A 56,184-nucleotide genomic window follows, 5' to 3' on the forward strand; every position below is an offset into this window, starting at 1 on the left:
CGGGTGGCCGGTGCATGTCCTGCTGGGTGGCAACATCCGCTCTCGGGTGGAGACTGCTTGGGTCGTCGGGCTGGGCACGCTCGACGAGATGGCGGCGGAGGCTGCGGAGTACGCCGAGCGTGGGTTTCGGCATCTGAAGGTCAAGGGCGGCGAGGACCCTTCGCGGGACCTCGAACTGGTCCGGGCCGTCCTTGCTGCGCTTCCACCGGGCGCAGAGCTGTGCCTGGATGCCAATGAGGGGTACGACGCGGGTACTGCGCTGCCGGTGCTCTCCAAGATGGCTGACGCGGGTCTGGCGCTGGTGGAGCAGCCGCTACCGCGGTGGGATCTGGCCGGGCTGGTGCGGCTCAGGGAGCGGCTTGACCTGCGGCTGATGGTCGACGAGAGCATGCAGTCGCTGCAGGACGCTCTGGAGATCGTGCGGCGGGGCGCTGCGGACGTACTGAACATCAAGATCCTCAAGGTGGGTGGGCTGCATCGTGCGCTGCAGATCGCTCATCTGGCCGAGGCGGCCGGGGTGGCGGTCAAGGTGGGGTCTATGCCGGAGCTAGGAGTGGCGACGCTGGCCGCAGTACACCTGGCGGCGGCGGTGCCGGGTGCTACCGTCCCGGCTGACCTGGTCGGACCGCTGCTGGTCCGTGAGGAGCCATTGGCTCCCAAGACCTTCAGCGACGTCAACGGCTGGGTGGAAGTGCCTACCCGGCCAGGACTGGGGCATGACCTCTGATGCACGCACTGGTTGAGCAACTCCGCGGCACGCTGCTCCCTGCTGTCGTCACACCGATGAGCGCTGATGGTGTGGTCGCTTTTGACGCTCTGGCTGCCTATGCGTCTGCCATCGCGGCAGGGCCGATCGGTGGAGTGGCGGTGTGGGCGCATACCGGGCGGGGGCTCTACCTGAGTGAGGCGGATCGCGGGAAGGTCCTGGCGACCTGGCGGGCAGCTACTACGGCTCCTCTGGTCGCGGGGGTCGGCGTGCCTCGTAGTACCGGGGTTGTGGGGTTGCGGGAGGCGGAGGACGCCACGGTGGCGATGGCTGTAGCGGCCGCGGGCTTCGGGGCCGATGCGGTGATGGTCTATCCGCTTGCTGCGTATGCGGAGTTGGCTGATGGCTCGGCTGCGGCGGTGCGGTTGCATCAGCGGGTTGCTGCCGAGAGTGGGCTGCCACTGGTGGGCTTCTACCTGCATGGGGAGGCTGGTGGGTACCCGTACCCGCCTTCGCTGATCAAGGAGTTGCTGTCGCTGCCGGAGATGCTCGGGGTGAAGACGGCGACGCTCGACCGGGCCGTCGAGTGTCAGGACGCGATCTGGGCGGGGCGTAGTACGGGGAAGTTGCTGATCACCGGCGAGGACCGGATGTACGGGCCGTCGATGATGTGGGGCGCCGATACCGCTCTGGTGGGCATCGCTGCTGCGCAGGTGGAGCTCTCGGCCGCAGTACTGCGTGCGTGGACCACTGGGGACTCGTCAGGCTTCTTGCTTGCGTCGGAGCGGCTTGACCGGTTCGCCGCCGCCACCTTCTACGCTCCGATCGAGGGCTACGTCCAGCGCATGCTGTGGGCCGCGGTCTGGGAAGGGCTCATCCCGGAGGAAGCCGCGCACGACCCCTACGGCCCCGCGCTGCCGGCCGCGGACCGCGACCTCGTCATCCATTGTCTGCAAGGCCTTTGAACAGTCGCAGCGCATTCTCCGACAGCACCTTTCTCAACTCCGGCTCGGTGAAGCCCGCGTCCCGGATCACCCCGAGCGAAATACACGGATCGATCAACGTCGAGTCCGTCCCGAACAGAAACTGCTCCATCGGTACGCCGATGCTGCGGGCGTAGGCAATCCGGCCCGCGTCCGTCACCGTCCGGCAATGCTCGAGATAGATCCGCTCGCACTCGGCCGCGGCCCGCGCCGCCTCTCGCCAAGCATCGCCTCCCGCATGCCCCGCGATCACCTTGAGATTTGGCCTGGTGGCCAGCATCCCCGGCAGCAAGGCGACATCCGCTCCCCAGGTGTGCAGCAACAACGGCACCCCGACCTCATCCAGCATGTCGAACGCATCCGCCATCAACGGCGATCCGATCGCCACTCCTGGATAAGTCGTATGAATCTTCGCCCCCACGAACCGTCCCGTACTCAGGCAGTCCCTGAGATCCTGCGCACTTCGTTCCAGCCGATTCGCGTTCACCACCGCATACCCGTGAAGCCGCGGCTGCTGTTGAAGCACCTCGGCGAGCTTCGCATTCCCCGCCACCGCGTCGAACACGACCGCCTCGGCACCCGACACGATCTGCCGCTCGATCCCATACCGATCCATCAACTCGAGATTGAGCGCAACGTCCCCCACGTCCAGGTGGAACGGCCAGGGTCCCCAATGTCCATGCACATCGATGATCCGCATCAGCCCATCAGCCCCTGGATGTTGCCCCCAGCAATCAATGCCCGGTCCTCAGCACCGATCCGCGCATACCGCAACCGCAACGTCTGCGGCGAGACATCCATGAACGGCGTCCGCGACCCGAACACCAGATGCCGAGCACCCACACTGTCCACCACCCGCTCGATCCCATCCGGACTGGACAGCATCCGCGTGGTCGCCCTGAACCCGGGCTCCTGCTTCGCCATCAGCACGAAGTCGCCGAGCAGATAGACATGCAGATCCAGGAAGACCACATCCGCCCCACGCCCGGCAAGCACCGCCCCGAATTTCCGCGGATCCCCATCCTGCAAAATCACCATCCCCCGCGCGACCGCTTCCCCAACCACATGCCGGTACGCCGGAGTCTCCCCCTGCACCCCCTGCGCCCCGGTGAACAGCCGCAGAAACCGAACCCCGTTCCCCACCAGCCCATCCAGCTGCTCCGCCGCTCCCACCGCGTCCCGAAGGTCAACTGTCCCCACAGGAACCAGCCCCACCTCCGAGCCACCACGACGCCCAGTATCTTCACCCATCCAGCCACCTTGCCCAGCAGCCCCACCCGGCCGCCCTTCACCGGACGGCGAGGTCGCCGAAGGCGACGGGTTGGGGGGTTGGCGGGTGGCGGCCAGCGTCTCCGCGTTGCCTGCGCGGTCGGAGAAGAGGGCGCCTCGGGTGGAGAGGGTCAGGGCGTTTTGGATGTGGTGGTGGGACAGGTGGGCTTTGAGGCCGGCCAGGTCCATGTCCGTGGGGTGGCTGGGCCAGGGGCCGAAGAGGACGTCTACGTCGTACTGGATGTGTTCCTCGGGTGACCGGATGAGCCAGTCAGCCATGGGGGTGCACCTTCCGGATCGCGCGGGCGATGTCGTCCACGTCAGTCTCGGTATACGCCTCGTTCCACGGCAGGACAACCAGCGTCCGGTCGATCAGACGCTCGGCGTTCGGGCACAGCCCGGCTGGGTATTCCCTGCCTTCCAACGGATAGCGGGAGGCTCCGTAGATCGGTCCGGTGAAGACTGGGTTCGCGTAGAGGGTGCGGTCCAGGTAACCGGCTGAGGCAGGTACACCTTCGGCGGTCAGCGCCTCGGCCCACACATGGTTGTCACTGGCAACGACCAGCGGAAACAGCCAGAACGCGTGGCCCGCCAGCGAAGGCAACGCAACCCCAGCCAGCACTCCCTCGGCCGACACACCGGTGGGCCCGTGTCCGCTCAGACCAGCGGTCCCGCCGAGCGCCGCCACCAACTGCTCCGCCGACCGCCGTCGGCGCTTGACCACGTCGGCGACCTTCGCCAGTTGGGCTCGGGCTACGGCGGCGACCAGCTCGGTCATTCGGTAGTTGAGGCCGAGTACCAGGTGCACCCGCCCGCCCGAGCGGTCCCAGCCCTTGTCCATGAAGAGGCGCATCCGGGTCGCCAGGTCGGCGTTGGCGGTGACTGCCAGCCCGCCATCGCCGGCGGTGATGTGCTTGTACTGCTGCAGGCTGAAACAGGCGATGTCCCCGAAGGTCCCGAGCAACTCACCACCGGCGGTCGTCCCAAGCCACGCCTGGGCGCAGTCCTCGATCAGCACCAACCCATGCCGGTCAGCTACCGACCGCAGCCCCACCACGTCAGCAGCCCCACCGAACAGATGCACCACGATGATCGCGCGGGTCCGCGGCGTGATGGCCGCCTCGACTGCCGCCGGGTCCAGGTTCCCCGTCATCGGGTCCACGTCGGCGAACACCGGTACGCCGTTCTGCGCGAGGATCGGCGCGACCGTCCCGAAATCGGAGATCGGCGTCGTGATCACCTCGTCGCCCGGATCGAACCCCACGGCCGCGACGGCGAGGTGCAACGCCGCAGTACCGGAGCTGCAGGCGACCGCATCCCGCCCGTACAGCTCGCCCATCTCCGCTTCGAGGGCCCGCGTCTCGCCGCCGAATGTGCTGCACAACACAGCCGAGTCGAGCACCCTCAGCACCGCCGCGCGCTCCTGCGCGCCGATGGTCCGGCCGGCCGGTTCGAGCACTCCGGGCAGCGGCGTACGGCGTACTGGGTCACCGGTCATGTGCGCCTCTCCCAGTCCGCGATAATTTAGGCCCTGACCGAAAGGTAGGAGACGGCGTCAGATGGCGTCAAGTTTCCTCACATCGCGCAAGCAGTGCGCTATTGTGCCGATTTGAGGGCCGGACCTGAATCGAAATCGGCCTCCGGAGGAGCGCAGCGCAGTGATCAGCGTCGGGATCATCGGCCCGGAGGACCTGGTCCAGCGTGTCCTCGCAGTCGGTACTGCGAACCACCCGGCGACTCTCGTCCCGCTGCCCTACCGGCACGAGACCGAGGCCGTCCAGCTGGTCGAGCAGGTCCACGAGCGGGTCGACGCGATCCTCTTCACCGGCGTCGTGCCGTTCACGATCGCCACCGAGGCCGGTGTGATCGACCGGCCTGCGATGTACGTCTCGTACGACGGCGCCACCCTGCTGCGCGCGCTCGTCGAGCTGCTGCGGCTCGGCCACGACGTCACCCGGCTGTCGATCGACACCCTGCGCCGCAGTGAGGTGTTCGAGACGCTGATCGAGGCGAAGCTGCCGACGGACGACATCCAGGTACTTCCGTACCGGGCCGGCCTCACGTCCGGCGACATCGTGGCCTTCCACCGCAATGCTCGTGAGCAGCACGAGACCAAGATCGCGATCAGCTGCCTCGGCTCGGCCTTCCACCTGCTGGAGAACGAGATGCCGTCGGTGCGGCTCGCGCCGTCGCGGTACTCGATCCAATCGACCCTGCAGGCGCTCGTCCTCACCACTACCGGTCAGCACGTCGGGGACGCCCAGGTCGCCCTCGGCATCATCGAGCTGCCCGAGCCCGACGAGGCGCTCGCCCGTGACCTGATCACCCTGGGCGGCAGTCTCGCCGTACTACCCGACGGCCGGAACCTAGTAGTCACCACCCGCGGTCTCCTGGAGCAGGCAACCGAGCAATTCAGCCGCATGCCGCTACTGGACGCTCTAGCCGCCCGCCACGCCACCGCCCGAGTCGGCTTCGGAGTAGGCCGCACCGCCGCCGAAGCCGAGGCACTAGCCCGCCGAGCCGTCTCCCGCGCAGCCTCCATGGGACCGGTGGCCGGGGTCGTCTCCATGTCCGACGACGTAGAAATAGTCATCGAACCGTCCAGCGACCAGGACCAGCCACTCCCCGACCGCGCCCCCGAGTCCCTCCCCCTGTTAGCCCGCCGAGTCGGCCTGAACACCCAGACCCTCTCCCGCATGCGAGAGCTAGTCGCCACCCTCCCCGACGGCCTAACCACCCAAGACGTAGCCGAACACCTGGCAGTCCAACTCCGCACCGCCCGCCGAGTCCTCAAACGCCTGGAGCGAGCCGGCCTGGCCGACCCCATAGGCAGCCAACAACACGGCCGAACCGGCCGCCCCCCAACCGTCTACCTAATCCGCCTCTAGCCCCACCACCGCCCGCTCTAACCACCATCCGGCGACCTTGAACACCGTATTACTTGTCGACGCCCCCCATTTGGTGTTCAAAGTCGCCACTTGCACTCCAAGCCCACCACTAGTGGGCTTGAACACCAACCGGTGGGGTTGAACACCGTATTACTTGTTCACGCCCACCATTTGGTGTTCAAAGTCGCTGCTTGCTGTTCAAGCCCACCACTAGCGGGCTTGAACACCAACCGGTGGGGTTGAACACCGTATTGCTTGTTCACGCCCGCCGGATGGTGTTCAAGGTCGCCGTTTGGTGTCTTCGGATGCGTGGAGGCGCTTGGCCGGGTGGCGGGTTACCGGGCGGTGTGCCAGGGGGTGGTTGCCAAGGGGGTGGTTGCCGGGGGGTGAGGTCAGGGGGTGATGACTGTTACGCCGGGTGGGGTGCCGTTGGTTAGGGCGGCCAGGGCTGTTGGGGTTTCGTCGAGGGTGATTGTGCGGGTGATCAGCTTGTCGGGGGCGAGGTTGCCGGAGGCGACGAGGGCGAGCATCTCGGGGTAGGCGTGGGCGGGCATCCCGTGGCTGCCCAGCCATTCAAGCTCTTGACCGATGAGCCGACCCACATCCAGCTGTACGCCTCCCGGCAACAACCCGACCTGTATGTGCCGCCCTCGCGGCCGCAAGGCGGTCAGCGCTGATTGGACGATGGCAGCGGAGCCTAGGGCGTCCATCGTCACCTGCGCCCCACCGTCGGTCAGCTCCAGCAACTCGGGCACGACATTGGACGATGACAGCACCACCTCAGCGGCGCCGTACGAGCGGGCCAACTCCAGAGCCGCAGGGTTGGTGTCGACAGCTATGACCCTGGCACCCAAGGCAGAGGCGATCATCACCGCGGACAGGCCGACCCCGCCGCAGCCGAAGATCACCACGTCCTCGCCGGCAGCAACCCGGCCGACCTGCCGCACAGCGCGGAAAGAGGTGGCGAAGCGGCAGCCGAGGCCAGCCGCGGTGCCGAAGTCCAATGCATCCGGGAGCCGCACCAAGTTGACCGCAGCGAACGGCAGGGCGACGTACTCGGCGAAGGAGCCCCAGTAGTGGAAGCCGGGCTGCAGTTGACGAAGGCAGACCTGTTGGTTGCCTGCCAGGCACTGCTCGCACGTACCGCAGGCGCAGATGAACGGTGACGTCACCCGATCCCCTACGGCCCACCCGGAAACACCGGCGCCAACAGCAGCAATCGTCCCCGCCAGTTCGTGACCCGGTACGTGCGGCAGCACGATGTCCGGGTCGTGGCCCTGCCACCCATGCCAGTCACTCCGGCACAGCCCCGTCGCCTCCACCTTCAGCACCACTCCACCCGGCTCAACCTCAGGGGCAGCGACTTCCTCGACCACGGGCAGTACGCCGTACCGGCGGATCACAACAGCGCGCATGCAGCGCATCCTATCCACCCGGTTTGCATGATCATGCAGACCAATGCATACTTATTCTCATGTCCAAGGTCATCACGTCTCTGCCCGTCGGCGAACGGGTCGGCATCGCCTTCTCCGGAGGGCTCGACACCTCGGTCGCGGTCGCGTGGATGCGCGACAAGGGCGCGGTCCCCTGCACGTACACCGCCGACATCGGGCAGTACGACGAGCCCGACATCGACTCCGTCCCCGGCCGCGCCGGCGAGTACGGCGCCGAGATCGCCCGGCTGGTCGACTGCCGCGCGGCGCTCGTCGAGGAGGGGCTGGCCGCGCTGACCTGCGGAGCGTTCCACATCCGCACCGGCGGCCGGGCGTACTTCAACACCACCCCGCTGGGCCGGGCCGTGACCGGCACGCTGCTGGTCCGGGCGATGCTCGAGGACGACGTCCAGATCTGGGGCGACGGCTCGACGTACAAGGGCAACGACATCGAGCGGTTCTACCGGTACGGTCTGCTGACCAACCCGAAGCTGCGGATCTACAAGCCGTGGCTGGACGCCGCCTTCGTCACCGAGCTCGGTGGCCGCAAGGAGATGAGCGAGTGGCTGGTCGCCCACGACCTGCCGTACCGGGACAGTACCGAGAAGGCGTACTCGACCGACGCGAACATCTGGGGCGCGACCCACGAGGCGAAGACGCTCGAGCACCTGGACACCGGGATCGAGACGGTCGAGCCGATCATGGGCGTCAAGTTCTGGGACCCCGAGGTGGAGATCGCCACCGAGGACGTCTCGATCGGCTTCGTCCAGGGCCGGCCGGTGACGATCAACGGCAAGGAGTTCGGCTCGGCCGTCGACCTGGTGCTGGAGGCCAACGCGATCGGCGGCCGGCACGGGCTCGGGATGTCCGACCAGATCGAGAACCGGATCATCGAGGCCAAGAGCCGGGGCATCTACGAGGCGCCGGGCATGGCGCTGCTGCACGCGGCGTACGAGCGGCTGGTGAACGCGATCCACAACGAGGACACCGTCGCGTCGTACCACAACGAGGGCCGCAAGCTCGGCCGGCTGATGTACGAGGGCCGCTGGCTCGACCCGCAGGCGCTGATGATCCGGGAGTCACTGCAGCGCTGGGTCGGCTCGGCGATCACCGGTGAGGTCACGCTGCGGCTGCGGCGGGGCGAGGACTACTCGATCATCGACACCACCGGCCCGGCGTTCAGCTACCACCCGGACAAGCTGTCGATGGAGCGGACCGAGGACTCGGCGTTCGGCCCGGTCGACCGGATCGGCCAGCTGACCATGCGGAACCTGGACATCGCCGACTCCCGCGCCAAGCTCGAGCAGTACGCCGGCCTGGGCCTGATCGGTACCGCCCACGCCCAGCTCCTGGGCGCCGAGACCAACCAGCTCGGCGAGACCACCCTGATCGGCGAGCTGACCGCCGGCGGCGCGGACGCCATCGCCTCCCGCGGCGAGACCAACCCGGCCGACGAACTGCTGGACAGCGCCGCGATGGAGTCCGGCACCGACTGACGAAGTACGAGCAAACCAGGAGCCCCCAGCCCGACTACCGGCTGGGGGCTCTCACATCTGCGGGGTCAACCCCCGAGGTGGTGGGTTGCCTGCGCAGATTCTCGCTAGGCAACCCACCAACTGAGGGGTTAACCCCTCAGATGGTGGGGCGGGGTCAGCCGCCGGCGACGGCGGGGATGATCGAGACCTGGCCGCCGTCCTTGATGGCCGTCTGGAGGCCCTCGGAGAAGCGGACGTCGTCGTTGTCGACGTAGATGTTGACGAACCGGCGCAGCTCACCGGACTCGTCGAGCACCCGGCCCTTGATCCCCGGGTACGACGTGTCGAGCGACTCCAGCACCTCGCTCAGCGTCGCCCCCTCGACGGAGACCTCGGAGGCGCCCTGGGTGTAGGGGCGCAGGATGGTCGGGACTCGGACGCTCACACTCACTGCAGACCAGCCTTCACGAAGGCGTCGTACGACGCGGGGATGGTGACCTTCGGGCCGACCCGGTCGGCCACGGCGTCGAGCGTCTTGAGCCCGTCGCCGGAGTTGATGATGACGGTCTCGGCGTCGGGGTCGAGCTGCCCCGTCTCGATCAGCTTCTTCAGCGTCGCGACGGTCACCCCGCCCGCGGTCTCGGTGAAGATGCCCTCGGTCCGGGCGAGCAGCTGGATGCCTTCGATGACCTCTTCGTCGCTGACGTCCTCGATCACCCCGCCGGTACGCCGGGCCACGTCGAGCACGTACGGTCCGTCGGCCGGGTTGCCGATCGCCAGCGACTTCGCGATCGTGTCCGGCTTGACCGGCTTCACCACGTCATGACCGTCGCGGAACGCCTGCGCGACGGGCGAGCACCCGGTCGCCTGGGCGCCGTAGATCTTGTAGTCGGTCGCGTCGACCAGGCCCAGCTTGCCGAGCTCGGTGAAGCCCTTGTCGATCTTGGTCAGCTGCGAACCGGACGCGACCGGGATCACCACCTGCTGCGGGATCCGCCAGCCGAGCTGCTCGGCGATCTCGAAGGCCAGCGTCTTGGAGCCCTCGGAGTAGTACGGGCGGACGTTGACGTTCACGAACGCCCAGCCCTCTTCCTCACCGGCGATCTCGGAGGCGAGCTTGTTCACGTCGTCGTAGTTGCCCTCGACGGCCACCAGCGTGCCGCCGTACACGGCCGTGGTGATGATCTTGGGGCGCTCGAGGTCCTGCGGGATGAACACGACCGAGCGGATGCCGGCCCGGGCGGCGGCCGCCGCGACGGCGTTGGCCAGGTTGCCGGTGGAGGGGCAGGCGAAGACCTTCATGCCCAGCTCACGCGTGGCGCTCAGGGCGGAGGCCACGACCCGGTCCTTGAACGAGTGCGTCGGGTTGCCCGAGTCGTCCTTCACCCAGAGCTTGCGCAGACCGAGCTCGCGGGCGAGGTTGCCGGCGTCGATCAGCCGGGTGTAGCCGGGCTCGGTGTTCGGGAAGCTGGCCACGTCGACCGGGACGGGCAGCAGCGGCTGGTACCGCCAGATGTTCTTGGGTCCGGCTTCGATCTGCTCACGCGTGATGGTCGGGAACTCGTACCCGACCTCCAGCGGACCGAAGCACTCCATACAGGCGTAGAACGGGCCGAGTTCGGATTTGGCGCCGCACGCGCGACAGCTCAGATGGGTTCCGTTGCCGAAGGCACCTTCACGGATGGTGTGGGTGGTGGCGGCGGTACTCAGGCTCATGACGGAGTTTTCCCTCCTCATCTTCCCTGCGCCGGATCTCGGTACAGGACGGATTTGGCACCGTTCCGCCGCCGGCGCCTCGGATCGAGTGCGCAGAACGGGGAGGGTTGCCGGGACTTCAACGGGCCGTTTCCCTCAGTCCCTCTGGATGAGCACTGCCGAGATTACCCAATCGGGTCCATATTGTGTCTTCCGTTCCCACCATGCGAGACAGCCGATCTCATCCCTATATTTGACCACTTCTTGACCAGTGTGGCATCGTGGCATGCCCGACCACACCCCAGGAGGTGTCATGAGACGAGCCCGCCCCACGGCCGCGTTGATCGCTGCCGTCGTCGCCTCGGCAACACTGACCAGCGCGTCCGCCGCGGCCCAGCAGAAGCCCGAGTACGTCCGTGCGCTGGCGATCAGCTGGCAGGACGAGTTCAACCAAGCAGCCGGTACGAAGCCGAGCGCCGCGCGCTGGAACTTCGAGCTCGGCGGCGAGCCCAACTGGGGCAACGAGGAGTGGCAGTACTACACGAACCGCCGCGAGAACGCGTCCACCGACGGCGCCGGCAACCTCGTCATCAGCGCCCGCCGGGAGCGGCTGGCCGGGATGGAGAACTGCCAGTTCGGGCCGTGTGACATCACCTCCGCGCGGATCACCACCAAGGACAAGTTCGCCCAGGCGTACGGGCGGTTCGAGGCCCGGATCAAGACGCCGGCCGGGCAGGGCCTGTGGCCGGCGTTCTGGATGATGGGCAGCGACATCGACGAGGTCGACTGGCCGGGCAACGGCGAGATCGACATCATGGAGATCATCGGCAAGGAGCCCGGCACGCTCTACGGCACCGTGCACGGACCGGGGTACCACTCGGAGAACGGTCCAGGCGGCCAGACCTCGTTGCCTGCTGGGCAGAAGTGGTCCGACGCGTTCCACGTCTACAGCGTCGACTGGTCACCTGGTGAGGTCATCTGGAAGGTCGACGGACGGCAGTACCTGCGGATCACCCCCGCCAACCTCCCGCCCGGCAAGAAGTGGGTCTTCGACCACGAGTTCTACCTACTGCTCAACCTGGCCGTCGGTGGGGTATGGCCAGGCCCGCCGGACTCCACGACACCGTTCCCGGCCAAGATGCTGGTCGACTACGTGCGCGTCTACAGCTAGCGTTCTGGGTCTTGTGACAGCTAGCTTGCGGAAGCGCGATCGCGCTCGTGAATACCTGATCGGCCTGATCGAAGCGCGGGCCGTTGGTCAGGCGATCCCGTCGGAGCGTCAGTTGTCCACTGAGCTCGGGATCTCGCGGCCGACTCTTCGGGCGGTCGTCGACGACCTGATCCGGGATGGCTGGCTGGTTCGCGAACACGGGCGTGGCATGTTCGTCGGCAGTCCCAAGATCGTGCAGGAGATCGTGGGCGGCCCCACCTCGCGTGGGGCCGCCTATCCGTTGGCTCCGGGGACCTGGACGAGTCGGGTGCTCGACCATGCGGTCATCCCGGCCGGCATGACACTCGGCAGCCGGCTGCGGGTTACGTCCGGTACGCCGGTACTACGTATCTCCCGCCAGCGGTTCGTGGATGGCGAGGCGATCTCGGTGGAGACGATTCATGTGCTCGACTCCCTGGTCCCGGGGATCGACCTCGGCGCGCTGGAGAGTGGGTCGTTTTATGGGTTGCTGCGGGACCGGTACGGCGTAGTACCGACTGATGCCGAGCAGGTGCATGAGGCTGCGGCGGCTTCCGCTGCTGAGGCGGCGCTGCTCGGGGTGGCCGAGGGGGCGCCGGTGCTGGTGCTCGAGCGGGTGGCGCGGGATCAGCATGGGCGGGTTTTTGAGTTCACCCGGGCTGTGTATCGCAGTGATCGGTACCGGGTGACTACCCAGCTGTCGCTCAGCCCAGGCTCAGGCGGCTCAGGCTCAGGTGGCTCGGTCGCGGCGGAGGTCGAGCATGCGCATGAGTGGGGTGGCGGCGACACCGTGGACCACGACGCTTAGTACGACGGTGAAGCCGACAGTGGCCCAGAGCCACGGTAGGTCGGTGCTGAAGTCCTTGCCGGCATAGGCCAGGTAGAACACCGACCCGACGCCTCGTACGCCGAACGCTGCCGCGACCCAGCGTTCGGACCGGCGCATCGGCGTACGGGCCAGGGACAGCCAGGCGGTGAGCGGCCGTAGTACCAGCACGAGGAGCAGGCCGATCGCTGCGCCGGCCCAGGTCAGTGGCTTGAGCAGGCCGCCGGTGATCGCTACGCCGAGCAACAGGAGGATCCCCCAGGTGAGGATGTGTTCCAGCTGCTCGATGAACCCGTGCAGGTCCTCATGGAAGTCGTGGCTGCGCTCGGAAGCCCTGAGCGTCAGGGCGGCGATGAAGACGGCGATGAATCCGTAGCCGTGCAGTACCTGGGCGAGCCCGTAGACGCCGAGCGTCATCGCCAACGCCAGCACTGGTTCGCGCGAATCGGCCAGCCGGAACGTGCGCGACGGCGCCTCGAACGCCATCTTCCCGAGCAGCCAACCAGCCCCCGCCCCGACCGCCACACCGATCAAGGTCTTGCCGATCAGATCCCAGGCGAACCATTCCAGCGCCCAGCCCCCGACCGCTCCCTTCGTCGCCGCGAACACCGCGGCGTAGATGAACGGAAACGCCAGCCCATCATTGAGCCCAGCCTCCGAGGTAAGCGCAAACCGCACCTCGTCATCCTCCTCAGGCTCAGCCCCCTCCCCGGTCGAAGGCCCCTGCACCTGTACGTCCGACGCGAGCACCGGATCGGTAGGAGCCAGCACCGCCCCCAACAGCAAAGCCGTAGCCGGCGCCAACCCAACCAGCCACCCCACGCCGGCCACTGCGGCGATACAAGCCGGCATAGCAACCAGCAACAACCGCCAAGTCACCGCCCACCGCTTCCACCCAATCGGCCGATCAATAGCCAGCCCCACCCCCATCAAGGCGACCAGAATCGTCAACTCAGCCAGATGCTCAGTAACCCCCGACTCCCTGACCGGGTTGACCCGCCCCCGCTCAACAAACACCCCAAGAAGCAGCCCAGCCCCCACAAACGCAATCGGCGCCGAGATGGCATACCGCCGTAAGAGCCGCGGCAACACAGCCCCCACCAACAACGCCACACCTGCCACCAGGTACAGCCCATCCCCATCAATCTCCATATTGCGCACCCAGTGCCCAACCCAACCACTACGGAACCGCACCGCGCAGGCCAAGAGCCCAGCGCGGTCGTGCCGCGCAGCACGGGGCGGGGCACAGCGCGCAGGACCCAGGGCGAGGCGGCGCGGGTGGGGCGCGCCACCAGTCCAGAGGTGCCGAGGTGGCGCCCAGCGCCACGAGGCCGGGGGCGCGGAGCGGCGCAGGCGCAGGGCGCAGGGCTCAGGCGCAGGCGCAGCACAGGCTGAGAGCGCGGCGCAGGCGAAGGGCATAGGCGAGGCGCCACCGCCAGGCGATCCCCGAGGTGGCGCCTAGCGCCACGAGGTTGGGGATGTGAGCGGTGGGTGGGTTAGCGGAGGCGGTGGGTGGCGCCGGGGGTGTGGGTGGGGAGGGATTTGCGGGGGCCGTAGCGGGGGTGGTGATGGCCGGCCAGGCTCAGGAGGGCTTGGACTCGGTAGCGGTGGCCTCGGTAGGGCTCGATTAGTTCAGCGCAGGCTTCGTCATCCAGCTCCTCGCCGGTCAGGGCGTAGGAGACGTCTCGGGAGACGTGGTAGTCGGCGAAGGAGAAGGCGTCGGCATCTCCGTGGGCGCGTTGGCGGACCTCGGCGGCCGTCCAGACACCGACGCCGGGCAATGAGCGCAGGCGGCGCTCGATCTCGGCGCCGTCGGTCAGCTCCAGCGTCCGCTCCAGCGCGGCCGCTCGTGTCGCCGCGGTGATCACCACCCGCGACCGGCGGCCCTCGACGCCGGCGCGCAGCCACTGCCAGGACGGGATCATCCGCCACTCCTCGGGCGACGGCGGCACCATCATCTTCCGCCCGTCCGGCGACCCCGGCCCGGGCGCGGGCTCCCCGTACTCCCGCAGCAACATCCGCCACCCGGCGAATGCCTCCTTGCCAGTCACCACCTGCTCGATCCCAGCCGCCGCCATCGCCTCGAACACAGCCCGAGTCCGCGGCACCCGGAAGTCCGCAAACCGCCGAGCCGCATCCACCAGCGCCGGATGCTCCGCCAACGGCTCGAACCCTTCCCAGCTATCGGCCTCCCCCAACAGCTCCGGCACCCCATCCAACGCCCACGCGGCCCCCGGCCCCCACGCCTCAGCCTCGACCTCTCCCACCCCGGAGTACGGCGTAAGCCTGATCAACACCGCGCCCTCCGGCGTCCGGGTGGCCCGCCAAACAGTCCGCCGCCCCGCCTCGAACACATAAGCAGGATCCCCCGGCCCCTTCCGCAACCCCCCAATCACCACATGCGGATCCACCACCCGCCCAGCCCGCCACCGCCGCACCACCGAAGTCACGCCCCCAGTGTTGCCCACCCCACCGACAGCTAGTGCGCAATACCAGCTATCAGCCGCTCCCGCATCCACGGATACGGATCGACCACCGGTCTCCGACTGGCGAGCGCGTCCTGCCGTACTACGGCGAGCAGCTCCCCCATCACGTAATGCCTGCCCTTGGTCTCGCCGACTGGCTGCAGCAGCCCCAACTCGGTCAGCCTGGTCAGATCCCGGGTCGCCGTCCGTTGCTCGATCCCGGCCCGGCGGACGTACGTCGACCGGCGGATGCGGAACCCCAGGCTTGCGTCGAACAGCTCGTCCGCCACGCGTTCAGGCAGTTTGAACTGCTCGGCCAGTTCGTCGAAGGCCCGCCAGAGCTCACCGGCCTCGTGATTCCGCCGGGCGACCGTCTGCGCCTGAATGTGGTGAGCGCGCAGATTGAACTTGACCCACAAGGCCGCAGACCGTTCCGGATGCCAACCACCGTCGCCGGTGAGACCGAGCACCCGGTAGTAGTCCTCGGTGTTGCTGCCCAACCACTCCTCGATACTCGAGAAGGCGGGCTCACCGATACCGCACTGCGACAGGACCAACGTCTGCAGCGCCCTCGCCATCCTGCCGTTCCCGTCGCGGAACGGGTGGATCATGACCAGGTTCAGATGAGCCATCGCCGCCCTGACCAGAGTGTCGGTGTCGCCGTCGGCTGTCAGCTCGTTCATCAACTCCGCAACGAGCGCAGGCACCTCTTCTGCCGCAGGCCCTTCGTAAACGTTCTCTCCGGTCTTCTCGTCGTGGACGTAGATCACGCCCTGCCGATAGCTGCCCGGACTCTTGGACAGATCGTGGCTCAGCATCATGAAGTGCATCGCCCGGACGGCGGCCGCGTCCAGCCGGAAGTCGCCGTCGCCTGCCATCGCCAGCACATACCCCAGCGCCTGCCGATACCCCCGGATCTCGGCGAACGTCTGCTCGTCGGCGCTCAGAGCCTCCTCATCATCGAGCGCGGCCGCAGCATCATCAATCCGCACCTCGTACCCCTCGATGCTGTTCGACCCCTGAATCGCCCGCGCCAGCATGCTCCGCCGAAGCCCGCCGGCCCAGCGACGCGGCACCCGCATCACGTCGGCGAGGTCGGAGCGGAACGCATGGATCTCCCCGAGGACCTGCTGGTCCTCGGAGTCCGGATCCGGAGTGCTGTAGATCGTCATCCCTGTCCTAATGTCTCAATTCTTAGGACAACCCTATCACCCCGATGTCCTAAGAATTGAGACATTAGGACATCGGGCATGGAGGCAGTTGATACTGAATCTGGAGGTGAGGGCGATGACCAGGTGGCAGGTGCTGAAGCTGGTGTGGAACACGGTCAATTTGTCGACGGTCGCGGGGGTGGTCGTCGGGCTGATCGGGCGGGCGAGGTTCAGTCGGGGGCCTCGGGGGTTGTTCTATGCGACTGGGTACAAGCTGAAGTTTCCGGTGGCCGGTGCGTTCACGATCGGGAACATGATTCTGACCAAGCATGATCGGGCGTACTTCGAGGCGCGGCCGGTTCTGGTCAGGCATGAGGAGCGGCATTCGTGGCAGTACTTCTGCCTCTTCGGCCTGCCGATGTTGCCGTTGTACGTGCTGGGGGTCGTCTGGTCGTTCCTGCGGACCGGGTGTCCGGCGTCGCGTAATCCGTTCGAACGGCTGGCCAGTCTCAAGGACGGCAACTACGACGAGAAGCCGGTCAGACCACTCGGCCAGATCCTGAGCCAGACCTTCCGGCGGAGCTGATCCGGCGCGGAGGTAACGGATCGTAGATCAATGTGGGCCGATCAGGGGCCGAACATAGACGCACCGTGACATCGAGGGCCAGTGTTCGCGTCAGGTTCGACGCAACACATCCGCCCGAGGGGGGCACATGTCACAGCAGGTACCGCAGCAGCCGCATGTCCAGTATCAGCCGCAGATGCAGCCGCCGAAGAAGAAGCACACCGCCCGGAACGTCTTCATCGTCATCGGGGTTCTCTTCCTGCTGGGCGTCGGCGGCTGTTTCGCCATCGTCGGCTCGGTCGGCAACAGCGTGTCCAAGAGCATCGACGAGGACGCCTCGAAGAACGCACCACGGCCGGTGACCGTCGGTACGGCGTTCACGCTGGGCAAGCACGAGACGCTGGCCGGCTGGACGGTCAAGAACGAGAGCGGGATGTTCACGGTGACCGGCAAGGTCAAGAACACCAGCAAGGCGACCTCGTCCGCGTTCCTTCATCTGAAGTTCCTCACCGCGACCGGTGAGGTGCTCGGCAACGTCGGCTGCAACTCGGCGGATCTGGAGCCGGGGCAGACCCAGGTGCTGAACTGCATCCCGGACGGCAAGTTCGGCAAGTACACGAAGATCACCGCCGAGGCGACGTTCTAGCTGACGGACAAGGCAGGAGGGCCCGTCACCCGGGCCTTCTTGCCGGTCAGCGAGTGGCGATCGCGTCCGATAGAGCGGTGAGGACGGTGACTACGCCGGAGGGGTCGTCCACGACGATGTCGGCGGCGTCGGTGAGGGCGGTGGCGCCGGAGGAGCGGGTGGCTACCAGTACGCAGTGGAGGCCGTCGCTGCGGAGGGTGTTGAGGGCTTCGAAGGCTGCTAGGTCGCCTAGGTCGTCGCCGGCGTAGAGGACCGAGCGGGCGTTGGTGGAGTCGATCAGGCGGCGCAGGGCCACGCCCTTGTCGATGCCGGGCGGCCGGAGCTCTAGTACCAGGTTGCCTGGCTCCAGGCGGAGGTCTACCGACTCGGCCAGGTCGGTCAGGGGCTGGCGTAGGACTTCCAGGGCGGGCAACGGGTCCGCTAGCCGGCGGGTGTGGACTGCTAGTGAGCTGCCCTTGTCTTCCACGAAGGCATCCGGGTAGCCGACGCTGGCCAAGAGCGCAGGGAGCTTCTCCCGCGCTATCTCGACACCAGGTGGCACCGGGTCGCTGGTGACGGCACCAGTGGACGCCTCCCACCGCTCAAGCCCGTAGTGGCCCAGTACTACGAGACGCCCCAACCCCGGATGCCCAGTAACCCCAGACAGCTCCGTAGCCACCAACGCCGGCCGCCCAGTCACGATGGCCACCTGCCCCACCGACCGAGCCAGCCGGGCCAGCGCGTCGAGTGCCCCATCGGCTGCCCGCGACATCGACGGGTCCTCCACCAACGGCGACAGAGTGCCGTCGAAGTCCGAGGCGATGACCGCCCCGGCCGGATCCGCGACGATCGCTTCCCAGCCCTCCCGCCCGGCTGCAGTCGCCAGTACGGGAGTACTCATCCTGCGTAGTCCGAGGTGAGGATGACCGTGAGTCGATCCTTCTTCATGTTGTCGAGGGCGTCCTTGGTCCGGCTGATGCCGAGGTCGCGGGCGAGCTGGCTCGCCTCGGCCTGCATACCGGCCGGGAAGTAGACCGTGCTGGCGACGATCTTGCCGTGCCAGTTGTCCTTGCCGGTGACGATCCAGCCGGTCTGCCGGGCCCGGACCGAGACGTCTTCGGCCAGCCCCTTGCGCGGGGTGTTGTTGTAGATCTCGACGGCCGGCCGCTCGGTCACTGGGATCGATGCCGGAGCGCTCGGCGGTACCGAGGCCGGCTGCGAAACCGGAGCCGACGTAGGCGCCGAGGACGGCGGTACCGACGGCGGCTCGGAGGAGACCGGCGCGGACGGCGGCACGGTCGGCTTCGACAAAGGCGCCGACGGCGCCGACGGCCTGGGGGTGGTCTTCGGGGAGGTCTTGTCCGCGGCCGGCTTCCCGGAGTCGGCGACGGAGTCGTTGCCCCGGGTGCCGAACAGCACCAGCAACCCACCGACGATCGCGACGACGGCGAGCACGGCGACCAGAGACGAGAGGACCTGGCCCTTGTCGTCGCGCTGACGGCGGTTCAAACTCAGACCTCGATACCCAGACGCCGGGCTGATCGGGCCCGTTGGCGAGCGGCCCGCAGCCGGCGCAGCCGCTTGACCAGCAGCGGGTCGTGCGCGAGGGCCTCGGGCCGGTCGATCAGGGCGTTCAGCACCTGGTAGTACCGGGTCGCCGACATCTGGAACTGGTCCCGGATCGCCTGCTCCTTGGCACCGGCGTACTTCCACCAGTGCCGCTCGAAGCCGAGGATGGCACCGTCCCGGTCGGACAACCCAGCGACGGCCGGCTGGCCCGCCTCGGCGGGGCCGGAGGTGCTGGCGTTGGCGCTGTCCATCTGCTGGTGACTCCCGTGCGGTCGGTGATCGTCCGTCCGCGCTCCACCCTACGCGGAGAACGACAGGCATGTCATTCACCGCGTCAACTACAGAGTGTGTGTCGCGGCAGCTTGTCGGGTATGTCGCGGCAGGTTGTCCAAGGCGCACCCAAGCGGACGGCCGGGCGGGGTCAACTCTGGCAGGATCGACGGTGTGAGCTCAACTCGACAGGGCCCCGGCGACGTGTCGCCCGGTCCGCGAACCGCCGTCGCGACGGTCGAGGAGCTGCAGTTGCGGTACTCCGAGCTGAACCCGCTCGTGAACGCCGTCTGCACCCCCAACCCAGCCGCCCTGACCGAAGCCGTCCGACTGGACACGGAGCGTGACGACGGCCGAGCCCGTGGCCCTCTCCACGGCCTGCCCGTCCTGGTCAAGGACAACATCGACACCGCCGACCTCCCCACCACGGCGGGCTCACTGGCGCTGGCCGACCAGCCACCTCCCCCGTACGACGCCCCGCTGGTCCGCCGCCTGCGCGAGGCCGGCTGCATCATCCTCGGCAAGACCAACCTGAGCGAGTGGGCCAACTTCCGCGGCGCCGCCTCCTCATCCGGCTGGAGCGCGTACGGCGGCCTGACCCGCAACCCATATGCCCTGAACCGCTCGGCGGGCGGCTCCTCCAGCGGCTCCGGCGCAGCAGTCGCCGCCGGACTGGCCGACCTCGCGATCGGTACCGAGACCAACGGCTCGATCGTCTGCCCGGCAGCCCTGAACGGCATCGTCGGCCTCAAACCGACCGTCGGGCTGATCCCGCAGCAGGGCATCGTCCCGCTCAGCCACTCGCAGGACACGGCCGGCCCGATGACCAGGACAGTCCGCCAGGCGGCCGCGCTGCTGACCGTGATGAGCGGCGGCGGCATCGACTTCGAGGCCAGCTGCCAAGGCGACGATCTCACCGGCGTTCGCATCGGAGTACCGCGCGGGCCTTTGTGGGGGTACTCGAACAGCCTCGACCAGATCACCGAGCAGGCGCTGACACTGTTGTCAGCGGCCGGTGCCACGATCATCGACCGGCTGTCGCTGCCGTCGCCGGGCAGTGAGGAGGACCAGCTCGCGATCCTCTCGTACGAGATGAAGGTCGACCTCGCCGCTTATCTCGCCACTCGTCACCCGGGCGGCCCGCGCACCCTCGCCGACATCATCGCCTTCAACAAGGCGAACGCGGACACGGAGCTGCGGTACTTCGGCCAGGAACTCTTCGAGCGTTCCGAACAGACCGACGGCCTCGACTCCGCCATCTACGTCGCAGCCCGGTTGTCCGGCCTCCGAGCCGGGCGTGACGGGATCGACAACCTGCTGCGCGACAACCAGCTCGACGCGATGGTCACCCCGTCGTACTCACCGGCCTGGGCGATCGACCTGATCAACGGCGACCACGTGCTCGGCAGCTCGTCCTCACATGCGGCCCTGGCGGGCTACCCGCTGCTGGCGGTGCCCTCCGGCCTGGTCGAAGGCCTGCCGGTCGGGATCACCTTCCACGGCACCGGCCGCAGTGACGCCACCCTCATTCGCTTGGCGCACGCGTTCGAAACCGCGAGAATCAAGGCTCACGGCCCGTTCCCGACCCCGGAGTTCAAACCATGGGTGTAGATCGTGTCCGCTGGGGAATCGTTGCTACTGGCAACATCTCCACCTCGTTCACCGAAGACCTCGCCGTTCTCGGCGACGAGGCGGTGGCGACGGCCGTCAGCTCCCGATCTTTGGAGAGCGCGAACAAGTTCGCCGACGAGTTCGGCATCGAGCACCGCTACGACGACTGGCGCCGGCTGATCGACGACGGCCACGTGGACGTGCTCTACATCGGTACTCCGCACCCGCAGCACTACGCGATCGCCCGGGCCGCCCTGCAGGCAGAGATCGCCGTACTGTGCGAGAAGCCGGTCACCCTGACCGCGAAGCAGGCCCGCGATCTCGTTTCCGTCGCCCACGAGAACAACACCCTTTTCGCCGAAGCGATGTGGATGCGCACCAACCCCGTCATCCAGGCGTTCTTCACCGACCTCGCCAAGGGCACCATCGGAGAGCCGACGGACGCGCTGGCCGACTTCGGTTTCCACAAGCCGCAACTGCCCGCCCGGCTGCTCGATCCCGCGCTCGGCGGCGGCTCGCTGATGGACGGCGGCATCTACCCGATGACCTTCGTCCACATGGCACTCGGCAACCCCGACGAGCTGAAGGCCGTCGGCTCGCTCAACGACGACGGCATCGACCTCAATGTGGCGATGTCGTGGCGCTACGACTCCGGCGCCGTCGCCGCGATCACCTGCGGGCTCCGGTCGCAGCACCCCTTCACCGCCTCGGTCAGCGGTCCCGAGGGCAGCTTGCTGCTCCCCAGCCGCTTCCACAATCCCCCGTACTACATCCGCAGTACAGCGGCCGGACAAGAGCGCGTCGACGTACCGGCGCATGGGCTTGGGTACCACTATGAAGCAGCCGAAGTGATGCGTGCGCTGCGCGCCGGGCAGATCGAGTGCCCGGCCCTTCCGCATGCCGCGACGATCGAGATCCTCGAGCTGCTGGACCAGACACGGAGACAGATCGGGGTCAGCTACCCCGGCGACGACGAATACCTGGGTGGATAACAACTGATGCCGAGCGGACGCAGTTCCTTCGTAGTGGTGGCCAACCGGCTCCCAGTCGACCGGATCGAGATGCCCGACGGTACGACGGCCTGGCGGCGCAGTCCCGGTGGACTGGTGACTGCCCTGGCCCCGGTGATGCAGCGCCACCACGGCGCCTGGATCGGCTGGACCGGGGGCGCGGACGAGAAGCTGGACCCGTTCGACGAGGGCGGCATGCACCTCGTCCCGGTGACCCTGTCGGCCGAGGACATCCAGCTGTACTACGAAGGCTTCTCCAACGCGACGCTCTGGCCGCTCTACCACGACGTGATCGTGCCGCCCGAGTTCCACCGGGAGTGGTGGGAGTCGTACGTCGCGGTCAACCGCCGGTTCGCCGAGGCGGCCGCGGAGGCAGCCGACGACAACGCGGTGGTCTGGGTGCACGACTACCAACTGCAGTTGGTACCGGCGATGCTGCGCCGGTTGCGTCCCGACGTACGGATCGGCTTCTTCCTGCACATCCCGTTCCCGCCGACCGAGTTGTTCGCGCAGATGCCGTGGCGGCGGCAGATCCTCGACGGGCTGATGGGCGCGGACCTGGTCGGCTTCCAGCGGCCGGGGGCGGCGTCGAACTTCGCCCGGCTGGCCCGCAACCGGATGGGGCTGCGCACGCGCGGCGACCGGATTCACCTGCCGGACGATCGCGTCGTCCGGGCGAAGGCGTTCCCGATCTCGATCGACGTCGGCGAGCTGGAGCAGCTGGCGCGGCAGCCGGAGACCGAGGCGCGGGCCGCGGAGATGCGCAAGGAGGTCGGCAACCCGGCGCACATCCTGCTCGGCGTCGACCGGCTCGACTACACGAAGGGCATCCGGCAGCGGCTGCGTGCCTTCGGTGAGCTGCTCGACGAGGGCCGGGTGTCGGTCGACGACGCGGTCTTCATCCAGGTGGCGACGCCGTCACGCGAGCGCGTCGAGCAGTACCGGGTACTACGCGACGAGATCGAACTGCTCGTCGGCCGGATCAACGGCGAGCACGGCCGGATCGGGACGCCGGCCATCAACTACCTGCACACGTCGTACTCGCGCACCGAGATGGCAGCCCTCTTCCGCGCCGCCGACGTCGCCGTCGTCACGCCGCTGCGCGACGGGATGAACCTGGTGGCCAAGGAGTACGTCGCCTGCCGCTACGACGACACGGGATCGCTCGTGCTGAGCGAATTCGCGGGTGCTGCCGACGAGTTCCGCCAGGCGTTCCTGGTGAACCCGCACGACATCAACGGCATGAAGGACACCATCGTCGACGCCATGAACACCGACGACCGCCAGCTGGGCCGCCGGATGAAGGCGATGCGCAAACACCTGGCCGCCCACGACGTCAACGTCTGGGCCGCGTCGTTCCTCAAGGCCCTACATGCAGAGGACTGACGCCGACGCGGGTGGGAGTGGCGGCGGCCGGATTCTCGCCCTGGACCTCGGCACCTCGTCCACCCGCGCTCTGGTGTTGTCGGCTGATGCTTCACCTGTGCCGGGAGCCCTTGCCCGGCACAAGATCGGCGCGCTCTACGGCGCCGCGGGCGAGGCAACGCTTGACCTGCACGACTACATCGAGGGGCTGCTCGGCTGTCTCGACGAGTTGCAGCAGAACGGGCATCTGGCCGACATCACCGCGATCGTGCTGTCCTCGCAGTGGCACTCGATCGTTGCCCTGGACAACAACGGCGCGGCGCTCACCCCGGTGATCCCCTGGGTCGACACACGGACCGTCGGCCTGGACCTGGGCAGCTCCTTCGACGAGCGTGCCTTCCATGCCCGCACCGGCGCGTGGCTGCACCGGCTCTACTGGACCCGCCGCATCCCGTGGCTCCGCTCGATCACCTCGCCGGCCGGCTTCGCCGGTCTCCCCGACCTCGTCCTGGAGCGCCTCACCGGCGAGCGCGTCACCTCGGTCTCGGTCGCCTCGGGCACCGGGACGCTCAACCTCGCCGACGGCGGGTACGACGACGAGGCGCTGGCCGTCGCGGGCGTGAAGGCCGAGCAGCTTCCGCCGATCGTCCCGACCGGGTGGACCGGGGCGCTTTCCAGTGTGTACGCGAGACGGTGGCCGGGGCTGGTCGGCGTACCGATTCACCCGCCGACCGGCGATGGCGCCGCCTCCAACGTCGGCAGCGGCGGCTACGACGCGTCCACAGCAGCAGTGACAGTCGGTACTTCGGCCGCGGTGCGGGTCGTGCACCCGATCGAGGACGCACCCGAGTTGCCGTGGGGACTGTGGCGATACCGCGTCGACGATCAGCGTGCGGTGACCGGGATGGCCTTCTCCGCCGCGGGAAACCTGCATGCCTGGCTCACCGGCGTACTGAACCTCGAATCCCCCGAACCCACCGGCGTGGAGATCGGCTCGTCGAACGTGATCGCGATCCCGTTCCACGCCGGCACCCGGCCGCCGGACACCGTCCCGGGCGGTTCCGGCGTGTACTTCGGATTGTCGTTCGACGACTCCGCCGCCGATCTGCTCGCCGCCTCCCTGCAGGGCGCCTCGCTGGAGATCGACCGTGGCCTGCGGATGCTCGATGACCTCTTCGGCCGCCCGCTCGAGGTCGTCCTGGGCGGTGGTGGCATCGACGCATCGGCATGGTGGCGGCGCTGCCTGACCGCGACCTTCGACCGTCCCACCGACGTCTGCGCCGAACCCGAGGTCGGCGCCCGCGGCGCGGCCGCGGTCGCCCTCGGCCTGACGCCCTCACCCGGTGGTGAACACCTGGAGCCGGTCGCCGCCGAGGTCGAGCGAGTCAGGGCCTTACGCCCCCGCTACGAGACTCTCCGCGCCCTTGCAGTCCAAGCCTCCACAGAGACGAGCAACTGGTGAGCCCCGACGGGAACGCCGAGTACTTCGCCACCCTCCAGGCCGAGATCGCCAAGATGCTCTCGACCGACGCCGTCGAACTCGCCGCGCGCAGCTTCGTGGTGATCTTCGCCGGTGCCCATCTCGGCCGGGAGATCGCCTCCGGCAAGATCACCAAGTGGCTCAAGCAGGAGTTCGGCAAACCGCGCTGGACCGAGGCCAACACCCACGCCTACGACGCGGTCTCGATCGAGCTCGAACTGATCTACGAGCGCACCCGCGTCGCAGCCCGTCGCCACAGCGGCCCCCTGATCCTGCTACCCCGCGGCATCCAGCTACTAGCCGCCCCCGACCCGATCACTGCCCTGCGCGAGTACCTCTGACCATTGCAGCTTCCTGCAATCGAACGACCACCCAGGGCGACCTCCTCGCGCGGTACGTTGCGAAACGCACCCCGTCCACTCCTCCTGGAGGTAGTTCGCCGATGCGTCTCCGCGTGGCCCTGGTCGCCACCGCCACCCTGGCCCTCGTCGCTCCCGCCGTGCCCTCCGTCGCCGCCGCCCCGGCAGTTGCCGAGGGCAAGCACCCGCAGGCCCTGGTCTTCGGCGCCTGCCCGGCCGAGATCTCGACGCGGTACCCGGCCCTCACCTGTGCCACCCTCCCGGTCCCCCTGGACTACACCCGTCCGCACGGCGCCACCCTTTCGGTGCTGGTCACCAGGCACGCGGCCGGCAACCCGGCGAAGCGGATCGGCTCCCTGGTCGTGAACCCGGGCGGCCCGGGCGGCAGCGGCGCGGCCCTCGCCGGGTCGCTGTCCAAACCGGACGCCACCGGCTTCACCCGGCTCGACGCCGCGGTCCTGGACAGCTACGACATCATCGGGTTCGATCCGCGCGGAGTCTGGCAGAGCTCGCCCGTCAGCTGCGCCGCTCCCGATCACTTCGGCGCACCCCAGCCGGACCCGGACGCCAAGGCGAGCCGGACCGAGTTGTGGAGGCTGTGGAGCAGCTATGCGAAGCAGTGCTACGCCAAGAACAAGACGGTCCTCCCGCACCTCGGCACGGTCGACGTCGCCCGGGACATGGACATGATCCGCGCGGCGCTCGGCGAGCAGAAGCTCAACTATCTCGGCTATTCGTACGGCACCTACCTCGGCGCCGTCTACGGGCAACTGTTCCCGCAGCGGGTCGGCCGGATGATCCTCGACGGCAACATCGACCCTGCCCCCAAGGACATGTGGTACCAGGCCGGGCTGACCCAGTCCGCGGCGCTGCAGAAGCGGTTCGACGAGAGCTACCTGCCCTGGGTGGCCAAGTACGACGACGTCTTCCATCTCGGCAAGGACGTCGCGACCGTCCGGGCCGCCTGGACCAAGACCCTCACCGACTTCCGCACCACCCCCCGCGGCTCCGTGGGCGGCAGCGAGCTGATCGGCACCGCGTACGGCGTCATGTTCTCCGAGTCGGGCTGGATCCCGTTCACCCAGGCGATCAGCGCATACGCCGTCGGCGGTGACGACAGCATGCTGGCCGACTTCGCCGCGCCCGACCTGAGCGCCGACAGCGAGCAGGCCAACGCGATCTTCAACTCGGTCATCTGCGTCGACTCCGAGTGGTCGCGGCGCCGATCGACGTACGAGCACGACGCCGCCAAGCTCGCCCGGACCAGCCAGTTCGCCTGGTACAACATCTGGACCAGCGGCAGCGCCTGCCAGAGCTGGGGCGTCGCCGGCCCCGGCCGGGTCAAGCTCACCGGCAAGCACCTGCCGGGCATCCTGCTCTTCAACACCATCGGCGATCCGGCGACGCCGTACGCGGGTGCGCTCAAGATGCACAAGGCCCTGCCGAGCTCCGTCCTGGTCACCGAGCAGGATTCCGGCAAGCACTGCGTCTTCAGCAACCCCCGCGCCGCGGTCAACCCGGCTGTGAACGCGATCGGCACGAAGTACCTGCTCACCGGTGAGCTGCCGAGCACGGACATCTCGGTCGCCGGGCACCCGCTGCCGGTGCCGACCCCGGCCGCCGTGGCAGCAGGTGTCGACGCCAGGCCGGACCTCCGCAGCGCGATTCAGTAGCTTTCCCGTACTGCGTACGCAGTACAGCGTGGATACGGCCGGTGGACGACGCGTCCGCCGGCCGTGCGCACGTAGAGTGAGGGAATGGCAGCAAGTCCGTGGCAGACCCGGTTCAAGGGTCATCCGATGGCGTACGACCACGCCATCGTGCTGTTCCTGATCGCCATCAACCTGCTGCAACCGGGCACCCGCCACGAGGGCACCCAGATCCCCCTGACCGTCACCGGCACGATCCTGATCCTGATCGCCTGCCTGCCGCTGGCCTTCCGCCGGCGGTTTCCGCTGGTCGCGCTGACGATCAGCACGCTGGCGACGATCGGCTACGCGGCCTACGCCGAGGTGAAGAGCCCGATCGGTCTCGCGCTGGCCTGCGCGATCTACACCGTGGTGATCCAGAAGAGCCGGCGGACCCGGTCGATCGCGTGCATCACGGTCGTCGTGGTGATGGTCGCCACGGCCGGGCTGTTCACCGACGGCGACCTGCTGGCGAACCTCTCGGTCGCGATCTTCGTCCTGTTCGCCGCCGCGATCGGTGAGGCGGTGCGCTACCGCCGCGCCTATCTGGACGAGCTGGAAGACAGAGTCTTGCGGGCCGAACAGTCCCGCGAGGAGGAGGCCGAGCGCCGGGTGATCGAGGAGCGGTTGCGGATCGCGCACGAGTTGCACGACGTGATCGCCCACCACATCGCCTTGATGAACGTGCAGGCCGGCGTCGCCTCCCACCTGCTCCGCGAGCAACCGGAGGAGGCCGAGAAGGCCCTCGCTCTGGTCCGCGACGGGGGCCGGACGGTGCTGCAGGAGCTGACCGTGCTGCTCGGCGTACTGCGCCGCTCCGGCCTCGACTCGTTGCCGACCGCTCCCACCCCCTCCCTGCAGGAGCTGAGTGCGCTGATCGAGTCGTCCACCGCGGCCGGAATCACCATCGACTGGCAGCCGCCCGTGCCCGAATCGCTCCCGGATGTCCTCGAGCTGACCACCTATCGCATCCTGCAGGAGTCCCTCACCAACGTGGTCAAACATGCCCCTGGCGCCGTCGTCCGGGTCCGGTTCGAGCAACGGCGCGGCTCGCTGACGATCGAGGTCACCGACGACGGCGGCCGCCCCGGTACGCCGTACCAGGACGCCGGTGGCGCTGCCGGTCCGCCCGCATCCGGGCACGGCCTGCTGGGCATGCGAGAGCGCGTCACGGCCGTCGGCGGCCAGCTGACCGCCGGTCCGCAACCGCACGGCGGCTTCCGCGTTCGTGCCGTCCTTCCTCTGGAAACTGGAGCAACTGGTGACGATCCGGGTACTGCTGGCCGACGATCAGAAGCTGATCCGGAGCGGGTTCCGGGTGCTGGTGAACTCAGCGCCGGACTTAGAGGTCGTTGCTGAGGCCGAGAACGGCCGGCAGGCGCTCGAACTGGCCCGCAGCGAGCGGGCGGACGTGATCCTGATGGACATCCGGATGCCCGAGCTCGACGGTCTGGCCGCGACCCGGCAGCTCACCGCCGACGAGTCGCTGGCCGGGGTGAAGGTGCTGATCCTGACCACCTTCGAGGTCGACGAGTACGTCTTCGAGGCGATCCGGGCCGGCGCGAGCGGGTTCCTCGGCAAGGGCGCCGAGCCGGAGGAGCTGATCGCCGCGATCCACACGATCGCCCGCGGTGACGCGTTGCTGTCGCCGAAAGCCCTGCGTGGGTTGATGAATCGCTTCCTGGCCCAGCCGGAGCTGTCCTCAGGCGCGGACTCGACCGAGCTGGACGTGCTCACCGATCGGGAGCGCGAGGTGGTCGGGCTGGTGGCGCTCGGGCTGTCCAACGAGGAGATCGCCGATCAGCTGGTGCTCTCACCGCTGACCGCCAAGACGCACGTGAACCGCGCGATGATGAAGCTCGACGCGCGCGACCGGGCCCAGCTCGTGGTGATCGCGTACCGGTCCGGGTTGGTCCGGTCCGGAGCAGTCGAGCAACCCGGCGTACAGCCGCTGCAGTAGGGAGTACGGCGGGCGCAGTACGGCAGAGAGCCCGCAGCCATCGGACGCGGACTACACGGTCCGGACGGAACGATCGTCAGCATGGCTACCTACCTCTATCGCCTCGGCCGGTTCGCGTTCCGGCGCCGCCGACTCGTCGTGTTCATCTGGCTGGGGCTGCTCGCCGCCGGCATCACCGGCGCGGCCACACTGTCCGGTCCGACCGCCAACGGATTCTCCATCCCCGGCACCGAGTCGCAGCGGGCGATCGATCTGCTCGACGAACGGTTCCCGCAGGCGGGCGCGGACGGAGGTACGGCGCGAATCGTCTTCCAGGCGCCGCCGGGCGGGAAGCTCGCCGATCCGGCCAATGCCGCGCTGGTGAAGGAGACCCTCGCCGAGATCGGCACTGGTTCGCAGGTGGCCGGGGTGGTGGATCCCTTCGCCGCCAAGGCGATCTCGCCCGACGGGCGGATCGGCTACGCCTCTGTCGCCTACAAGGTGCCCTCCCAGGAGGTGACTCCGGAGGCCCAGGAAGCGGTGGCCGACGCCGTGGGCCCGGCCAGAGCGGGCGGCCTCACCGTTGAGTACGGCGGTGACGCGATGCAGGTCCAGCAGGCGCAGAGCGCGACCGAGGTGATCGGCATCGGGGTGGCCGCGGTGGTCCTGCTGATCACCTTCGGCTCACTGGTGGCCGCCGGACTTCCGTTGCTTTCGGCAATCATCGGGGTCGGGATCGGCGCCACCGCGATCACCGCGGCGACCGGTTTCATCGACATCGGCTCCGGCACCCCGATCCTCGCCGTGATGATCGGGCTGGCCGTCTCGATCGACTACGCGTTGTTCATCATGTCGCGCTACCGGCACGAGCTCGGCGCGGGTCTGGAACCAGAGGAAGCGGTCGGCCGGGCAGTCGGCACCGCGGGCTCGGCCGTCGTCTTCGCCGGCCTGACGGTCGTGATCGCGCTGGGCGGCCTGTTCGTGGTGGACATCCCGTTCCTGACCCAGATGGGCCTCGCGGCCGCCTTCACGGTCGTCATCGCCGTAGCCATCGCCCTCACCCTGCTTCCCGCCGTCCTCGGCATGGCCGGCCGCCGAGTCCTCGGCGGCAAGATCCCCGGCCTCCGCGGCGGCGATCCGGAGAGTGCCAGCGGCGACTCGGTGGGCGCGACCCGCAAGCCTTCGGCCGGTCGGCGGTGGGTCGGGTTCGTCACTCGCCGACCGGTGGCTGTTCTGTTGGTGACGGTGATCGGGCTCGGCGCGCTGGCGATTCCGGCGACCCAACTCGAGCTCGGTCTACCCGATGACAGCACCGCCGCGCCTGCCTCCACGCAGCGCAAGGCTTATGAGCTTCTCTCGGAAGGCTTCGGCCCGGGATTCAACGGGCCGCTGATGATCGTGGTCGACGCGGCCGGCTCCGCCGACCCGAAGGCCGCGGCGGCAGGTACCGCGGACGCAGTACGCAAGCTTCCGGACGTCGCCGTGGTGACACCACCGAGCTTCAACCCGCAGGGCGACACCGCGTTGATGACGGTGATCCCGGCCAGCGGCCCGGCCACCCCTGAGACCAAAGCGCTGGTCCAGGCGATCAGGGACCTCCCGTCGGTCGGCGGCTCCCAGGCGTCGGTGACCGGCGCGACCGCCTTCAACATCGACATCTCCGCCAAGCTGAGCGGCGCGCTGCTGCCCTATCTGTCGTTGATCGTCGGGCTGGCGTTCATCCTGCTGATGCTGGTGTTCCGTTCGGTGCTCGTGCCGTTGAAGGCGACGCTCGGCTTCCTGCTCACGGTCGCGGCGACCTTCGGCGCCGTGGTCGCGGTCTTCCAGTGGGGCTGGTTCGCCGGCGTACTCGGGATCGAAGGCCAGACCGGCCCGATCATCAGCATGCTGCCCGTCTTCCTGGTCGGCATCGTGTTCGGCCTCGCGATGGACTACCAGGTCTTCCTGGTCACCCGGATGCGCGAGGAACACGTCCGCGGAGCAACTCCGAGGACCTCGGTCGTCGACGGCTTCAGCCACAGTGCCCGCGTCGTCACGGCCGCCGCGATCATCATGATCGCCGTCTTCTCCGGCTTCATCCTCTCCAGCGAGACCTTGGTCCGGGAGATCGGCTTCGGCCTGGCCGTAGCGGTAGCCATCGACGCCTTCATCGTCCGAATGACCATCGTCCCCGCCGTCATGGCCCTGCTCGGCCGCTCAGCCTGGTACCTCCCCCGCTGGCTCGACCGCCTACTGCCGGACGTAGACGTCGAGGGCGAGAAACTCCGTCACACCCTCGAGCCCGAGGTACCGGCCCGGGAGCCAGAACTGGCATCCCACTAGGCGTAGGTGACGGTGGCCACTGACAGTGATGGGGTGGGCCTGGATGATGAGCGGCATGTTGCGCTCGATGATGAAGTCCAAGGTCCACCGGGCCACCGTCACCCAGGCCGACCTCGACTATGTCGGGTCGTGCACGCTGGACGCGACGCTGATGGAAGCGGCGGATCTGCTGCCCGGTGAGCAGGTCGACATCGTCGACATCACCAACGGCAACCGGCTGACCACGTACCTGATCGAAGGCCCCCGCGACACCGGCATCGTCGGCATCAACGGGGCCGCCGCGCACCTCATCCACCCCGGCGATCTGGTCATCCTGATCGCCTACGGGATGGTCGACACCGCGGAGGCGAAGACCCTCCGGCCGAGCGTAGTCTTCGTGGACGAGCACAATGCGATCACCCGCATCGGCTCGGACCCCGCCGAGGTGCTGCCGGACAGCAGCACGCTCCGCGGCGACCAACTGCACACCGCGCGCTGAGATGAGGATGGCTCGACGATGAGCGAGAGCACGGACAAGACCCCCAAGACCGCCAGCCACGACACCCCGTCCGGCGAGAAGCTGCGCGAGTTCATGAACTCGGGCTGGGGCTCGATCGAGCGTGACGACGTCACTCTCAGCGACGTCGGCACCTGGGCGGCGAAGCGCCGCGACGCCCTGTCGCAGGCGTTCCCCGGTGAGCGGCTGGTGATCCCGGCCGGCACCTACAAGGTCCGCTCCAACGACACCGACTACGCATTCCGCCCGCACACCGACTACGTCTGGCTGGTCGGCGACCAGACCTCGGACGCCGTCCTGGTGCTGGAGCCCAACGGAACCAGCGGCCACGACTCGGTGCTGTACTTCCGGCCCCGCGCGGACCGCAGCGAGGGCGAGGAGTTCTGGCGCGACCGGATGTACGGCGAGCTGTGGGCCGGCCGGCGCCCGTCGCTGACCGAGACGTCGAAGGAGTTCGGGATCGAGACCCGGCACGTCGACGCGCTCGCCGACGTCCTGAAGAGCGATGTCCCGACCCGCGTCCGGCGCGGCGAGGAGAGCTCGATCAGCTCACTGCTCAGCGGCGCGAAGACGGACGAGGACCGCGACGGCGAGCTCGCCAACGTGTTGTCCGAGCTGCGGCTGGTCAAGGACGCGTTCGAGATCGAGCAGCTGCGCGAGGCGTGCGCGATCACCCACCGCGGCTTCTCCGACGTGCTGGCCGACATGGCGTCGGTCCGCAAGTACGGCGAGCGCTGGATCGAGGGCACCTTCTGGCGCCGGGCCCGCGCGGAGGGCAACGACGTCGGCTACACCTCGATCGCGGCCGCCGGACCGCACGCGACCACGCTGCACTGGATCGAGAACGACGGCCCGGTCACCGACGGCACGCTGATGCTGCTCGACATGGGCGTTGAGAACCGCAACCTCTACACCGCGGACATCACCCGCACGCTGCCGGTCAACGGCGAGTTCACCCCACGCCAGCGCGAGCTCTACCAGCTGGTCCTGGACTCGCAGAACGCCGGCATCGCGGCGCTCAAGCCCGGTGTGCCGTTCCGCTCCGGCCACAACGCCGCGATGGAGGTCATCGTGCGCGGGCTGGAGGCGATGGAGCTGCTGCCGGTCAGCGCCGACGAGGCCCTCGACCCGAGCAGCGGCATCTACCAGCGCTACACCTTGCACGGAGTCAGCCACATGCTCGGCATCGACGTGCACGACTGCGCCGCCGCCCGCAACGAGAAGTACAACAAGGGCAACGTCGAAGCCGGCTACGTCCTCACGGTCGAACCAGGCCTCTACTTCCAAGCCGAAGACCTGACGGTCCCCGAAGACCTCCGAGGCATCGGCATCCGGATCGAAGACGACATCCTCATCACCGCCAACGGCACCGAAAACCTCTCCGACGCCATGCCCCGCGAGATCGACGCCATCCAGGCCTGGATGGCCGGCTGACCAGCAACCCGGCACCCCGCCAGGAAGCAGCGACCTCGGACACGAAGTCGCGACCTTGAACACCAAGCGGCGACCTTGAACAAGAAATAACGTGTTCAAGGTCGGACGCGGTCCTCGGGGGACAGCCACATGCCGTCGGACGGCTTGATGGCGAAGGCTTCGTGGAAGGCGTCGATGTTGCGGACGACCGCGTTGCAGCGGAACTCCGGCGGGGAGTGCGGGTCGATCGCCAGGCGGCGGATGGCCTCCGCCTCACGCGCCTTGCTGGACCAGCCAAGCGCCCAGGCGAGGAAGAAGCGTTGCGAGCCGGTGAGGCCGTCGATCGGAGCAGGCTCCTCGCCACCACCCAGCGACAGCGTGTACGCGACGTAGGCGATCGACAGGCCGCCCAGGTCGCCGATGTTCTCACCCAGGGTGAGCTCGCCGTTGACCTTGTGGCCGGGCGCGTCCGTCGGCTCGAGCGCGTTGTACTGCGCGACCAGCTTCGCCGTGCGCTGCTCGAAGGCGGCCCGGTCGGCGTCGGTCCACCAGTCGACCAGGTTGCCGGCGCCGTCGTACTTCGAGCCCTGGTCGTCGAAGCCGTGACCGATCTCGTGCCCGATCACCGCGCCGATCGAGCCGTAGTTCACCGCGTCGTCGGCGTCGATGTCGAAGAACGGCGGGTGCAGGATCGCGGCCGGGAAGACGATCTCGTTCATCCGCGGGTTGTAGTACGCGTTCACCGTCTGCGGCGTCATCAGCCACTCGGTCCGGTCGATCGGCTGGCCGAGCTTGGCCAGGTCCCTTGCGGTCTCCACCGCGACCGAGCGGCGGACGTTGCCGACCAGGTCGTCGGCCTTGATCTCCAGGCCGCTGTAGTCCTTCCACTTGTCCGGGTAGCCGATCTTCGGCGTGAAGGACCCCAGCTTGTCCAGCGCCCGCTGCCGCGTCTCGGGGCTCATCCAGTCGAGCGCCTCGATCCGCTGCCGGTAGGCCTCGACCAGGTGACCGACCAGCTCGACCATCCGCGCCTTCGCGGCCGGCGGGAAATGCTCGGCGACATACAGCTGGCCGACGGCCTCACCCAGTGCGGAGTCGACCACGCCCAGTCCGCGCTTCCACCGCTCGCGCAGCTCCGGCGCACCGGTCAGCGTCTTGCCATAGAACTCGAAGTTCTCGTCCACGAAGGCCTTGCTCAGCAGCGGCGCAGCCGCGTGCACGATGCGCCAGCTCAGCCACTCCTTCCACTGCTCGAGGTCGATCTCCTGCAGTGCCGCGGCGGCGGCCGTCAGATAGTCCGGCTGGCGTACAACCAGCTGCGCGAACGCCGACTCGGGCACACCGGCGTTGGACAGCCAGCCCGCCCAGTCGAACCCAGGGGTGAGCTCCTCGAGCCCGGCCCGGTCGACCTTGTTGTACGTCGCGGTGACGTCGCGGTTGCGCACGTTGTCCCAGTGCCCAGCGGCCAGCCGGGTCTCGAGCGCCATGATCCGCTCAGCTGCCCCCGCGGGATCGGGCAGTCCGGCCAGCTCCAGCATCCGGCCGAGGTGTGCGACGTACGCCGTCCTGATGTCGGCGAAGTTGTCCTCGCGGTAGTACGACTCGTCCGGCAGGCTGATGCCGCCCTGGCTGGTGTAGATGATGTACTCGTCGGACTTCTTCGCGTTGATGTCCGCGCCGTAGTAGAAGACACCAGGCACGCCCTGCAGCTCGAGCTTGCCGAGCGCGGCGACCAGGCCGTCGACGTCCTTGACCGAGGCCACCAGGTCGAGCTGGTCGGCGATCGGCTCGGCGCCGAGCCGCTCGATCGTCTCGGTGTCCATGAAGCTGTTGAACAGGTCGCCGATCTTGCGCGCCTCACTGCCGGCCGGTTGCGCCGCGGCCGCGGTCTTCTCGACGATCGCCCGGACGTCCCGCTCGGCGTCGTCCAGCAGCGCGTGGAAAGCGCCGTAGATCGCCTTGTCCGCGGGGATCTCGGTGCGGTCCAGCCATGGTCCGTTCGCATACCGGTACAGGTCGTCCTGCGGCCGGACCGTCGTGGACAGATCCGAGCTGTCGATCCCTGCTGTCATTCTTGCCCCGCTCCTTCGCTGCCGGCTCCGGCCTGAGCCACTCACAGTGACATTACCTGTTGGCCCGCAAGCGCTGGGAAAGTTATCAACAGCCTTGAACTGTTCAGCGCCGCCGCCCGTGTCCCTAGTGTTGAAGGAACGGTCTATCGACCAGGAGGACACTCCGCCATGTCACGTCCCCACCCCAGACACCTCGGCCGCGCGCTCGCCACCACTGTCGGCCTCCCACTTCTGATCCTCGGCAGCCTCACCGCCTCCGCGGTCACCGGCACGCCCGCTGCCACCACGGCCGTCAAACAGCAGACCTCCAGCACCTTCCTGGACGACGGCCTCTGCGACCACATCCACTTCGGCGTCAACCCCGCCAACGCGGTGGCCGAGGCAGCCGCGTCGCGAGCCGCTGCCACCTACCCCAAGCGCATCGACCTGCCCGCCGGCTTCCAGCCCGAGGGCATCGCGATCGACCACACCGGTACCGCGTACTTCGGCTCGCGCCTCGACGGCGACATCTACGCCGCCGGCCTGCGTACCGGCGAGGGCACCGTGATCGTCCAGGGCCCGGGAACCCCCTCGCTGGGCATGAAGCTCGACCAGCGCGGCCGTCTCTTCGTGGCCGGCGGGACCGGTGGCAACGGCCGGGTGATCGACACCCAGTCCGGCACCGTGCTGGCCGGCTATGCCTTCACCACCTCAGCGAACACCTTCGTCAACGACGTCATCCTGGGCAAGGACGCCGCCTGGTTCACCGACTCGCGTCAGCAGGCCATCTACAAGGTCCCGCTCGGCCGCAACGGCAAGCTGCCCAGCCAGGCGGCCGTGCAGACGATCCCGCTCAGCGGCGACTACGTGCACGATCCGGTCAACCTCAACGCCAACGGCATCTCGCTCACGCCGGACGGGCGCAACCTGATCATCGTGCAGTCCGCGACCGGCTTCCTGTTCCGGGTGGACTCGCGCACCGGCGTCACCCGGCGTATCGACCTCGGCACCACGGTGCTGACGGCCGGCGACGGACTACTGCGGTCGAACCACACCCTGTACGTCGCACAGAACCGGCTCAACAAGATCGCGGTACTAGACCTCGACAGCTCCGGCAGCAAGGGCCGGCTGGTCAGGGAGATCACCAGCGCCGACTTCGACGTGCCGACCACGATGGCGTTCTACGGCTCGCGGATCTACCTGCCGAACGCCCGGTTCAGTACTCCGCCGACCCCCACAACGGAGTACTGGGCGACAGCCGTCCAGCGCTGATCAGGAGACGGTGCGGAGGTCGCCCCGGGCAGCAGCCTTGAGGCGGCTTCCGCACGACAGCCGGACGGAGTACGCGGCCGGGATCGAGAGCGGCTCGCCGGTCTGCGGATTGCGGCCGGTGCGGGGCGCGCGCATCACCCGCTCGATGCTCAGCAGGCCGGTCAGCGAGACCTTGTCCCCCTTGTGCACGGCCTCGGTGACGACGTCGCCCAGCGCGTCGAGCACCTTCTCGGCCTGGTTGCGCGGGATGCCCGCCTTCGTCGCCACGCCGGCGACCAGCTCGTTGCGGTTCACGGTTCTCCTCAGACTTGGTCGGTCCTGAAAACCTTAACCGAAATGAATGTCGTTAGCGAGAGTGATCTCAGATTCTGGGGAAATCCCGCGCAAACCAGGTCCTAGAGACCGTCGCGATCGTGCCAATCGGACTGCCAGCGGGCGTCGATGGGAGCGTCCGCCAGTTGGTAGCGGATGTCGGTCGAGAGCCGCATCGTCGACGACACGTTGTCCAGCGCGGCGTGGACCGTGTGGGCCGTATGGATGACCACATCGCCGGCCTCGTAGTCGGCGACCAGCCAGCGAGAGTCGTACGACTCGGCTAGGCCAGGCAGGTCGGCAGTGATCGATGCCGCGGGCCGCTTGAGCGTTCCGGCCGCCTCCTCCCGTAGTACCCGGTGGTGGCTGCCCTCCAGGTAGGTGAGACCGCCCAGAGAGACAGGGCAGTCGCCTAGCGGGATCCATGCAGACAGCACCTGGTCAGTGCCCTCGCGGAGGTAGACGAGGTCGTAGTGCGCCTGCGTCGCCGTACCGATGCCCGCCTCGCCAGGTGCGATGTGCCGGATGATCTTGCGCCGGTGCAGGAACGTCTCCCCACCCAGGAACCACTCGTACCACCCCCGCAACGCCGGCTGCGCGCAGAAAGCCCCGTACGCCGCCCCCGGCACCACCTCGCTGAACAGCACCCGCCGAAGCTCACCCCGCTCCACCTCAGCCGGTACGCCGCGACTGTCAGCCACCCCCGTCGCCTCGAAGTAGTAGCGCCGGAAGTCCAGCACCGCAGCCGGATCGAGCAACCCACGCAGGAACAGATACCCATCCCGCGCCAGCCGCTTCCGCAACGCCTCCCGGTCTCCGCGCTCCCGCCGCGGCACCTCCGCCAGCACCCCAAGCCGCTCAGGCGGCAACACATACCCATTAGAAGTCAGCACCGCACCATTGCACCCGCGAGCGACCGCCCGCCGGAATGGACTGCAACGAGTACTTCTTGGACTCTTGTAGCCATGGACGATTGGTCGATCTACTTGACCCCAGGACAGACCGAGAGACAACTTGGACTCTTCTGTCTGGGCGTCGGCACCCAGCGCAACCCGCCGGGCCAACCTCCGGAGCGCGCCCTCGGCTGCCACGCCGCCGTCTTCCTCCACCAGGGCAGAGGCCACCTACTGCACGGCCCTGAACGCACACTCCACGCAGTAGAGGCCCCTGCGCTCCTCTGGCTCTTCCCCGGCGTACTGCACGGCTACCGCCCTGCCACCCAGTGGCGCCAGTCCTGGGTCCTCTTCAGCGGTACTGCGACCAACGCCCTCACCCACCTAGGTCACCTGACCCCAGACCGTCCCGTACGCCGGTACGCCGACCCCCGCCCGATACAACGATCCTTCGCCAAGCTGCTCCGAGTAGCCCAGACCAGCGAAGTACAAGCGACTGCAGCCCTCTACGACCTCATAGCAACCGCTGCCCAAGACGAACCAGGCAACGAGCTGGTGGCCCAACTCAGAGCCATCGCCTGCCGCCCACTGTCGATCCCGCAATACGCCGAAGCGCTAGGAGTGACCGTCGATGACCTGAGAGCCGCAACCCGGAGCGCGTCCGGTACTACGCCACAGGAGGTGATCTTGACCACCCGGATGAACCAGGCGAAGGCCCTGCTGGCCGAATCCGACCTCCCCGTCGCAGTGATCGCCCGTGAGGTCGGCTACGACGACCCCGCGTACTTCAGCCGGCTGTTCAGCGCCCGCGTCGGCCAAGCGCCGCGCACGTTCCGGCGGATTGGTTCGATCTCCTGCCCAAGATCATCCTTTTGATCGACGCTACGGCCCGGTCCGGTCTGAAAGTATTCGTCAAGACCGTTCTACCGGCTGACGCATGACAGCCCCGGATCCCGATAGCGTCGTGCCATGAGCCATTCCGAGTCCATCGACCCGCGCTATGTCAGCCGGCCGCCCGTGCGACCCAAGAAGCGGCGCAACTGGTTCGCCCGGATCATCGGACTGATCGTCCTGCTGTTCGTGCTGAGCCTGATCTGCATCCCGCTGCTCGCCTGGGGCAAGATCAACAAGGTCGATGTGATGCCGTCCGGTGAACGCCCGGCAGACACCTCCGGTACGACGTACCTGCTGGTCGGGTCGGACGGCCGCGAGGGATTGTCCCGGGCCGAGCGCGCCAAACTGCACACCGGCAACGCGGCCGGGCAGCGGACCGACTCGATCATGTTGCTGCACGTGCCGGAGTCCGGCCCGACCGCGCTGGTCAGCCTGCCGCGGGACAGCTACGTCCCGATCCCAGGCCACGGCAAGAACAAAATCAACGCCGCGTTCGCGTTCGGTGGCCCGAAGTTGCTGATCCAGACCGTCGAGGGTGTCACCGGCCTGCGCGTCGACCACTACGTCGAGATCGGTTTCGGCGGCTTCGCCTCGATCGTCGACGCGGTCGGCGGGATCAACATGTGCTTGCCCAAGGCAATCAAAGACGACAAGGCACACATCGACCTGCCGGCCGGCTGTCAGGACCTGAACGGCCCGAACGCGCTCGGCTACGTCCGGGCCCGGCACTTCGATCCGCTCGGCGACCTCGGCCGGGTCCAGCGGCAGCGCGAGATGATCGGCGCGATCGCCGGCAAGGCCGTCGGCCCGGGCACCTTCCTGAACCCGTTCCGCTTCTACAAGCTGAGCACCGCGGGCGCCGAGGCACTCACCATCGACAGCGACATGGGCCCGCTCACCCTGCTCAAGTTCGCCCGCGGGATGAAGGCGGTCTCGGCCGGCGGTAGCGGCGTCACCCTCACCGTGCCGGTCTCGGACACCAACCTCAGCACCCCGAACGGCTCGGCCGTGAAGTGGGACAACAAGAAGGCGACCGCCCTCTTCAACGCCCTGAAGGAAGACAAGACCACTGGTCTCAAGAGCACGTAGTGCTCACACTGGTCCACTTGGTGGTGAGCCTGGGCATGCTCGTGATCGTGCCGCTCGGGCTCAGCCTCGTGAAGATCGATGGCGGTACTACGGTCCGTCGCTGGTGGCCGGTCGCGGCCGTGCCTGGGGTCATCTCCCTCTGGCTCGGCCGCGGTCCGCTGTCCATCACCCTGGCGAGCATCTACCTGGTCGGCACGCTAGTGCTCGCCTTACTGGCTGCCAACGACCTAATCAGCCGGAAACGCCTGCGGGCCAGGGAGATCGCCCTCTACACCGCACTGGCGACACCGGCGATCGCTGCACTCGCACTGGTCGCCGAGCGCTCGTCGTACAAGTTGTTCGGCTTCAGTCTCACTGTGCTCTCGCTGACGGTCGCCCACTTCCACTTCGCCGGCTTTGCCGCGGCTCTGGTCGCCTGTCTGGTCGTGGAGTCGACTAGTGCGAAGACGGCGACGGCTGCGGCGATCAGTGTCCCGCTGGGTACCGGGATCGTGTTGCTGGGGTTCTTCCTTGGCGACCCGGTCGAGCTGGCCGGGGCTGTAGTACTGACCGCAGGGATGTGGCTGGTCGGGTGGACGATGTGGCGGAGGTCGCGGGCGGCGGAGCGTAGTACCAAGGTGCTGCTGATCCTGTCGGCTGGGACTCTGATGGTGACGATGCTGCTGGCGCTCAGCTGGGCACTGGGGCATGTGGTGGCGACGCCGTACCTGCCATTGCGCTGGATGGTTGCTACACATGGGGTGGCGAACGCGCTCGGCTTCGCCTTGTGCGGACTGCTGGCCTGGCGCCGGCTGAAGGAGTGGGATGAAGCTCGACGACCTGCGTGACAAGCGGTTCAGCTACGACGTGGTCGGGTCGACAGCGCAGCCCGAGACCCCACCCGGCTACCACCGGCTCGAGTACCGCCACCGCATCGGCACCGGCGACGAGGTGTTCCGCCGGGCAGGCGAGGCGGTGATGACCTGGAAGGCCCACGCCGCGGCCGGCATCCACGTCATCGCCACGGACACTCCCCTGGTGATCGGTACGAACTCACTCGGCCGGCTGGGAGTCGGCTCTGTCGGCCTGCCCGTCCCCTGCCGAGTGGTGTGGGTCGTAGACGAGCCCGACCGCACCGGCTTCGCCTACGGCACTCTGCAAGGGCACCCGCAAGCAGGCGAGGAGTCCCTGGTCGTCACCCGCGAACCAGACGGCATCTACTACACAATCCTCGCCTACAGCCGCCCCGCCACCTGGTACAGCCGCCTGGGCGGCCCCATCACCCGAGCCGCCCAACTCCAAGTAGCCAAGCAGTACGCCAAGGCCGTGGAGCGCCTCGCCAACAAGCACTGAGTGGACTGGTGGACCGGTGGCGGATTGGATCTGCCGCCGGAGGCGACCAGTTCCCTAGGGTCGACAGCATGAGCAACGTGCGCGCAGCTACCGACGCCGACATCCCGGAACTGGTCGATGCCTATGCCTGGCTCTTCGCACCACCCGGTACGAAGCCGGCCGACTGGCATCCCGTCGTGGCGGCCGAGCGGCTGGAGCGGACCATCGCCGGGCCGCGCAGCGGAGTACTGGTCGCGGTGGACGGTGAAACGATCGTCGGATTCGCGACGACGTACCTCGACCTGGAGTCGGTCCGATTCGGTCAGCGTTGCTGGGTCGAGGACCTGGCCGTCGACCCCGGCCATCGGTCCCAAGGCACCGGCGCGGCCCTGCTGACAGCTGCCCGCAGGTGGGCCAAAGACCACGGAGCTACGCACCTGGAGCTCGACTCGGGGACCGCCCGGACCGACGCGCACCGCTTCTACAACCGCCAGCACCCGACCAGCCACTCCCTCAACTTCGGCTGGCAGACCGCCTGACGGCAACGCAAAGGCCCCGCAAGAGCTCATACCTTTTGCGGGGCCGGGCATATTTTTACCGGGACAGATCGGCCAACGGCCTGACCGACACGCGAACAATGGGTGACATCATGTCCGGGTGAGTCCCAAGGCATTGAATGATCTGGTGGCGGCCGACTGGGCCGAGGCGTTGGCTCCGGTCGAGGAGACCGTGTCGCGGATGGGTGAGTTCCTGCGCGGGGAGATCGCGGCCGGGCGCCCGTATCTGCCGGCCGGCGAGAACGTACTGCGCGCCTTCAACCAGCCACTGAACGATGTGAAGGTGCTGATCGTCGGCCAGGACCCCTACCCGACGCCCGGGCACCCGGTCGGGCTGAGCTTCTCGGTGGCACCGGATGTGCGCCCGATCCCGCGCAGCCTGCAGAACATCTACCGCGAACTGATGGCCGACGTCGGCGTACCGGCTCCCAGCAACGGGGATCTGACGCCGTGGGCCGAGCAGGGCGTGCTGATGCTCAACAGGGTGCTCACCGTGCAGCCGGGCAAGTCCGCCTCGCACAAGGGCAAGGGCTGGGAGGCCGTGACCGAGCAGGCCATCCACGCGCTCGTGAAGCGTGGCGGCCCGCTCGTGGCGATCCTGTGGGGCCGGGACGCGCAGACGCTCAAGCCGATGCTCGGCAGTACGCCGTACATCGAGAGCGCCCACCCCAGCCCGATGTCCGCCGACCGCGGCTTCTTCGGCTCCAAGCCGTTCAGCCGGGTCAACCAACTGCTCATCGAGCAGGGCGGCACTCCTATCGACTGGCGCCTTCCCTAGAGGTACCTGTCCAGCTGTGCCAGAGCTGGCTGTAGCGACCACCTACAGCCAGCAGTTCGTCATGCGTGCCTGACTCCGCTGACTTCCCGCAAAGCCAGCAGGGGCGCACGAGGGTCTAAAGCGGTAGAGGTACCAGTAGCGATCTCGAACGGCGACCTGAGCACCGAGGCCAGCCGCTCGGCCGACGCACACGCCATGGCAAACACCTGCCCGCTGTACCCGAGCGCTCAGCAGCGTTGTGCTGCGCCCCGATCCCACGCAACGTCCGCAGTCCACCAACCAGGTCGGTCGCAAGCGCCGTGGTGTCGGCGACCGCTAGCGCAGTAGTACCGGCAAAGCCGAGCGAGGCGGCACGTAGTACCAGGGAAGCCTTCTCTGCATCGGATGTGGCGATCAGCAGCGGCTCCAGCCGGCCGATCGCCCGGCGCATCGGCCGGCCTGCTGTGAACTCCACGGAAAGCCCTTCCCCCGCCTACTCCGCTGACAAGTAAGCCAACCCTGACTTGAGCCAGAAGCAACCCGTGACCGTCGATCGATTGACACCTGCCACAGCGCACCCGTACGGTCTGGCGGTAATAGGAAACTTTCCTAACAGTTGATCTCGACGAGCATCCAGCAGCGTGGTTCGGCGACGCGAGAGCGAAGGAAGGGCAGGGTTAGCACATGGCCAGCACACCCGGTACTCCCCGCCTGCTCCGCGCGATGAACGACCGCGCCGCCCTCGACCTGCTGCTCGCGCAGGGCCCGCTGTCGCGAACGACCCTCGGCAACCTCACCGGCCTGTCCAAGCCGACCGCCTCCCAGCTGCTCGCCCGGCTGGAGAGCGCCGGCCTGGTCCGGGCCAGTGGCACGAGCGCCGGCCGCCCGGGCCCCAACGCCCAGCTGTACGAGATCAACGGCGGCATCGCCTACGTCGCCGGCCTGGACGTCACCCCGACCCGGATTCGCTCCGCCGTCGCCGACCTGACCGGCAAGGTGGTCGGCCGCTACGAGCTGCCCACCCCTGGCCGCAGCGCCAAGGGCACGGTCGAGCGGGTGGTCAAGACCATCGACGGCGCGCTCGGCGAGGCCGGGCTGACCCGCGACCGCCTGCACCGCGTCTCGATCGGCACCCCCGGTGGTTTCGACCCGACGACCGGCCGCCTGCGGTACGCGACGCACCTCCCCGGCTGGCACGCGCCGCACCTGCTCGACGAGCTCGCCGCGGCGATCGCAGTACCGCTGGAGGTCGAGAACGACGTCAACCTGGCCGCGGTCGCCGAGCAGCAGGTCGGGCACGCGAACAGCAGCGACAACTTCGTCATGCTCTGGGGCGACGAGGGCATCGGTGCCGCGATAGTGATCGGGGGCCACCTCGTCCGCGGCGCGACCGGCGGCGCCGGTGAGGTCGCCTTCATGCCCCTGCCCGGCACGCCGCTGGTCCGCAACGTCGGCCGCAACAACGCCGGTGGCTTCCAGGAACTCGCCGGTGGCGAACCCGTCCTCGAGCTGGCCCGCGCCAACGGCCTCAAGGCCCGTACGCCGGAAGCCGCCATCACCGTCGCCCTGCAGACACCCGGCGCCGGCGACACGGTCCTCAACGAGTTCGCGCACCGGCTGGCGGTCGGCCTGGCCGCGATCGTCTCCGTCGTCGACCCCGAACTGATCGTGCTCGCCGGTGGCGTCATCACCGCCGGCGGCGAGCGGCTGCGCGGCCTGATCCAGGACGAGCTGGCCGAGCTCGCCGTACCGCGGCCGCGGCTGCTGATGACCGCCATCAACACCGACCCGGTGCTGTCCGGCGCCCTCCAGTCCGCCCTGAGCTACACCCGCGACGCTGTCTTCGACACTGCCGGCACGACGACCGGAGGCAGTGCCGACTAGCGCCGAGACCACCGCCACACACATCCCCGGACCGGGAACACCCACCTGGCCCGGTGGATCCGTACACCCAAAATGCAGTTCGGCTCCACCCAGGATCAGGAGAAACGGAAAATGCGTCGAGTCCACAAAGCAGTGATCGCCGCGGCGGCGATCGCGCTGCTCGGTACCGCGTGCACCGGTACGTCGAGCGCCCCCAAGGCGAGCGACGACGCCACCAAGGACACCACGATCACCTTCTGGCACGGCTGGAGCGCGCCCAGCGAGGTGGCCGCGATCGCCGCGAACGTGAAGGCGTTCGAGACCGCCCACCCGAACATCCACGTGAAGGTCGTCGGCAACATCAACGACGACAAGATCAAGCAGGCGCTGCGCGCGGGCGGCCCGAACTCGCCGGACGTGGTCTCCTCGTTCACCACCGACAACGTCGGCACCTTCTGCGCCTCGAACGTGTTCGCGGACCTGAAGCCGTTCCTGGACAAGTCCGGCGTCGACCTGGACAAGACCTTCCCGAAGCCGCTGCAGGACTACACCCAGTTCGAGGGCAAGCGCTGCACGCTGCCGCTGCTCAACGACGCGTACGGCCTGTACTACAACAAGGACGCGTTCAAGGCGGCCGGGATCGCCGGCCCGCCGAAGACGCTGTCGGAGTTCGACGCGGACGCGAAGAAGCTGACCAAGGCGAAGGGTGACTCCTTCTCCCAGCTCGGCTTCATGCCGAACTTCCACGGCTTCGAGTCGACCACCACGCACTTCGCCGCGCAGTGGAACCCGACGTACTTCACCGCCGACGGCAAGTCGAACCTGGCGGCCGACCCGGCGTTCGGCAAGATGCTCACCTGGCAGTCCAACCTGGTCAAGGAGCTCGGCGGCTTCGCCAAGCTGGAGAAGTACCGGGCAACCTTCGGCGACGAGTTCGGCGCCAAGAACCCCTTCCACACCGGCCAGGTCGCGATGTCGATCGACGGTGAGTGGCGGCTCGGGATGGCCAAGGAAGCCGGCGTGAAGTTCGACATCGGCGTCGCGCCGTTCCCCGTCCCCGACGACCAGGCCGACACCTATGGCAAGGGCTACCTGTCCGGCACCATCATCGGGATCGCGAACACCAGCGAGAAGCAGAACGCAGCCTGGGAGCTGGTCAAGTACATGACCACCGATACCGACGCCGTGGTCAACTTCGCCAACGCCATCCACAACGTGCCGTCCACGCTGGACGCACTCAAGTCGCCCAAGCTGGTGGCCGACGACAACTTCAAGGTCTTCCTCGAGATCGCCCAGCACGCGAAGAGCAGCACCACGCCGGCCAGCCCGAACGGTGGCGCCTACCAGCTCACCCTGCAGGACTTCGGCTACGCCTTCGAGGCCGGCAAGCAAACCGATCTGGCCGCTGGTCTGGCGAAGACCGACGCCCAGATCGACAAGGACATCGCGCAGGCGAAGTGATGGCGACCATCTCGGTAGGGCTCAGGGACAAGCGCCGTCGCGAGCGGCTGCGCAACCTCGCCTTCCTCTCCCCGTGGCTGATCGGGGTCAGCGTCTTCTTCCTGTACCCGCTGATCTCGACCGTCTACTTCAGCTTCATGAAGTACGACGGCTTCACCCCGCCGGTCTGGACCGGCCTGAAGAACTGGAAGTACGTCTTCACCGACTACCCGTTCTTCTGGCCGGCCCTGCGCAACACGCTCTGGCTGGTGATCGTGATGGTCACCCTGCGGGTCGTCTTCGGGCTCGGTATCGGCCTGCTGATCACCAAGGTCAAGACCGGGGCCGGGATCTTCCGGACTCTGTTCTACCTGCCGTACCTGGCGCCGCCGGTGGCCGCGACGATGGCGTTCGCGTTCCTGCTCAACCCGGGCACCGGACCGATCAACAACATCCTGGGCAAGATCGGGTTGCCGCAACCAGGGTGGTTCAACGATCCGGCCTGGTCGAAGCCGGCCCTGACCCTGCTGACGATCTGGGGCATCGGCGACCTGATGGTCATCTTCATGGCCTCGCTGCTCGACGTGCCGATGGAGCAGTACGAGGCGGCCTCGCTGGACGGCGCCGGGGCGTGGAAGCGGTTCCGCCACGTCACGCTGCCGAACATCCAGCCGATCGTGCTGTTCGCGGTGATCACCGGCGTGATCCAGACCATGCAGTACTACACCCAGCCACTGATCGCCGGGAAAGTCGCAAGCGGGGTGATCGGTGGCTCGGGGCAACAGTTCGAACCCGGCTATCCGGAGAAGTCGACGCTGACGTTGCCGCAGCTGGTCTACAACCTGGGCTTCCAGCGGTTCGACACCGGTGGCGCCTCGGTGATCGCGCTGGTGCTGTTCGTGCTGGCGATGGTGTTCACGGCGTTCCTGATGCGCCGCGGCAGTGGCTTCCTGGCCACGGACGACTAGGAGGCCTGCATGAGTACATTGACGACATCCCGGGTTGACTCCCCGGCTTCCACTCCTGGGCTGACCACGGCGGGCCGCGAGGCCCGGCGTACCAGGTTCCTGAACTGGGTCGCGGTGCACACGCTGGCGATCGCGGCGGCGCTGTTCTTCGTGCTGCCGTTCGTGTTCGTCTTCCTGACCGCGCTGATGAGCGACCAGCAGGCGCTGACCCGCGACCTGTGGCCGGACTCGTGGCACTGGGAGAACCTGCGCACGGTGTGGGAGACCCCGGGCTTCCTGACCTGGTGGAAGAACACCCTCGTGTACGCCGTACTCGGCACAGTGCTCACCTTGGTGTCGAGCATCCCGGTCGCGTACGCCCTGGCCCGCTTCAAGTTCCGCGGCCGCAACCTGGCGATGATGCTGGTCATCTCGACGATGATGCTGCCGCCGCAGGTCGTGATCGTGCCGATGTACCTGTTCTGGGCCAAGCAACTGCACCTGTCCGGGACGCTGTGGCCGCTGATCATCCCGCTGGCCTTCACCGACGCGTTCTCGATCTTCTTGCTGCGGCAGTTCCTGCTGACGATTCCCAAGGAGTACGTGGACGCGGCCAAGGTGGACGGCTGCGGTGACTTCCGGGCGCTGGTCCGGGTCATCCTGCCGATGGCCAAGCCGGCCATCGCGGCGGTCGCGCTGTTCCAGTTCTTCTACTGCTGGAACGACTACTTCGGACCGCAGATCTACGCCTCCGAGAACCCGGCCGCCTGGACGCTGAGCTACGGCCTGGAATCCTTCAAGGGCGCCCACCACACCAACTGGAACCTCACCATGGCAGCGACCCTGCTGGTGATGGCGCCGGTGATCATCTTGTTCTTCTTCGCCCAAAAGGCCTTCATCGAAGGCGTCACACTCACAGGGGTCAAAGGTTGAAACTCACAGTCGTCGGTGGCGGATCCACCTACACGCCTGAACTCATCGACGGATTCGCCCGGCTGCGCGACTCGCTGCCGGTGTCGGAACTGGTCCTCGTCGACCCGGCGGCCGACCGGCTCGCGCTGGTCGGCGGGCTGGCCGAGCGGATCTTCGCGAAACAAGGGCATCCGGGCAAGATCGTCACCACGTCGAACCTGGACGAAGGGATCGAGGGGGCGGACGCCGTCCTGCTGCAGCTGCGCGTCGGCGGGCAGGCGGCGCGTGGTCAGGACGAGTCCTGGCCGCTCGAATGCGGTTGCGTCGGGCAGGAGACGACCGGCGCGGGCGGCCTCGCGAAGGCGCTGCGGACGGTTCCCGTCGTACTGGACATCGCCGAGCGGGTCCGGCGTACCAACCCGGACGCGTGGATCATCGACTTCACCAACCCGGTCGGGATCGTCACCCGGGCCCTGCTGTCCGAGGGCCACAAGGCCGTTGGGCTGTGCAACGTGGCGATCGGGTTCCAGCGGAAGTTCGCCGGGATGCTCGGGGTGAAGCCCGAAGAGGTCGCACTGGACCACGTCGGGCTGAACCACCTGACCTGGGAGCGCGGTGTCCGGGTCAATGGGGAGAACGTCCTGCCCAAGCTGCTCGCGGCCCACTCGGCCGAGCTGGCCGCGGAGATCAAGCTGCCGGCCGAGTTGCTGCTGTCGCTGGGAGTCGTACCGTCGTACTACCTGCGCTACTTCTACGCGCACGACGAGGTCGTCCGCGAGATGCTGGACAAGCCGTCGCGGGCGTCCGAGGTCGCGGCGATCGAGAAGGAACTGCTCGACCTGTATGCCGATCCCACGCTGGACGAGAAGCCTGCGCTGCTCGAGCAACGTGGTGGTGCCTACTACTCGGAAGCCGCTGTCGCCTTGGCGTCCTCGCTGCTGAACGACACCGGTGACGTGCAGGTGGTCAACACGTTGAACAACGGCGCGTTGCCGTTCCTCCCAGATGACGCGGTGATCGAGGTGCCTGCGACGGTAGGGGCATCCGGTACGACGCCGTTGCCGATCTCGCCCCTCGAGCCGTTGTACGCGGGGCTGGTCGCCAACGTCACGGCGTACGAGAATCTTGCTCTCGAAGCGGCTCTGAAGGGCGGTGCGGAGCGGGTGTTCAACGCACTGCTGGCGCATCCGCTGATCGGGCAGATCGAGTACGCAAACCAGCTCACCGACAAGCTGCTCGCGCACAACCGCGAGTACCTGCCGTGGGCGTGACCATGACTGACGGGGTTCGCCTGATGAGACCGCTGGTGCCTGGCGGCGTACTGGCCTTCGACGCGGGCAATAGCAAGACCGATGTGGCGCTGGTATCGGCGGACGGCACAGTCCTCGGTACTGCGCGCGGCGGCGGCTTCGAGCCGCACATCGTCGGGGCCTACGCCGCCGTGGAGGGCCTGGCCCCGCTGGTCGCCTCCGCGGCCGCGGAGGCCGGGCTGGCGGTCGGTGAGGTGCCGCTGGTCCAGCAGATCTCCGCGTGCCTGGCGAACGCGGACCTGCCGATCGAGGAGGAGCGCCTGGCCGAGGCGTTCGAGTCGTTCGGCTGGGCGACGTCGGTGCACGTCGCCAACGACACCTTCGCCTTGTTGCGGGCAGGCGTGGACGAGCCGCGCGGCGTCGCGGTCGTCTGCGGCGCCGGCATCAACTGCGCAGGACTGCTGCCTGACGGCCGTACCGCCCGCTTCGCCGCCGTAGGCAAGATCTCCGGCGACTGGGGCGGCGGCCAGCAACTGGCCGACGAAGCCTTCTGGGCGGCAGCCCGGGCGGACGACGGCCGAGGCCCTGCAACCTCCCTCACCACTGCTCTCCCCGCCCACTACGGCGTGGAGTCGATGCCGGCCCTGATCGAGGCCCTCCACCTCGGCGACATCCCGGTCTCCCGCCGCCTGGAAGCGACTCCTCTCCTCTTCCAGGTGGCGGCGTCCGGCGACGCCATAGCCCGCTCCATCGTCCAGCACCAGGCCGAAGAGGTCGTCTCCATGGCAGTGGTAGCCATGCGCCGCCTAGACCTCCTGGACGAGCCCACCGACGTAGTACTGGGCGGCGGCGTCCTGACAGCCGGCCACCCATTGTTGATGGAGACAGTCGTCCGCCTACTAGCTGCGGCCGCTCCGAAGGCGGTCGCCCGAGTAGTAGACGTCCCACCCGTGGTCGGTGCCGCCCTACTGGGCTTGGACCACACAGGCGCGGCCCCCTCAGCCCACCTGACCCTCAGATCCGCCTACGCAACATCCCCTGCTGCGTAGGCGACCACAGGCAGTCCGGCCCGAACCCCGTGATCGGACCGGACTGCCTGTCTCTTTGCCCGGGCTTGTGTTGGGTGTAATCATGATTACATGAGTACACAGTCAGAGGGTGAGCGCGTTCGGGGCTGGCTTACGGGTCGGCTTCCGGCGGGGTGGTTCGAGGGTGAGCCTGAGGTGAGTATCGATCGCGACGAGATTCTCGTGGTCGGGAGGATCGCGGCGCCCGAGCAGGGTGACGGGGTCAGTGCGGCCGAGCGGTCGGCGGCTGAAGAGGGACGGATCAAGCAGTTCCGGGAGGACACCCGGGAGAAGCGGATCGAGATCGCCCGGGAGCTGGAGCACGCGACTCGGCGGAAGGTCGCCTGGGGCGTGCGGGCCGGGGAGACCCGGACCGTGTTCACGTCACTGTCGGCGCCGGTGATGACACGGCTGCGGCAGCCGGAGCGGCAGGTGTTGGACACGCTCGTCGACGCCGGTGTCGCCCGGTCGCGCAGTGACGCGCTCGGCTGGTGCGTGAAGCTCGTCGCGCAGCACAGCGAGAGCTGGCTCGGCGACCTGCGCGAGGCCATGGCCAAGGTGGAAGACGTCCGCCGGGCCGGACCGGACGCAACGTCGCCGGACAGCTCCGAGGACTAGAACCAACAGGCGGGTGTGATCGGATCACACCCGCCTGTTCTAGTACTGCGGTCAGCTGTGGCGCGGGGGTTCCGTGCTCCAGCCGTTGTCGCTGCCCGGCCAGTTGCCGTTGGACTGGGGAGCGCCGTGGTGAGCGGGCTCCTGGGTCGGGTACGCGGCAGTGCCGTTGCCACCGGCCATGCCGTTGCCGGTCGTACCGTTCGAACCGGCCGTGCCGTCGGCGGCGGGGCGGTTCATCGTGGTGCGGTCGAACAGGGTGTGGAGTGCCTGGCCGGCCATCTCACGGCCGCCGAGGCCGAACGCGAGGCCGAGGGCCAGTGCGGCACCACCCAGCACGATGAGCAGCGTGTTGCCGGTCAGCTGGACGGCGATGCCCAGCTGGGTCAGGGCAGCGAAGGCGGCGTAGACCAGTACGGCGTACCGGCCGACCTTGGCCAGCGTCTCATTGCCGGTCGCACCGCGGATCACGGCCGCCAGGAAGTTCGCGAACAGCGCCGCCAGGCACACGATCACGATCGCCGCGAAGATCCGCGGGATGTAGCCGAGCATGTCGGACATGAAGTTCGAGATCTCCGGTACGCCGAGCGCGGAGGCGAACATCGTGAAGCTGATCAGGAAGACGAACCAGAACACGACCTTGCCGAGCATCGTCGACGCGGTCAGCCCCGTGCCCGACCGCTGCAGGACTCCGGACACCCCGGCTCGTTCCATCCATTGGTCGAAGCCGACCTTGCCGAGCAGGGTCCCGACCAGCTTGCCGAGCACCTTGGCGACGAAGTAGCCGATCACCAGGATGACGATGCCGCCCAGCAGGTTCGGGATGAACCCGAGAAGCTTGCTGAAGGCATCTTCAAAAGGTTGGGTGAAGTCGATGGCCAGTGCTGACATCGGCGTTCCTTCCGGACTGGCCCGTACCGCCGCCACGCACCCGACCCGCGCGACTCCGGCTACGGGCGGGTTGCAGTTGGTGTCCAACCACCCGTGCCCGGCGCGACAGGGAGTAAACGGTCCTCACCTAAAGTAATGTGATTGCATAAGGCAAATGACCGATGTCGTGATCCGCCGCGCCACCGCCACCGACGTCCCCGGCATCGTCGCGATGCTCGCCGACGACGAGATCGGCGCCGGGCGGGAGACCCCCGCCGACCTGACGCCGTACCGGGCCGCCTTCACCGCGATCGACGCCGACCCGAACCAGTTCCTGGTCGTTGCCGAGCGCAACGGTGAGCTGATCGGCACGCTCCAGCTGACCGTCATCCCCGGCCTCTCCCGCCAGGGCGCCACCCGGGCGCTCGTCGAGGCCGTCCGGGTAGCCTCCTCTGCCCGCGGCCTAGGCCTCGGCACCACCCTGATGCAGTGGTCCATCGAAGAGGCCCGCGCCCGGGGCTGCGCCATCCTCCAGCTGACGTCCGACAAAGCCCGCGTCGACGCCCACCGCTTCTACCAGAACCTGGGCTTCACCCAAACCCACGAAGGCTTCAAACTCCAGCTCAGCTGACCTTCGCGGCCGGCGCGACGTAGGTGTTGCAGGAAGCCGGGTTGGCTGACTTGAAGCCGGGGCCGGACCACAGCCACTGGTTCTTCTTCGAGCCGTGGTCGCGGATCTTCTTGGGGTCGAACTCGTCGCCGCTGTTCTTCGTCTCGTACTCCCAGTACTTCAGGTCCTGACCGGTCAGGCCCAGGGTGACCTTGTTCGCGCCGAGGAAGTTCGCGCCGAGGCAGTTGGCCTGAAGCTCCTGACGGCGGCTCCACTCCAGCTTCTCCGCCTTGGTCTTGGCAAAGCCTTCGCGTGAGCTGGAGGCCGTCGACATCTCGGTCAGGTTCTGGACGTGATGACCGTACTCATGGGCCAGGGCGTCCATCATGTGCACGATGACCTGGTTGCCGTACGTCTTGTAGTCCTTGAGATCCTTCTCCCACTCCATCGTGATCAGCTCGTCGGTCGGGCAGTAGTTCGACGTGGTGGACTCGCCGGTGCAATTGGTCGTGTTGGTCTTCCCGGCGAGCACGAGCTTCGGTTGCCGGAACGGGTAGTTCGCCTTCAGGACCAGCGGCTCCCAGGTCTCGTGCAAGCAGGGAACCAGCCCCTGGTAGAAGCGCAGCACGTTGGCCTTGCTGGTCGGCTTGATCTTGGGCCGGGCGCACTTGACGGTGGGTAGCTTGCCGACCTTGTAGAGCAGGTTCTTCTGCAACCGGACCAGGTCCGGCACGGGAGGGATGGTCACCGTGACGGTTGGGTTGGGGGCTACTGACTGAGGGCCTTCGGAGGGCTTGATGGAGGGGTCGGCGAGGGGGTTGGTGACCTCGTTGCCGAAGCTGTCGATCTTGGCGTACGCCGCGATGGTGCCGCCGGCCACGATGACCAGGGCGAGGGCGGAGACCAGGCCGACGAAGCGCTGGGAGAACTGCCGGACCGGCTTCCGGTACGGCGAATGGGTCGAGAACTCCTGCACTGCCGCCCGGGGCGACGTCGTCTTCCATCCGGCGTACCGCACCCGTCCGAGCTGCCGGGTCCCGCGCAACGCCCCCGTCGGCGCACCGGGCAGCGGCGCGGCCGGCGGACCGCTGTAGAAGCCCTGGTACTCCGGGTCGTCCGGCAGCGGAGCCGCCTTCTTCCGGGCAGGCTCCTGGGAAACGCTGATCGGCCGGGCCTCCCCCAGACCGAGACCGGTACCGGACCCGAGCTCCAGCTTGGACGTCGGAGCAACCGGGGAAACCTCACCCGTAGGCACGTCACTTCCGGGCAGGAAGTGACCCGGCTCCGGCACCCGCTCGTCGTCCGCCATCCATCTACCTCAGTCCGTCGGTGAACAGCTGACTTCGGCTGTCGCTGCAGCGAAAGTGTTGCAGGGCCCACAACCGGCCGCGCAAAGCCCCTCCGCGAGCAGACCCATCAGGACAGCACCAGGGTCGCCGCGAAGGCGCCACCGGCGACCAGGATCACCGCACCGGCGACGACGGCGGCGACGATCGCCTTGGACCGCTTCCGCGGCGCGAACGCGACCGGATCCGGGTTGTACCGCGCCTTGAACGCGGCCGCCGCGCGATCACCGGGCGGCGGTGGGCCGAGCCTCGAGCCGGTCAACAACGGCCGGGCCGGCGGCGCCAGCGGCTCAGAGGGATCGCCGTACGCCGGTACAGGCGGTCGCCGGTACGTCGAAGTACTCGCCGGCTGGTCGCCCTGTGGAAGGAAATGTCCAGGCCTGGGGCCTGACTCCTCAGCCATGCTTACCCATTTCTCCCCGGTCCTGGACGCATGCCGGACCCATCGTCGCGGTGGCCGAACGAGACCCACCCCTGGCTCGAATCGCGGCACGATGCTACGTGCCGGGCGGTCCTTCGCTGTACTGGATTGCAGCTATTGACATCGCTTCGGGACCTGGGATGACTCTGCGTACTGGTAGGAGTACTGAATGAGTGTGCTGGAGAGTTTCGCGTTGAACGGCAAGCGGGCGCTGGTGACCGGCGGCAATCGCGGGCTCGGGCGGGCCTTCGCGCTGGCGCTGGCCGAGGCGGGCGCCGACGTGGCGATCGCCGCGCGCGACGCCGAGCGGAACGCGGCGGTGGTGGCGGAGCTCGAGGCGATCGGGCGGCGCGGGTTCGCAGTACAGGCCGATATCACCGTACGGGCCGACGTGACCCGGATGGTCGAGGAGGTGACGGCGGCGCTCGGCGGGATCGACGTACTGGTGAACAACGCCGGCATCGCGATCCACCGGCCGGCCCTGGAGGTCCCCGACGACGAGTGGCAGCAGGTGCTCGACCTCAACGTGACGGCGCTGTGGAACACCAGTACTGCCGTCGCACGCGGCATGATCGCCGCCGGCGGCGGGGTGATCGTCAACGTGGGCAGCATGTCCGCGCAGATCGTCAACCGGCCGCAGCACCAGGCGTCGTACAACGCCTCCAAAGCCGCCGTCCACCACCTCACCCGCAGCCTCGCCGCCGAGTGGGCTCCGCACAACATCCGCGTCAACGCCATCGCCCCCGGCTACGCCAAAACCGACATGGCCCCCGTCGACCGCCCCGAATTCCAGCAGAACTGGATCCTCGACGCCCCCCTCCAGCGCTACGCCACCCCTGCCGAGATCGCCCCCTCGGTCGTCTACCTGGCCTCCCCCGCCTCGTCCTTCATGACCGGCTCAGTACTCCTGATAGACGGTGGCTACTCGGTCTACTAGGCGCGTCCGAAGGCCAGGAAGTGGAAGCTGGTGGACATCACGTTGGGGTCGTTCTCGACGAGGCGGGCCAGCAGGATTGCTGAGGGGAGGAGGGTCGGTACGTCGGCAGGCGCGGCGTGCTCGAGGGTCGCGGCGGCGGGTCCTTCTACGCCCAGTACTTCGGTCGCGTCGAAGCCGGCCTGGTCGAATTCGGCGCGGAGTTCGTCGGCGTGGTGGAAGTAGGCGTTGGTGAAGCCTGTCGGGTCGTCGTAGTTGCGCCCGGTGGTGAGCGCGACCTCGAACTCGGGGAGGGTGTCCTCGCTGAGCATCCCCTTGTTGCCGTACTCGAGCAGCCCGGCGTACCGACTGATGCCCGCGGCAACCACCAGCCCGCCCGGCCTGGTCACCCGTCGTGCCTCGGCCAGCGCTTGCGCCCGATCGGCCCCGTCGACCAGGTGATACAGCGGCCCGAACAGCAACGTCACGTCGACGCTGTCATCCGCCTGCTCCAACTTGCGCGCGTCACCGACCATCGCCGCAAACGTCCCGATCTCCGACGCCGTCGCAACATGCTCCGCCACCGGATCCACCAGCGTCACCACATACCCATCGGCCGCCAGCCATCGCGCATGCACACCGGTCGCGCCACCCACATCAAGAACCGTTGCCCCCGGCCCCGGCAGGTACCGGCGTACCAACTCCTGCGTCCGCAAGAACTCCAGCCGCCCGTGCCCCGACCGCACCAGCCTGTCATCCTCCACGTACCGCTCCGCATAGAACGCCCTGATCAACGGATCCAGTTCAACCATCGCCCCATCATCAACCCCACAAATCCCAAGCACACCCCATTTCCCCGGCCGTATCCTGCACCTCGGAAAAACTCTTGGGTGGTGATGTCGGATCGGTGAGCCGGGGTTCGTAGTACGAATGAGGGGCCGCCCGGAGGGGGCGCCCACCGGATTCGAGGAGCGCATCATGACCGCGATCTACACCTTCGACGTCTTCTCCACTCTCGATGGTTACGGCAACCACACCGGCGACTGGGGCGGCTACTGGGGCAAGCAGGGGCCGGAGTTCCTCGAGCACCGCTTCGGCCAGTACTCCGAGCAGCAGCGGCTGGTGTTCGGCGCCGCCACCTTCCGCGACAACATGGAGATGGCCGCGGCGTTCCCCGGGGCGTTCGAGGAACCCGGCTCCTGGATCACCCAGCTGAGGAACCTGCCGGCCACCGTGGTGTCGAACACGCTCGAAGGCCCCGTCGACTGGCCGGACGCGACCATCGCCACTGGCGACGCCGTCGAGGTCATCACCCGCCTCAAGCAGGAATCCGACGTTCCCCTGCGGTCGCACGGCAGCCTGGCCCTGAACCGCGCCCTGCTCGCCGCCGGCCTGGTGGACCGCATCCAGGTGACCGTCATCCCGGTGATCACGGGCAAGACCGGAGCGACCCGGATCTTCGACGGCCTACCCGACTTCGACCTCACCCTGCTCGAAACCCGCACCCTGGACGGCAACCTCCAGGAACTCATCTACCAGCCCACCCTGCACTAGAGCGCTGACCTGGTGACCTCGTACACGCGATCGAGGAAGGCGACGGCCGGGTCGTCGTAGGTGAAGGACCAGCGAGTCGGACCGGACCCTCCGAGGAAGGCCGCGACCGGTTGGCTGAGCGGTGGATAGGGAACGGCGCTGACCAACGGAACCGCCTGGGCCGGCAGGAACCAGCGAGCTTCCTGCACTGACCCGTCCGGATCATCGATGGCGAAGTCGCCATCCCGGACCTCAGCGCAGTAGTTGTACGCCGTACTACGAGACGCCCCGTCCCTGCTCTCCACCACCACCTCGGCCACCAACCTCAACTGGTCGACCCGAACCCGCAACCCGGTCTCCTCGAGCAACTCCCGCACCGCCGCCTCAGCCGGCGTCTCACCCGGCTCGACAGCCCCACTCGGCAATGACCACTGCTCGTCCACCCAGTCCTCGTACCGCTCGCGAACCA

Annotated in this window: 56 protein-coding genes and 1 riboswitch (2 of these 57 running past the window's edge); of the genes, 36 read left to right on the plus strand and 20 right to left on the minus strand. The window is 67.9% G+C overall.

Annotated elements, in window-relative coordinates; genetic code table 11:
* On the plus strand, nt 1–727 hold the 3' portion of the coding sequence (locus ABD768_RS34235; protein ID WP_343969193.1) for a mandelate racemase/muconate lactonizing enzyme family protein. 392 nt of this gene lie to the left of the window's left edge; 727 of the gene's 1,119 nt are visible here — the last part of the coding sequence; the start codon falls outside the window, past its left edge; its stop codon occupies nt 725–727.
* Entirely contained in the window at nt 727–1,671 is a 945-nt protein-coding gene (locus ABD768_RS34240) for a dihydrodipicolinate synthase family protein (protein WP_344847739.1), read from the plus strand. Before ABD768_RS34235 ends, ABD768_RS34240 begins: the two co-directional genes overlap by 1 nt.
* Here the strand turns inward: ABD768_RS34240 and ABD768_RS34245 are convergent.
* The 3 genes from ABD768_RS34245 to ABD768_RS34255 are packed head-to-tail and all read right to left on the minus strand — an operon-like array spanning nt 1,646 to nt 4,456.
* A complete protein-coding gene (locus ABD768_RS34245) occupies nt 1,646–2,389 on the minus strand; it encodes an amidohydrolase family protein (RefSeq protein ID WP_343969198.1) in 744 nt (247 codons plus the stop codon). The two genes, ABD768_RS34240 and ABD768_RS34245, sit on opposite strands and share 26 nt — an antisense overlap.
* Nucleotides 2,389–3,237 carry an amidohydrolase family protein gene (locus ABD768_RS34250; protein ID WP_344847741.1) on the minus strand — a complete coding sequence of 283 codons (849 nt, stop codon included), beginning with the start codon at nt 3,235–3,237 and terminating at the stop codon, nt 2,389–2,391. The genes ABD768_RS34245 and ABD768_RS34250 overlap by 1 nt, the downstream gene beginning before the upstream one ends.
* Nucleotides 3,230–4,456, minus strand: coding sequence for a DegT/DnrJ/EryC1/StrS family aminotransferase (locus ABD768_RS34255; protein ID WP_344847743.1), 1,227 nt, complete (start codon nt 4,454–4,456; stop codon nt 3,230–3,232). The genes ABD768_RS34250 and ABD768_RS34255 overlap by 8 nt, the downstream gene beginning before the upstream one ends.
* 160 nt (nt 4,457–4,616) lie before the next feature.
* On the opposite strand from ABD768_RS34255, the gene ABD768_RS34260 reads away from it, so the two are divergent.
* Nucleotides 4,617–5,846 carry a helix-turn-helix domain-containing protein gene (locus tag ABD768_RS34260; RefSeq protein WP_343969208.1) on the plus strand — a complete coding sequence of 410 codons (1,230 nt, stop codon included), beginning with the start codon at nt 4,617–4,619 and terminating at the stop codon, nt 5,844–5,846.
* A 392-nt stretch (nt 5,847–6,238) separates the two neighbouring features.
* On the opposite strand, the gene ABD768_RS34265 is transcribed toward ABD768_RS34260, so the two are convergent.
* On the minus strand, nt 6,239–7,261 hold the full coding sequence (locus ABD768_RS34265) for a zinc-dependent alcohol dehydrogenase family protein (protein WP_344847746.1): 1,023 nt from the start codon (nt 7,259–7,261) through the stop codon (nt 6,239–6,241).
* A 59-nt stretch (nt 7,262–7,320) separates the two neighbouring features.
* Between ABD768_RS34265 and argG the strand changes: the two genes are divergently transcribed.
* Nucleotides 7,321–8,775, plus strand: coding sequence for an argininosuccinate synthase (gene argG / locus ABD768_RS34270; protein ID WP_343969214.1), 1,455 nt, complete (start codon nt 7,321–7,323; stop codon nt 8,773–8,775).
* A gap of 154 nt (nt 8,776–8,929) precedes the next feature.
* Here argG and ABD768_RS34275 read toward each other — a convergent pair whose 3' ends face one another.
* Nucleotides 8,930–9,205 carry a ubiquitin-like small modifier protein 1 gene (locus ABD768_RS34275; protein ID WP_343969217.1) on the minus strand — a complete coding sequence of 92 codons (276 nt, stop codon included), beginning with the start codon at nt 9,203–9,205 and terminating at the stop codon, nt 8,930–8,932.
* Nucleotides 9,202–10,470, minus strand: coding sequence for a threonine synthase (thrC, locus tag ABD768_RS34280; RefSeq protein WP_343969220.1), 1,269 nt, complete (start codon nt 10,468–10,470; stop codon nt 9,202–9,204). The genes ABD768_RS34275 and thrC overlap by 4 nt, the downstream gene beginning before the upstream one ends.
* Before the next feature lie 14 nt (nt 10,471–10,484).
* Nucleotides 10,485–10,625, minus strand: a riboswitch (SAM riboswitch).
* Between the two features lie 137 nt (nt 10,626–10,762).
* Between thrC and ABD768_RS34285 the strand changes: the two genes are divergently transcribed.
* The gene (locus ABD768_RS34285) at nt 10,763–11,620 is read left to right on the plus strand and encodes a glycoside hydrolase family 16 protein (protein ID WP_344847749.1); all 858 of its coding nucleotides are present in this window, start codon (nt 10,763–10,765) and stop codon (nt 11,618–11,620) included.
* Nucleotides 11,621–11,633: 13 nt separating this feature from the next.
* Nucleotides 11,634–12,446, plus strand: coding sequence for a GntR family transcriptional regulator (locus tag ABD768_RS34290; RefSeq protein ID WP_344847751.1), 813 nt, complete (start codon nt 11,634–11,636; stop codon nt 12,444–12,446).
* On the opposite strand, the gene ABD768_RS34295 is transcribed toward ABD768_RS34290, so the two are convergent.
* The 3 genes from ABD768_RS34295 to ABD768_RS34305 form a co-directional block, all read right to left on the minus strand.
* Nucleotides 12,369–13,616: a cation:proton antiporter gene (locus ABD768_RS34295; RefSeq protein ID WP_344847753.1), complete on the minus strand. Its 1,248-nt coding sequence runs from the start codon at nt 13,614–13,616 to the stop codon at nt 12,369–12,371. The two genes, ABD768_RS34290 and ABD768_RS34295, sit on opposite strands and share 78 nt — an antisense overlap.
* Nucleotides 13,617–13,960: 344 nt before the next feature.
* On the minus strand, nt 13,961–14,914 hold the full coding sequence (locus tag ABD768_RS34300; protein ID WP_344847755.1) for a DNA-3-methyladenine glycosylase family protein: 954 nt from the start codon (nt 14,912–14,914) through the stop codon (nt 13,961–13,963).
* 29 nt (nt 14,915–14,943) lie between these two features.
* Nucleotides 14,944–16,101, minus strand: a complete 1,158-nt coding sequence (locus ABD768_RS34305; protein ID WP_344847757.1) for a Fic family protein — start codon at nt 16,099–16,101, stop codon at nt 14,944–14,946.
* Between the two features lie 115 nt (nt 16,102–16,216).
* Here ABD768_RS34305 and ABD768_RS34310 point away from each other — a divergent pair, with 115 nt between their 5' ends.
* Complete coding sequence (locus ABD768_RS34310) at nt 16,217–16,666, plus strand: hypothetical protein (RefSeq protein ID WP_344847759.1); 450 nt, start codon at nt 16,217–16,219, stop codon at nt 16,664–16,666.
* Nucleotides 16,667–16,793: 127 nt separating this feature from the next.
* Nucleotides 16,794–17,291 carry an FxLYD domain-containing protein gene (locus tag ABD768_RS34315; protein ID WP_343969237.1) on the plus strand — a complete coding sequence of 166 codons (498 nt, stop codon included), beginning with the start codon at nt 16,794–16,796 and terminating at the stop codon, nt 17,289–17,291.
* 46 nt (nt 17,292–17,337) lie between these two features.
* Here ABD768_RS34315 and otsB read toward each other — a convergent pair whose 3' ends face one another.
* The 3 genes from otsB to ABD768_RS34330 are packed head-to-tail and all read right to left on the minus strand — an operon-like array spanning nt 17,338 to nt 19,090.
* Nucleotides 17,338–18,171, minus strand: a complete 834-nt coding sequence (gene otsB / locus ABD768_RS34320; RefSeq protein ID WP_344847762.1) for a trehalose-phosphatase — start codon at nt 18,169–18,171, stop codon at nt 17,338–17,340.
* Nucleotides 18,168–18,779 (minus strand): LytR C-terminal domain-containing protein, encoded by a 612-nt coding sequence (locus ABD768_RS34325; RefSeq protein ID WP_343969241.1) that lies wholly within the window; start codon nt 18,777–18,779, stop codon nt 18,168–18,170. The genes otsB and ABD768_RS34325 overlap by 4 nt, the downstream gene beginning before the upstream one ends.
* A gap of 2 nt (nt 18,780–18,781) precedes the next feature.
* Nucleotides 18,782–19,090, minus strand: a complete 309-nt coding sequence (locus tag ABD768_RS34330) for a DUF3263 domain-containing protein (protein ID WP_343969244.1) — start codon at nt 19,088–19,090, stop codon at nt 18,782–18,784.
* 193 nt (nt 19,091–19,283) lie between these two features.
* Between ABD768_RS34330 and ABD768_RS34335 the strand changes: the two genes are divergently transcribed.
* The 11 genes from ABD768_RS34335 (at nt 19,284) to ABD768_RS34385 (ending at nt 32,813) form a co-directional block, all read left to right on the plus strand.
* Entirely contained in the window at nt 19,284–20,720 is a 1,437-nt protein-coding gene (locus tag ABD768_RS34335) for an amidase (protein ID WP_343969247.1), read from the plus strand.
* The gene (locus ABD768_RS34340) at nt 20,711–21,712 is read left to right on the plus strand and encodes a Gfo/Idh/MocA family protein (RefSeq protein WP_344847764.1); all 1,002 of its coding nucleotides are present in this window, start codon (nt 20,711–20,713) and stop codon (nt 21,710–21,712) included. Before ABD768_RS34335 ends, ABD768_RS34340 begins: the two co-directional genes overlap by 10 nt.
* A gap of 6 nt (nt 21,713–21,718) precedes the next feature.
* Nucleotides 21,719–23,116: an alpha,alpha-trehalose-phosphate synthase (UDP-forming) gene (locus ABD768_RS34345; RefSeq protein ID WP_343969253.1), complete on the plus strand. Its 1,398-nt coding sequence runs from the start codon at nt 21,719–21,721 to the stop codon at nt 23,114–23,116.
* Entirely contained in the window at nt 23,103–24,557 is a 1,455-nt protein-coding gene (locus tag ABD768_RS34350; RefSeq protein ID WP_344847766.1) for an FGGY family carbohydrate kinase, read from the plus strand. Before ABD768_RS34345 ends, ABD768_RS34350 begins: the two co-directional genes overlap by 14 nt.
* Nucleotides 24,554–24,916 carry a hypothetical protein gene (locus tag ABD768_RS34355; RefSeq protein WP_344847768.1) on the plus strand — a complete coding sequence of 121 codons (363 nt, stop codon included), beginning with the start codon at nt 24,554–24,556 and terminating at the stop codon, nt 24,914–24,916. The genes ABD768_RS34350 and ABD768_RS34355 overlap by 4 nt, the downstream gene beginning before the upstream one ends.
* Before the next feature lie 101 nt (nt 24,917–25,017).
* Entirely contained in the window at nt 25,018–26,607 is a 1,590-nt protein-coding gene (locus ABD768_RS34360; protein WP_344847770.1) for an alpha/beta hydrolase, read from the plus strand.
* An 84-nt stretch (nt 26,608–26,691) separates the two neighbouring features.
* Nucleotides 26,692–27,981 carry a sensor histidine kinase gene (locus tag ABD768_RS34365; RefSeq protein WP_344847772.1) on the plus strand — a complete coding sequence of 430 codons (1,290 nt, stop codon included), beginning with the start codon at nt 26,692–26,694 and terminating at the stop codon, nt 27,979–27,981.
* On the plus strand, nt 27,884–28,582 hold the full coding sequence (locus ABD768_RS34370; RefSeq protein ID WP_343969266.1) for a response regulator transcription factor: 699 nt from the start codon (nt 27,884–27,886) through the stop codon (nt 28,580–28,582). The genes ABD768_RS34365 and ABD768_RS34370 overlap by 98 nt, the downstream gene beginning before the upstream one ends.
* Nucleotides 28,583–28,663: 81 nt before the next feature.
* The gene (locus ABD768_RS34375) at nt 28,664–30,883 is read left to right on the plus strand and encodes an MMPL family transporter (protein ID WP_344847775.1); all 2,220 of its coding nucleotides are present in this window, start codon (nt 28,664–28,666) and stop codon (nt 30,881–30,883) included.
* A gap of 55 nt (nt 30,884–30,938) precedes the next feature.
* The gene (gene panD / locus ABD768_RS34380; protein ID WP_344847777.1) at nt 30,939–31,361 is read left to right on the plus strand and encodes an aspartate 1-decarboxylase; all 423 of its coding nucleotides are present in this window, start codon (nt 30,939–30,941) and stop codon (nt 31,359–31,361) included.
* A gap of 18 nt (nt 31,362–31,379) precedes the next feature.
* Complete coding sequence (locus ABD768_RS34385; protein WP_344847779.1) at nt 31,380–32,813, plus strand: aminopeptidase P family protein; 1,434 nt, start codon at nt 31,380–31,382, stop codon at nt 32,811–32,813.
* A gap of 95 nt (nt 32,814–32,908) precedes the next feature.
* Here ABD768_RS34385 and ABD768_RS34390 read toward each other — a convergent pair whose 3' ends face one another.
* A complete protein-coding gene (locus ABD768_RS34390) occupies nt 32,909–34,864 on the minus strand; it encodes a M13 family metallopeptidase (protein WP_344847781.1) in 1,956 nt (651 codons plus the stop codon).
* 168 nt (nt 34,865–35,032) lie between these two features.
* On the opposite strand from ABD768_RS34390, the gene ABD768_RS34395 reads away from it, so the two are divergent.
* Nucleotides 35,033–36,115: an SMP-30/gluconolactonase/LRE family protein gene (locus tag ABD768_RS34395; protein ID WP_344847783.1), complete on the plus strand. Its 1,083-nt coding sequence runs from the start codon at nt 35,033–35,035 to the stop codon at nt 36,113–36,115.
* Here ABD768_RS34395 and ABD768_RS34400 read toward each other — a convergent pair whose 3' ends face one another.
* Together ABD768_RS34400 and ABD768_RS34405 are read right to left on the minus strand one after the other, a co-directional pair.
* Nucleotides 36,116–36,409: an HU family DNA-binding protein gene (locus ABD768_RS34400; RefSeq protein WP_343969282.1), complete on the minus strand. Its 294-nt coding sequence runs from the start codon at nt 36,407–36,409 to the stop codon at nt 36,116–36,118.
* A gap of 101 nt (nt 36,410–36,510) precedes the next feature.
* The gene (locus ABD768_RS34405) at nt 36,511–37,320 is read right to left on the minus strand and encodes a phytanoyl-CoA dioxygenase family protein (RefSeq protein ID WP_344847785.1); all 810 of its coding nucleotides are present in this window, start codon (nt 37,318–37,320) and stop codon (nt 36,511–36,513) included.
* Between the two features lie 72 nt (nt 37,321–37,392).
* Between ABD768_RS34405 and ABD768_RS34410 the strand changes: the two genes are divergently transcribed.
* From ABD768_RS34410 to ABD768_RS34470, 13 genes are all read left to right on the plus strand, one after another.
* The gene (locus ABD768_RS34410) at nt 37,393–38,196 is read left to right on the plus strand and encodes a helix-turn-helix transcriptional regulator (protein ID WP_344847787.1); all 804 of its coding nucleotides are present in this window, start codon (nt 37,393–37,395) and stop codon (nt 38,194–38,196) included.
* 93 nt (nt 38,197–38,289) lie between these two features.
* On the plus strand, nt 38,290–39,303 hold the full coding sequence (locus ABD768_RS34415) for an LCP family protein (protein WP_343969291.1): 1,014 nt from the start codon (nt 38,290–38,292) through the stop codon (nt 39,301–39,303).
* Nucleotides 39,303–40,130: a YndJ family protein gene (locus tag ABD768_RS34420; protein WP_344847790.1), complete on the plus strand. Its 828-nt coding sequence runs from the start codon at nt 39,303–39,305 to the stop codon at nt 40,128–40,130. The genes ABD768_RS34415 and ABD768_RS34420 overlap by 1 nt, the downstream gene beginning before the upstream one ends.
* Complete coding sequence (locus ABD768_RS34425; RefSeq protein WP_343969296.1) at nt 40,108–40,635, plus strand: DUF1990 domain-containing protein; 528 nt, start codon at nt 40,108–40,110, stop codon at nt 40,633–40,635. Before ABD768_RS34420 ends, ABD768_RS34425 begins: the two co-directional genes overlap by 23 nt.
* Nucleotides 40,636–40,703: 68 nt before the next feature.
* Nucleotides 40,704–41,153: a GNAT family N-acetyltransferase gene (locus ABD768_RS34430; RefSeq protein ID WP_344847792.1), complete on the plus strand. Its 450-nt coding sequence runs from the start codon at nt 40,704–40,706 to the stop codon at nt 41,151–41,153.
* Between the two features lie 118 nt (nt 41,154–41,271).
* Nucleotides 41,272–41,949 (plus strand): uracil-DNA glycosylase, encoded by a 678-nt coding sequence (locus tag ABD768_RS34435; RefSeq protein ID WP_344847794.1) that lies wholly within the window; start codon nt 41,272–41,274, stop codon nt 41,947–41,949.
* A 663-nt stretch (nt 41,950–42,612) separates the two neighbouring features.
* On the plus strand, nt 42,613–43,812 hold the full coding sequence (locus ABD768_RS34440) for an ROK family transcriptional regulator (protein ID WP_343969305.1): 1,200 nt from the start codon (nt 42,613–42,615) through the stop codon (nt 43,810–43,812).
* A gap of 111 nt (nt 43,813–43,923) precedes the next feature.
* On the plus strand, nt 43,924–45,252 hold the full coding sequence (locus ABD768_RS34445) for an ABC transporter substrate-binding protein (protein WP_343969309.1): 1,329 nt from the start codon (nt 43,924–43,926) through the stop codon (nt 45,250–45,252).
* On the plus strand, nt 45,252–46,199 hold the full coding sequence (locus tag ABD768_RS34450; protein WP_344847797.1) for a carbohydrate ABC transporter permease: 948 nt from the start codon (nt 45,252–45,254) through the stop codon (nt 46,197–46,199). The genes ABD768_RS34445 and ABD768_RS34450 overlap by 1 nt, the downstream gene beginning before the upstream one ends.
* 9 nt (nt 46,200–46,208) lie before the next feature.
* Nucleotides 46,209–47,111 carry a carbohydrate ABC transporter permease gene (locus ABD768_RS34455; RefSeq protein ID WP_343969316.1) on the plus strand — a complete coding sequence of 301 codons (903 nt, stop codon included), beginning with the start codon at nt 46,209–46,211 and terminating at the stop codon, nt 47,109–47,111.
* Nucleotides 47,108–48,361 (plus strand): 6-phospho-beta-glucosidase, encoded by a 1,254-nt coding sequence (locus ABD768_RS34460; protein WP_344847799.1) that lies wholly within the window; start codon nt 47,108–47,110, stop codon nt 48,359–48,361. Before ABD768_RS34455 ends, ABD768_RS34460 begins: the two co-directional genes overlap by 4 nt.
* 23 nt (nt 48,362–48,384) lie before the next feature.
* Nucleotides 48,385–49,389 (plus strand): N-acetylglucosamine kinase, encoded by a 1,005-nt coding sequence (locus ABD768_RS34465; RefSeq protein WP_343969322.1) that lies wholly within the window; start codon nt 48,385–48,387, stop codon nt 49,387–49,389.
* A gap of 174 nt (nt 49,390–49,563) precedes the next feature.
* A complete protein-coding gene (locus ABD768_RS34470; RefSeq protein ID WP_343969328.1) occupies nt 49,564–50,025 on the plus strand; it encodes a hypothetical protein in 462 nt (153 codons plus the stop codon).
* Between the two features lie 51 nt (nt 50,026–50,076).
* Here ABD768_RS34470 and ABD768_RS34475 read toward each other — a convergent pair whose 3' ends face one another.
* Entirely contained in the window at nt 50,077–50,913 is an 837-nt protein-coding gene (locus ABD768_RS34475) for a mechanosensitive ion channel family protein (RefSeq protein ID WP_344847802.1), read from the minus strand.
* 154 nt (nt 50,914–51,067) lie between these two features.
* Here ABD768_RS34475 and ABD768_RS34480 point away from each other — a divergent pair, with 154 nt between their 5' ends.
* Nucleotides 51,068–51,523 carry a GNAT family N-acetyltransferase gene (locus ABD768_RS34480; RefSeq protein ID WP_344847804.1) on the plus strand — a complete coding sequence of 152 codons (456 nt, stop codon included), beginning with the start codon at nt 51,068–51,070 and terminating at the stop codon, nt 51,521–51,523.
* Here the strand turns inward: ABD768_RS34480 and ABD768_RS34485 are convergent.
* A complete protein-coding gene (locus ABD768_RS34485; protein ID WP_344847806.1) occupies nt 51,516–52,811 on the minus strand; it encodes a neutral zinc metallopeptidase in 1,296 nt (431 codons plus the stop codon). The two genes, ABD768_RS34480 and ABD768_RS34485, sit on opposite strands and share 8 nt — an antisense overlap.
* Before the next feature lie 107 nt (nt 52,812–52,918).
* Nucleotides 52,919–53,251: a hypothetical protein gene (locus ABD768_RS34490; RefSeq protein WP_344847808.1), complete on the minus strand. Its 333-nt coding sequence runs from the start codon at nt 53,249–53,251 to the stop codon at nt 52,919–52,921.
* 187 nt (nt 53,252–53,438) lie between these two features.
* On the opposite strand from ABD768_RS34490, the gene ABD768_RS34495 reads away from it, so the two are divergent.
* Complete coding sequence (locus tag ABD768_RS34495; protein ID WP_344847810.1) at nt 53,439–54,206, plus strand: SDR family NAD(P)-dependent oxidoreductase; 768 nt, start codon at nt 53,439–53,441, stop codon at nt 54,204–54,206.
* Here the strand turns inward: ABD768_RS34495 and ABD768_RS34500 are convergent.
* Nucleotides 54,203–54,994, minus strand: coding sequence for a class I SAM-dependent methyltransferase (locus ABD768_RS34500; protein WP_344847812.1), 792 nt, complete (start codon nt 54,992–54,994; stop codon nt 54,203–54,205). The two genes, ABD768_RS34495 and ABD768_RS34500, sit on opposite strands and share 4 nt — an antisense overlap.
* Nucleotides 54,995–55,160: 166 nt before the next feature.
* On the opposite strand from ABD768_RS34500, the gene ABD768_RS34505 reads away from it, so the two are divergent.
* Nucleotides 55,161–55,736 carry a dihydrofolate reductase family protein gene (locus ABD768_RS34505; RefSeq protein ID WP_344847814.1) on the plus strand — a complete coding sequence of 192 codons (576 nt, stop codon included), beginning with the start codon at nt 55,161–55,163 and terminating at the stop codon, nt 55,734–55,736.
* Here the strand turns inward: ABD768_RS34505 and ABD768_RS34510 are convergent.
* Nucleotides 55,733–56,184, minus strand: partial view of an NUDIX hydrolase gene (locus tag ABD768_RS34510; protein WP_344847816.1) — the 3' portion only. The gene runs 49 nt beyond the window's last position; the window shows 452 of its 501 coding nt (coding positions 50–501); its start codon lies beyond the right edge, outside the window; it ends in the stop codon at nt 55,733–55,735. The genes ABD768_RS34505 and ABD768_RS34510 overlap by 4 nt on opposite strands.

The sequence above is a fragment of the Kribbella ginsengisoli genome (assembly GCF_039537185.1).
Taxonomy (GTDB): domain Bacteria; phylum Actinomycetota; class Actinomycetes; order Propionibacteriales; family Kribbellaceae; genus Kribbella; species Kribbella koreensis.

Excerpts from the sequence above, each read along its gene's own strand:
- ABD768_RS34350 (WP_344847766.1), top strand. The coding sequence starts at position 23,103 with ATGCAGAGGACTGACGCCGACGCGGGTGGGAGTGGCGGCGGCCGGATT.
- ABD768_RS34305 (WP_344847757.1), bottom strand. The coding sequence starts at position 16,101 with ATGACGATCTACAGCACTCCGGATCCGGACTCCGAGGACCAGCAGGTC.
- ABD768_RS34490 (WP_344847808.1), bottom strand. The coding sequence starts at position 53,251 with ATGGCTGAGGAGTCAGGCCCCAGGCCTGGACATTTCCTTCCACAGGGC.
- ABD768_RS34395 (WP_344847783.1), top strand. The coding sequence starts at position 35,033 with ATGTCACGTCCCCACCCCAGACACCTCGGCCGCGCGCTCGCCACCACT.
- otsB (WP_344847762.1), bottom strand. The coding sequence starts at position 18,171 with ATGAGTACTCCCGTACTGGCGACTGCAGCCGGGCGGGAGGGCTGGGAA.
- ABD768_RS34450 (WP_344847797.1), top strand. The coding sequence starts at position 45,252 with ATGGCGACCATCTCGGTAGGGCTCAGGGACAAGCGCCGTCGCGAGCGG.
- ABD768_RS34360 (WP_344847770.1), top strand. The coding sequence starts at position 25,018 with ATGCGTCTCCGCGTGGCCCTGGTCGCCACCGCCACCCTGGCCCTCGTC.
- ABD768_RS34390 (WP_344847781.1), bottom strand. The coding sequence starts at position 34,864 with ATGACAGCAGGGATCGACAGCTCGGATCTGTCCACGACGGTCCGGCCG.
- ABD768_RS34265 (WP_344847746.1), bottom strand. The coding sequence starts at position 7,261 with ATGCGCGCTGTTGTGATCCGCCGGTACGGCGTACTGCCCGTGGTCGAG.
- ABD768_RS34465 (WP_343969322.1), top strand. The coding sequence starts at position 48,385 with ATGAGACCGCTGGTGCCTGGCGGCGTACTGGCCTTCGACGCGGGCAAT.
- argG (WP_343969214.1), top strand. The coding sequence starts at position 7,321 with ATGTCCAAGGTCATCACGTCTCTGCCCGTCGGCGAACGGGTCGGCATC.
- ABD768_RS34385 (WP_344847779.1), top strand. The coding sequence starts at position 31,380 with ATGAGCGAGAGCACGGACAAGACCCCCAAGACCGCCAGCCACGACACC.
- ABD768_RS34500 (WP_344847812.1), bottom strand. The coding sequence starts at position 54,994 with ATGGTTGAACTGGATCCGTTGATCAGGGCGTTCTATGCGGAGCGGTAC.
- ABD768_RS34250 (WP_344847741.1), bottom strand. The coding sequence starts at position 3,237 with ATGGCTGACTGGCTCATCCGGTCACCCGAGGAACACATCCAGTACGAC.
- ABD768_RS34340 (WP_344847764.1), top strand. The coding sequence starts at position 20,711 with ATGGGTGTAGATCGTGTCCGCTGGGGAATCGTTGCTACTGGCAACATC.
- thrC (WP_343969220.1), bottom strand. The coding sequence starts at position 10,470 with ATGAGCCTGAGTACCGCCGCCACCACCCACACCATCCGTGAAGGTGCC.
- ABD768_RS34495 (WP_344847810.1), top strand. The coding sequence starts at position 53,439 with ATGAGTGTGCTGGAGAGTTTCGCGTTGAACGGCAAGCGGGCGCTGGTG.
- ABD768_RS34375 (WP_344847775.1), top strand. The coding sequence starts at position 28,664 with ATGGCTACCTACCTCTATCGCCTCGGCCGGTTCGCGTTCCGGCGCCGC.
- ABD768_RS34410 (WP_344847787.1), top strand. The coding sequence starts at position 37,393 with ATGGACGATTGGTCGATCTACTTGACCCCAGGACAGACCGAGAGACAA.
- ABD768_RS34440 (WP_343969305.1), top strand. The coding sequence starts at position 42,613 with ATGGCCAGCACACCCGGTACTCCCCGCCTGCTCCGCGCGATGAACGAC.
- ABD768_RS34255 (WP_344847743.1), bottom strand. The coding sequence starts at position 4,456 with ATGACCGGTGACCCAGTACGCCGTACGCCGCTGCCCGGAGTGCTCGAA.
- ABD768_RS34430 (WP_344847792.1), top strand. The coding sequence starts at position 40,704 with ATGAGCAACGTGCGCGCAGCTACCGACGCCGACATCCCGGAACTGGTC.
- ABD768_RS34365 (WP_344847772.1), top strand. The coding sequence starts at position 26,692 with ATGGCAGCAAGTCCGTGGCAGACCCGGTTCAAGGGTCATCCGATGGCG.
- panD (WP_344847777.1), top strand. The coding sequence starts at position 30,939 with ATGTTGCGCTCGATGATGAAGTCCAAGGTCCACCGGGCCACCGTCACC.
- ABD768_RS34480 (WP_344847804.1), top strand. The coding sequence starts at position 51,068 with ATGACCGATGTCGTGATCCGCCGCGCCACCGCCACCGACGTCCCCGGC.
- ABD768_RS34310 (WP_344847759.1), top strand. The coding sequence starts at position 16,217 with ATGACCAGGTGGCAGGTGCTGAAGCTGGTGTGGAACACGGTCAATTTG.
- ABD768_RS34445 (WP_343969309.1), top strand. The coding sequence starts at position 43,924 with ATGCGTCGAGTCCACAAAGCAGTGATCGCCGCGGCGGCGATCGCGCTG.
- ABD768_RS34240 (WP_344847739.1), top strand. The coding sequence starts at position 727 with ATGCACGCACTGGTTGAGCAACTCCGCGGCACGCTGCTCCCTGCTGTC.
- ABD768_RS34315 (WP_343969237.1), top strand. The coding sequence starts at position 16,794 with ATGTCACAGCAGGTACCGCAGCAGCCGCATGTCCAGTATCAGCCGCAG.
- ABD768_RS34475 (WP_344847802.1), bottom strand. The coding sequence starts at position 50,913 with ATGTCAGCACTGGCCATCGACTTCACCCAACCTTTTGAAGATGCCTTC.
- ABD768_RS34485 (WP_344847806.1), bottom strand. The coding sequence starts at position 52,811 with ATGGCGGACGACGAGCGGGTGCCGGAGCCGGGTCACTTCCTGCCCGGA.
- ABD768_RS34285 (WP_344847749.1), top strand. The coding sequence starts at position 10,763 with ATGAGACGAGCCCGCCCCACGGCCGCGTTGATCGCTGCCGTCGTCGCC.
- ABD768_RS34455 (WP_343969316.1), top strand. The coding sequence starts at position 46,209 with ATGAGTACATTGACGACATCCCGGGTTGACTCCCCGGCTTCCACTCCT.
- ABD768_RS34330 (WP_343969244.1), bottom strand. The coding sequence starts at position 19,090 with ATGGACAGCGCCAACGCCAGCACCTCCGGCCCCGCCGAGGCGGGCCAG.
- ABD768_RS34425 (WP_343969296.1), top strand. The coding sequence starts at position 40,108 with ATGAAGCTCGACGACCTGCGTGACAAGCGGTTCAGCTACGACGTGGTC.
- ABD768_RS34345 (WP_343969253.1), top strand. The coding sequence starts at position 21,719 with ATGCCGAGCGGACGCAGTTCCTTCGTAGTGGTGGCCAACCGGCTCCCA.
- ABD768_RS34295 (WP_344847753.1), bottom strand. The coding sequence starts at position 13,616 with ATGGAGATTGATGGGGATGGGCTGTACCTGGTGGCAGGTGTGGCGTTG.
- ABD768_RS34505 (WP_344847814.1), top strand. The coding sequence starts at position 55,161 with ATGACCGCGATCTACACCTTCGACGTCTTCTCCACTCTCGATGGTTAC.
- ABD768_RS34415 (WP_343969291.1), top strand. The coding sequence starts at position 38,290 with ATGAGCCATTCCGAGTCCATCGACCCGCGCTATGTCAGCCGGCCGCCC.
- ABD768_RS34245 (WP_343969198.1), bottom strand. The coding sequence starts at position 2,389 with ATGCGGATCATCGATGTGCATGGACATTGGGGACCCTGGCCGTTCCAC.